At 58.7% G+C, this 57,671-nt stretch carries 48 protein-coding genes (1 of these 48 running past the window's edge); 16 read left to right on the forward strand and 32 right to left on the reverse strand.

The window, feature by feature from the left end:
- Positions 1-297 precede the first annotated feature (297 nt).
- Positions 298-1,356, reverse strand: a complete 1,059-nt coding sequence (locus ACTD9P_RS08450; protein WP_438867343.1) for a tetratricopeptide repeat protein — start codon at positions 1,354-1,356, stop codon at positions 298-300.
- A gap of 77 nt (positions 1,357-1,433) precedes the next feature.
- Entirely contained in the window at positions 1,434-2,327 is an 894-nt protein-coding gene (locus ACTD9P_RS08455) for a bestrophin family protein (protein ID WP_438867344.1), read from the reverse strand.
- A 227-nt stretch (positions 2,328-2,554) separates the two neighbouring features.
- On the opposite strand from ACTD9P_RS08455, the gene ACTD9P_RS08460 reads away from it, so the two are divergent.
- The 5 genes from ACTD9P_RS08460 (at position 2,555) to ACTD9P_RS08480 (ending at position 8,213) form a co-directional block, all read left to right on the forward strand.
- Positions 2,555-4,201, forward strand: coding sequence for an AMP-binding protein (locus tag ACTD9P_RS08460; protein ID WP_438867345.1), 1,647 nt, complete (start codon positions 2,555-2,557; stop codon positions 4,199-4,201).
- Between the two features lie 21 nt (positions 4,202-4,222).
- The gene (locus ACTD9P_RS08465) at positions 4,223-4,990 is read left to right on the forward strand and encodes an SDR family NAD(P)-dependent oxidoreductase (protein WP_438867346.1); all 768 of its coding nucleotides are present in this window, start codon (positions 4,223-4,225) and stop codon (positions 4,988-4,990) included.
- A gap of 26 nt (positions 4,991-5,016) precedes the next feature.
- Positions 5,017-6,204 (forward strand): acetyl-CoA C-acyltransferase, encoded by a 1,188-nt coding sequence (locus tag ACTD9P_RS08470; RefSeq protein ID WP_438867403.1) that lies wholly within the window; start codon positions 5,017-5,019, stop codon positions 6,202-6,204.
- Positions 6,205-6,300: 96 nt separating this feature from the next.
- Positions 6,301-7,428, forward strand: coding sequence for an acyl-CoA dehydrogenase (locus ACTD9P_RS08475; protein ID WP_219267889.1), 1,128 nt, complete (start codon positions 6,301-6,303; stop codon positions 7,426-7,428).
- 11 nt (positions 7,429-7,439) lie between these two features.
- Positions 7,440-8,213, forward strand: a complete 774-nt coding sequence (locus tag ACTD9P_RS08480) for an enoyl-CoA hydratase (protein ID WP_438867347.1) — start codon at positions 7,440-7,442, stop codon at positions 8,211-8,213.
- A gap of 135 nt (positions 8,214-8,348) precedes the next feature.
- Here the strand turns inward: ACTD9P_RS08480 and ACTD9P_RS08485 are convergent, their stop codons facing one another.
- The 12 genes from ACTD9P_RS08485 to arnC form a co-directional block, all read right to left on the reverse strand.
- Entirely contained in the window at positions 8,349-9,500 is a 1,152-nt protein-coding gene (locus ACTD9P_RS08485; protein WP_438867348.1) for an acyl-CoA dehydrogenase family protein, read from the reverse strand.
- Between the two features lie 3 nt (positions 9,501-9,503).
- Entirely contained in the window at positions 9,504-10,607 is a 1,104-nt protein-coding gene (locus ACTD9P_RS08490) for an enoyl-CoA hydratase/isomerase family protein (RefSeq protein WP_438867349.1), read from the reverse strand.
- A 117-nt stretch (positions 10,608-10,724) separates the two neighbouring features.
- Positions 10,725-11,438 carry an HPP family protein gene (locus tag ACTD9P_RS08495; protein WP_438867350.1) on the reverse strand — a complete coding sequence of 238 codons (714 nt, stop codon included), beginning with the start codon at positions 11,436-11,438 and terminating at the stop codon, positions 10,725-10,727.
- 164 nt (positions 11,439-11,602) lie between these two features.
- Positions 11,603-11,779, reverse strand: coding sequence for a hypothetical protein (locus ACTD9P_RS08500; RefSeq protein WP_438867351.1), 177 nt, complete (start codon positions 11,777-11,779; stop codon positions 11,603-11,605).
- A gap of 279 nt (positions 11,780-12,058) precedes the next feature.
- Complete coding sequence (locus ACTD9P_RS08505) at positions 12,059-13,681, reverse strand: ArnT family glycosyltransferase (RefSeq protein ID WP_438867353.1); 1,623 nt, start codon at positions 13,679-13,681, stop codon at positions 12,059-12,061.
- Positions 13,682-13,685: 4 nt separating this feature from the next.
- Positions 13,686-15,065, reverse strand: coding sequence for a UDP-glucose dehydrogenase family protein (locus ACTD9P_RS08510; RefSeq protein ID WP_438867354.1), 1,380 nt, complete (start codon positions 15,063-15,065; stop codon positions 13,686-13,688).
- Positions 15,062-15,475 carry a 4-amino-4-deoxy-L-arabinose-phosphoundecaprenol flippase subunit ArnF gene (gene arnF, locus ACTD9P_RS08515; protein WP_438867355.1) on the reverse strand — a complete coding sequence of 138 codons (414 nt, stop codon included), beginning with the start codon at positions 15,473-15,475 and terminating at the stop codon, positions 15,062-15,064. The genes ACTD9P_RS08510 and arnF overlap by 4 nt, the downstream gene beginning before the upstream one ends.
- Positions 15,472-15,819, reverse strand: a complete 348-nt coding sequence (gene arnE, locus ACTD9P_RS08520; RefSeq protein WP_056860014.1) for a 4-amino-4-deoxy-L-arabinose-phosphoundecaprenol flippase subunit ArnE — start codon at positions 15,817-15,819, stop codon at positions 15,472-15,474. Before arnE ends, arnF begins: the two co-directional genes overlap by 4 nt.
- A complete protein-coding gene (gene arnT, locus ACTD9P_RS08525; RefSeq protein WP_438867356.1) occupies positions 15,816-17,471 on the reverse strand; it encodes a lipid IV(A) 4-amino-4-deoxy-L-arabinosyltransferase in 1,656 nt (551 codons plus the stop codon). The genes arnE and arnT overlap by 4 nt, the downstream gene beginning before the upstream one ends.
- Positions 17,468-18,352, reverse strand: a complete 885-nt coding sequence (gene arnD, locus ACTD9P_RS08530; protein ID WP_438867357.1) for a 4-deoxy-4-formamido-L-arabinose-phosphoundecaprenol deformylase — start codon at positions 18,350-18,352, stop codon at positions 17,468-17,470. The genes arnT and arnD overlap by 4 nt, the downstream gene beginning before the upstream one ends.
- Positions 18,352-20,343, reverse strand: coding sequence for a bifunctional UDP-4-amino-4-deoxy-L-arabinose formyltransferase/UDP-glucuronic acid oxidase ArnA (gene arnA, locus ACTD9P_RS08535; RefSeq protein WP_200433996.1), 1,992 nt, complete (start codon positions 20,341-20,343; stop codon positions 18,352-18,354). The genes arnD and arnA overlap by 1 nt, the downstream gene beginning before the upstream one ends.
- The gene (gene arnC / locus ACTD9P_RS08540) at positions 20,340-21,374 is read right to left on the reverse strand and encodes an undecaprenyl-phosphate 4-deoxy-4-formamido-L-arabinose transferase (RefSeq protein ID WP_056860018.1); all 1,035 of its coding nucleotides are present in this window, start codon (positions 21,372-21,374) and stop codon (positions 20,340-20,342) included. Before arnC ends, arnA begins: the two co-directional genes overlap by 4 nt.
- A gap of 472 nt (positions 21,375-21,846) precedes the next feature.
- Here arnC and ACTD9P_RS08545 point away from each other — a divergent pair, with 472 nt between their 5' ends.
- Both ACTD9P_RS08545 and ACTD9P_RS08550 read left to right on the forward strand, forming a co-directional pair.
- Positions 21,847-22,665, forward strand: coding sequence for a M949_RS01915 family surface polysaccharide biosynthesis protein (locus tag ACTD9P_RS08545; RefSeq protein WP_438867358.1), 819 nt, complete (start codon positions 21,847-21,849; stop codon positions 22,663-22,665).
- 121 nt (positions 22,666-22,786) lie between these two features.
- On the forward strand, positions 22,787-23,701 hold the full coding sequence (locus ACTD9P_RS08550; protein ID WP_438867359.1) for a site-specific integrase: 915 nt from the start codon (positions 22,787-22,789) through the stop codon (positions 23,699-23,701).
- Positions 23,702-23,848: 147 nt separating this feature from the next.
- On the opposite strand, the gene ACTD9P_RS08555 is transcribed toward ACTD9P_RS08550, so the two are convergent.
- Positions 23,849-24,706, reverse strand: coding sequence for an SDR family oxidoreductase (locus tag ACTD9P_RS08555; RefSeq protein WP_438867360.1), 858 nt, complete (start codon positions 24,704-24,706; stop codon positions 23,849-23,851).
- Between the two features lie 94 nt (positions 24,707-24,800).
- Positions 24,801-25,997 (reverse strand): multidrug effflux MFS transporter, encoded by a 1,197-nt coding sequence (locus ACTD9P_RS08560; RefSeq protein ID WP_438867361.1) that lies wholly within the window; start codon positions 25,995-25,997, stop codon positions 24,801-24,803.
- A gap of 207 nt (positions 25,998-26,204) precedes the next feature.
- On the opposite strand from ACTD9P_RS08560, the gene rbsK reads away from it, so the two are divergent.
- From rbsK to ACTD9P_RS08575, 3 genes are read left to right on the forward strand one after another with little or no spacing between them, the layout of a single operon-like run.
- A complete protein-coding gene (gene rbsK, locus ACTD9P_RS08565) occupies positions 26,205-27,125 on the forward strand; it encodes a ribokinase (protein ID WP_438867362.1) in 921 nt (306 codons plus the stop codon).
- A gap of 28 nt (positions 27,126-27,153) precedes the next feature.
- On the forward strand, positions 27,154-28,485 hold the full coding sequence (gene fucP / locus ACTD9P_RS08570) for an L-fucose:H+ symporter permease (RefSeq protein ID WP_438867363.1): 1,332 nt from the start codon (positions 27,154-27,156) through the stop codon (positions 28,483-28,485).
- Positions 28,482-29,528 (forward strand): aldose 1-epimerase family protein, encoded by a 1,047-nt coding sequence (locus tag ACTD9P_RS08575; protein WP_438867364.1) that lies wholly within the window; start codon positions 28,482-28,484, stop codon positions 29,526-29,528. Before fucP ends, ACTD9P_RS08575 begins: the two co-directional genes overlap by 4 nt.
- Here the strand turns inward: ACTD9P_RS08575 and deoR are convergent.
- A complete protein-coding gene (gene deoR / locus ACTD9P_RS08580; RefSeq protein WP_219267908.1) occupies positions 29,525-30,283 on the reverse strand; it encodes a DNA-binding transcriptional repressor DeoR in 759 nt (252 codons plus the stop codon). The two genes, ACTD9P_RS08575 and deoR, sit on opposite strands and share 4 nt — an antisense overlap.
- Positions 30,284-30,410: 127 nt before the next feature.
- On the opposite strand from deoR, the gene deoC reads away from it, so the two are divergent.
- Complete coding sequence (gene deoC / locus ACTD9P_RS08585; protein ID WP_438867365.1) at positions 30,411-31,094, forward strand: deoxyribose-phosphate aldolase; 684 nt, start codon at positions 30,411-30,413, stop codon at positions 31,092-31,094.
- A gap of 77 nt (positions 31,095-31,171) precedes the next feature.
- Here the strand turns inward: deoC and ACTD9P_RS08590 are convergent, their stop codons facing one another.
- The 13 genes from ACTD9P_RS08590 to ACTD9P_RS08650 all read right to left on the reverse strand — a co-directional run bounded on the left by ACTD9P_RS08590 (position 31,172) and on the right by ACTD9P_RS08650 (position 47,247).
- Positions 31,172-31,660, reverse strand: a complete 489-nt coding sequence (locus ACTD9P_RS08590; protein ID WP_438867366.1) for a DUF4019 domain-containing protein — start codon at positions 31,658-31,660, stop codon at positions 31,172-31,174.
- A gap of 686 nt (positions 31,661-32,346) precedes the next feature.
- Positions 32,347-35,196, reverse strand: coding sequence for an AAA family ATPase (locus ACTD9P_RS08595; RefSeq protein WP_438867367.1), 2,850 nt, complete (start codon positions 35,194-35,196; stop codon positions 32,347-32,349).
- Complete coding sequence (locus ACTD9P_RS08600; RefSeq protein ID WP_438867368.1) at positions 35,186-35,740, reverse strand: hypothetical protein; 555 nt, start codon at positions 35,738-35,740, stop codon at positions 35,186-35,188. The genes ACTD9P_RS08595 and ACTD9P_RS08600 overlap by 11 nt, the downstream gene beginning before the upstream one ends.
- Positions 35,740-37,584 carry an ABC-three component system protein gene (locus tag ACTD9P_RS08605; protein WP_438867369.1) on the reverse strand — a complete coding sequence of 615 codons (1,845 nt, stop codon included), beginning with the start codon at positions 37,582-37,584 and terminating at the stop codon, positions 35,740-35,742. The genes ACTD9P_RS08600 and ACTD9P_RS08605 overlap by 1 nt, the downstream gene beginning before the upstream one ends.
- Before the next feature lie 450 nt (positions 37,585-38,034).
- Positions 38,035-39,060 carry a 5'-nucleotidase gene (locus tag ACTD9P_RS08610; RefSeq protein ID WP_438867370.1) on the reverse strand — a complete coding sequence of 342 codons (1,026 nt, stop codon included), beginning with the start codon at positions 39,058-39,060 and terminating at the stop codon, positions 38,035-38,037.
- A gap of 141 nt (positions 39,061-39,201) precedes the next feature.
- Positions 39,202-39,876 (reverse strand): DUF3841 domain-containing protein, encoded by a 675-nt coding sequence (locus tag ACTD9P_RS08615; protein ID WP_438867371.1) that lies wholly within the window; start codon positions 39,874-39,876, stop codon positions 39,202-39,204.
- Positions 39,877-39,945: 69 nt separating this feature from the next.
- Positions 39,946-40,554 carry a dTMP kinase gene (locus ACTD9P_RS08620; protein ID WP_438867372.1) on the reverse strand — a complete coding sequence of 203 codons (609 nt, stop codon included), beginning with the start codon at positions 40,552-40,554 and terminating at the stop codon, positions 39,946-39,948.
- A 33-nt stretch (positions 40,555-40,587) separates the two neighbouring features.
- Positions 40,588-41,820, reverse strand: a complete 1,233-nt coding sequence (locus ACTD9P_RS08625; protein WP_438867373.1) for a phosphopentomutase — start codon at positions 41,818-41,820, stop codon at positions 40,588-40,590.
- Entirely contained in the window at positions 41,817-43,124 is a 1,308-nt protein-coding gene (deoA, locus tag ACTD9P_RS08630) for a thymidine phosphorylase (RefSeq protein ID WP_438867374.1), read from the reverse strand. Before deoA ends, ACTD9P_RS08625 begins: the two co-directional genes overlap by 4 nt.
- A 10-nt stretch (positions 43,125-43,134) precedes the next feature.
- Entirely contained in the window at positions 43,135-44,400 is a 1,266-nt protein-coding gene (locus tag ACTD9P_RS08635) for a NupC/NupG family nucleoside CNT transporter (protein WP_017135630.1), read from the reverse strand.
- A 54-nt stretch (positions 44,401-44,454) separates the two neighbouring features.
- A complete protein-coding gene (locus ACTD9P_RS08640; protein ID WP_236460642.1) occupies positions 44,455-44,853 on the reverse strand; it encodes a cytidine deaminase in 399 nt (132 codons plus the stop codon).
- Between the two features lie 118 nt (positions 44,854-44,971).
- Entirely contained in the window at positions 44,972-46,279 is a 1,308-nt protein-coding gene (locus tag ACTD9P_RS08645; RefSeq protein ID WP_438867376.1) for an LLM class flavin-dependent oxidoreductase, read from the reverse strand.
- Positions 46,276-47,247, reverse strand: coding sequence for an ABC transporter substrate-binding protein (locus ACTD9P_RS08650; protein WP_438867377.1), 972 nt, complete (start codon positions 47,245-47,247; stop codon positions 46,276-46,278). The genes ACTD9P_RS08645 and ACTD9P_RS08650 overlap by 4 nt, the downstream gene beginning before the upstream one ends.
- Before the next feature lie 260 nt (positions 47,248-47,507).
- Between ACTD9P_RS08650 and ACTD9P_RS08655 the strand changes: the two genes are divergently transcribed.
- From ACTD9P_RS08655 to ACTD9P_RS08670, 4 genes are all read left to right on the forward strand, one after another.
- The gene (locus tag ACTD9P_RS08655; protein ID WP_438867379.1) at positions 47,508-49,088 is read left to right on the forward strand and encodes an efflux transporter outer membrane subunit; all 1,581 of its coding nucleotides are present in this window, start codon (positions 47,508-47,510) and stop codon (positions 49,086-49,088) included.
- A gap of 94 nt (positions 49,089-49,182) precedes the next feature.
- Positions 49,183-50,295, forward strand: coding sequence for an efflux RND transporter periplasmic adaptor subunit (locus tag ACTD9P_RS08660; protein ID WP_200432973.1), 1,113 nt, complete (start codon positions 49,183-49,185; stop codon positions 50,293-50,295).
- A 9-nt stretch (positions 50,296-50,304) separates the two neighbouring features.
- A complete protein-coding gene (locus ACTD9P_RS08665; RefSeq protein ID WP_438867380.1) occupies positions 50,305-53,379 on the forward strand; it encodes an efflux RND transporter permease subunit in 3,075 nt (1,024 codons plus the stop codon).
- 37 nt (positions 53,380-53,416) lie between these two features.
- Positions 53,417-54,313 carry a LysR family transcriptional regulator gene (locus ACTD9P_RS08670; protein ID WP_438867381.1) on the forward strand — a complete coding sequence of 299 codons (897 nt, stop codon included), beginning with the start codon at positions 53,417-53,419 and terminating at the stop codon, positions 54,311-54,313.
- Between the two features lie 624 nt (positions 54,314-54,937).
- Here ACTD9P_RS08670 and ACTD9P_RS08675 read toward each other — a convergent pair.
- Positions 54,938-55,855, reverse strand: a complete 918-nt coding sequence (locus ACTD9P_RS08675; protein ID WP_438867382.1) for a cupin domain-containing protein — start codon at positions 55,853-55,855, stop codon at positions 54,938-54,940.
- A 280-nt stretch (positions 55,856-56,135) separates the two neighbouring features.
- Between ACTD9P_RS08675 and ACTD9P_RS08680 the strand changes: the two genes are divergently transcribed.
- On the forward strand, positions 56,136-57,005 hold the full coding sequence (locus tag ACTD9P_RS08680; protein WP_017135623.1) for an isocitrate lyase/PEP mutase family protein: 870 nt from the start codon (positions 56,136-56,138) through the stop codon (positions 57,003-57,005).
- A 58-nt stretch (positions 57,006-57,063) separates the two neighbouring features.
- On the opposite strand, the gene ACTD9P_RS08685 is transcribed toward ACTD9P_RS08680, so the two are convergent.
- Positions 57,064-57,671 carry the 3' portion of a hypothetical protein gene (locus ACTD9P_RS08685; RefSeq protein ID WP_438867383.1) on the reverse strand. The gene runs 28 nt beyond the window's last position, so only the last 608 of its 636 coding nucleotides appear in the window; its start codon lies beyond the right edge, outside the window; it ends in the stop codon at positions 57,064-57,066.

Here is a 57,671-nt window from a genome sequence, read left to right on the forward strand (position 1 = left end):
TGCGTTGGGTCAGTGACAGATGAATTGACTGACCCACCGCATTCGCGAGCAAGCCCGCTCCCACAGTTGACCGAGTATGGCTCTGCTGTTGCTGTTGCTGTTGCTGTTGCTGTTGCTGTTGCTCCGGTTCTTACATCCTTTTCGATGACGAAGTCAGCGGTCTTTTGATCTGCGCTTTTGATCTTGATCTGAAATCGCCCCGTCAAACACTATGGCCGCAATTCGACAGGGATTTGGGGGGTAAACCGGCAGGGATGCCGGTTTAGCCGCGCTGGGCCAAGGATGGTCCAGCCCAGCCTAAAGCCCCTGCTGCAACGCCGGATCATCCGGATTCTGCTGCTCCAGCTGCGCCAATAACACCTGCACATTCTGCAACTGCCCGGTTTCCTTCCAATAGCTGACCAGCAACACACGCGCCTTGCGATTGGCCGGATGACGCTGGACGATTTCCTCCAGCTGACGCTGAGCAGCATCCACTTCTTCCTGGGCGTGCAGGGTGGTGGCGAGGTCAAAGCGGTAATCCTGATTGCCCGGCTCAAGCTCCACGGCCTTGGACAGCCCAAGCAGCGCGTACGGCCGCTCCCCATGGTGCAACAGCCACATACCCAGGGCGTGTTGCAGGTAGGCCGACTCTGGATGCGCCGCCAACTGCCGCGCCAGCAACTGGCGGGACTCGTCGGTCTTGCCCTGTTTATCGAGCAATTCGATCTGCGCCACCACGGCTTGCAGATTATCCGGCTGCAGGCGCATGGCCTGCTCCAGCGCATGTTGCGCCTCCGGCAGCAGGGCGCTGTGGATATACAAGCGCGCCAACTGGATCCAGCCCTCGGCGGTTTCCGGCTCAGCCTTGAGCTTTTTCACAAACTCATCGAGCACTTGCTGCAAAGGCCCGAAATACAGGCCCAGGGTATCCGGCGACAGGCCGAGCAAGGCATTGGCGGCAGCAAAGCGAACTTCCTGCTCTGGGTCATCCAGTGCCGGGCCAAGCAGCAAGGTGCGTTGGCCGCTGGGCACCAGGCCGACAATGCTGTGAATCGCCGCTTCGCGAACCAACGGCGACTCATCCGCCAGGTCTTTATCCGCCAGTTTCAGCGCTTGGGGGCTTGGGTAATTGGGCAGTTCGGCGTGCAAGGCGGCGCGACGTTCCGGCGACAAGTCCGGTCGACCGAGCTGTTGATACAGCACACGGGCGGCGCCCGGTTCGCCGTTGCGCGCCTGTTTCAGCGCCTTGGCGTAACCATGGGCAATTGCCGGCGGCACGGCCACCGGGGTGGAGCGGGAGAAATACCAGGTGACCAGGACAAGCAACAACAGGGCGCACAGGCCGATGATGGAGTAACGGCGTGACTTTGACATGCAGGCGTCCAAAAGCTGGGGGCAGCTATCGCAAAGCCTCAAGCTTCGGCCAGACCACGGCGAGTGTCAAACCCGCATCAGTCCAGCACGTATTCCACTGGCTCAAGGGCAGGAGGCAGGTCGCTTTCACCCAAGGCTGCAAGGATTTCGCGCTCCAGTGTGCGCACGATGGCGTTGCAGGGCAGATCGTTCTCGTCAAAACCGAACGGGTCTTCCAGATCATCACCGATCTCATCCAAACCAAAGAACGTGTAGCTGACGATGGCGGTGAACACCGGCGTCAACCAGCCCAGCGGCTCGGCCATGGCGAACGGCAGCAGAATGCAGAACAGGTAAATGGTGCGGTGCAGCAGCAAGGTGTAAGGGAAGGGCAGTGGCGTGGTTTTGATCCGCTCGCAGGCAGCCTGCACCAGGCTGAGGCTGACCAACCGGGTTTCCAGCTGGGTGTAGCGCCATTCACTGATCACGCCCTGTTCGGCCAGCAGCGAAAACCGCGCGCCCAGTTGTTGCAGCACGTGGTCGGGAAGATTGGGATGCGCCCGGTCAACCGCTATCCAGGGTGTGATAACGCGGGCTTCATCTTCACGGCGCAGGTGCGCGACCAGGCCGTGGGCAAACCCGCACACCCCACGCAAAAGGCTGGCGCGCTCGGGTGAGTCGCCCAGCACTTGGGTTTCGCGGATCAGCGAGCGCACCTCAATGATCATCTGCCCCAGTTGCTTGCGGCCTTCCCACCAACGGTCATAGCAGGCGTTGTTGCGAAAACTCATGAAGATCGACAACGACAACCCGAGCAAGGTGAACGGCGTGGCATTGACCTTGGAGAAGTAGGCCGGGTGCAGGGTCTCTACCAGCACGATCACCGAGGCTAGCAGTGTGACCAACAGGCTGCGCAAGGCGATGCGCTTGGCAATCGAGCCTTTCAACGAAAACAGGATACCCACGAGGTTGGGTTTGGGGCGGACGATCATCGGCAGGCGGCTTCTCTGGTGGTGCAGGCCTGAAGATTAAGAGTTTGCACCCGGAGCGTCCAATCACTGCGGCTGACCGACTGATAAGCCGGATCAATGATTGGCCAAACCAGTCAGCCAAGTTGAAGGCTTTGACCATTGCCGCCACAGCGCTCTAGAGCGACTATTTCAGCGATTCTCGTCGTGACAAATGTCCTGAAAATAAAAACACATAAGGATTTGGAACCATGCGTGAGTATTTGGCTGCCACCACTGCGTTCGATTACCAGAACACCGTCAACGCCGCCCTGTCCGGCAACCTGCAAGCCCTGAATGCCTGTGTGGAGTGTTGCGACCGCCATGCGCTGCCGGGGCGCATCGCGTTGTTTTGGGAAGGCAAGGACGGGCGCAGCGCCACCGTGACCTTCACCCAATTGCAGGACCAGGCCGCACGCTTTGCCAATTTCCTCCTGGCCCAAGGCGTGCAACGCGGTGACAAGGTGGCGGGCCTGCTGCCGCGCACGGCAGAGTTATTGGTGGTGGTGTTCGCCACGTGGCGTATCGGCGCGGTGTACCAGCCGCTGTTTACCGCCTTCGGGCCTAAAGCCATCGAGCATCGGCTGAACAGCTCCGGCGCCGTACTGGTGGTCACGGATGCGGTCAACCGGCCCAAGCTCGCAGACGTCGAAGGCTGCCCGACCATTGTCACGGTGGCCGGGGACAAGGGCGAAGGCATCGTGCGCGGCGACTACAGCTTCTGGGCCGAACTGCCGAATTATTCAAACACCTGCGAGCCCGTGCTGCTGGGCGCAGAAGACCCGTTCCTGCTGATGTTTACCTCGGGTACCACCGGCCCATCAAAAGCGCTGTCGGTGCCGCTCAAGGCCATCGTTGCGTTCCAGAGCTACACCCGCGACGCGGTGGACTTGCGCCCCGAAGATGCCTTTTGGAATGTCGCCGACCCGGGCTGGGCCTATGGCATCTATTTCGGCGTGACCGGGCCGCTGTCCATGGGCCACCCGATTACCTTCTACGATGGCCCGTTCACACTGGAAAGCACTTGCCGGGTGATCAATAAGTACGCAATTACCAACCTCACCGGCTCGCCCACCGCTTACCGCCTGCTGATTGCCGGTGGCGAACAGTTCGCGCGCGCCATCAAGGGCAAGCTGCGTATCGTCAGCAGCGCCGGCGAGCCGCTGAACCCGGAAGTGATCCGCTGGTTCGCCGATAACCTGGGCGTGGTCATTCATGACCATTACGGCCAGACCGAACTGGGCATGGTGCTGTGCAACCACCACGGCCTGGCGCACCCCGTGCACGTCGGCTCGGCGGGCTTTGCCTCACCGGGCCACCGCATTGTGGTACTCGATGATGAGTACCAGGAATTGCCGGCGGGCCAGCCGGGCATCCTCGCCATTGACCGTGACCAGTCGCCGATGTGTTGGTTTGCCGGCTACGACGGCGTGAAGACCAAGGCATTTGTCGGCAAGTATTACCTCAGTGGCGACACCGTGGAGCTGAACCCAGATGGCAGCATCAGCTTTGTCGGGCGCAGTGACGATGTGATCACCACGTCCGGCTACCGCGTAGGGCCATTCGACGTCGAAAGCGCACTGGTCGAACACCCGGCCGTGGTCGAAGCCGCCGTCGTCGGCAAACCGTGCCCGGAGCGCACCGAACTGGTCAAAGCCTTTGTGGTGATCAACGAGCAATACCGCGCTACGCCGGAACTGGCCGAGGAACTGCGCCTGCACGTGCGCAAGCGCCTCGCGGCCCACGCCTACCCACGGGAAATCGAATTTGTCAGCGACTTGCCCAAGACTCCGAGCGGCAAGCTGCAACGCTTTATTTTGCGTAATCAGGAAATTGCGAAGACACAGGCCATCGCCTGATCCACTTTTAAGGAAACAATGATGCAGATTGAAAACAAGGTATTCCTGGTCAGCGGCGGTGCTTCGGGCCTTGGCGCGGCCACCGCTGAAATGCTCATCGGCGCCGGTGCCAAGGTGATGCTGGTCGACCTGAATGCCGACGCCGTAGCGGCCAAGGCCCAGCAACTGGGCGATAACGCCCGCAGCGCCGTGGCCGATATCAGCCAGGAAGCTGCCGCCGAGGCTGCCGTACACGCCACCGTTGCCGCCTTTGGCGGCCTGCACGGCCTGGTCAACTGCGCCGGTGTGGTACGTGGCGAAAAGATCCTCGGCAAGAACGGCCCACACGCGTTGGCCAGCTTTGCCCAGGTGATCAACGTCAACTTGATCGGCAGCTTCAACCTGCTGCGCCTGGCGGCTGCGGCCATCGCTGAAACCGAGGCGAATGCCGACGGTGAGCGTGGCGTTATCATCAACACCGCCTCGGTAGCCGCCTTTGACGGGCAGATTGGCCAGGCGGCGTATGCCGCCTCCAAAGGCGCCATCGCCAGCCTGACCTTGCCCGCGGCTCGCGAGCTGGCACGCTTTGGCATCCGCGTGATGACCATCGCCCCGGGCATTTTCGAAACACCGATGATGGCCGGCATGACCGCCGAAGTGCGCGATTCCCTGGCCGCTGGCGTGCCATTCCCGCCGCGTTTGGGCAAGCCGTCCGAATACGCCGCACTGGTACGCCACATCATCGAAAACAGCATGCTCAATGGCGAGGTGATCCGTCTCGACGGCGCCTTGCGCATGGCCGCCAAGTAAGGAGAACACTCATGAACGAGCATCCCATGAACAATGATCCGATTGTTATCGTCAGCGCCGCGCGCACGCCTATGGGCGGTTTCCAGGGCGACCTAAAAGGCCTGACCGCGCCGCAACTGGGTGCTGCCGCGATCCGCGCCGCCGTCGAACGGGCCGGGATTGCCCCGGATGCAGTCGATGAAGTGCTGTTCGGCTGTGTGCTGCCCGCAGGCCTGGGCCAGGCGCCTGCGCGTCAGGCCGCCTTGGGCGCCGGGCTGGACAAGGCCACGCGCTGCACCACCTTGAACAAGATGTGCGGCTCGGGCATGGAAGCGACCCTCCTCGCCCACGATTCGCTGCTGGCCGGCAGTGTTGATGTGGTGGTCGCCGGCGGCATGGAAAGCATGTCCAACGCACCGTACCTGCTCGACCGCGCGCGCAGCGGCTACCGCATGGGCCACGGCAAGGTGCTTGACCATATGTTCCTCGACGGCCTCGAAGACGCCTATGACAAGGGCCGCCTGATGGGCACCTTTGCCGAAGACTGCGCCGAGCACAACGGTTTCACCCGTGAAGCCCAGGACGCCTTCGCCATTGCCTCGCTGACCCGCGCGCAAGAGGCCATCACCCATGGCAGCTTTGCCGCCGAAATCGTCCCGGTGCAGGTCACCGTCGGCAAAGAGCAAAAGACCATCCTGCATGACGAGCAGCCGCCCAAGGCCAAGCTGGACAAGATTGCCAGCCTGAAACCGGCGTTCCGCGAAGGCGGCACGGTGACGGCGGCCAACTCCAGCTCGATTTCCGATGGTGCGGCGGCGCTGCTGCTGATGCGTCAGTCCGAGGCGCAACAGCGTGGCCTCAAGCCCTTGGCGGTGATCCACGGGCACGCCGCGTTTGCCGATGAGCCAGGCCTGTTCCCGGTGGCGCCCGTGGGCGCGATTCGCAAACTGATGAGCAAGACCGGCTGGAACCTGGGCGACGTTGACTTGTTTGAAATCAACGAAGCCTTCGCGGTGGTCAGCCTGGTGACCATGAGCAAGCTGGAGATCCCCCACAGCAAAGTCAATATTCACGGCGGCGCCTGCGCCCTGGGCCACCCGATCGGTGCTTCCGGTGCGCGCATCCTGGTGACGCTGCTCTCGGCCCTGCGCCAGAAAGGCCTCAAACGCGGGGTCGCCGCCATTTGTATTGGCGGCGGTGAAGCCACGGCCATGGCCGTCGAATGCCTGTACTGATTGATAGCAGCTGCAAGTTTTAAGCTTCAAGCTTCAAGTAGAAGCTCATCGGCTTTTACTTGCAGCTTGCCGCTTGCCGCTTATAGGACCCTGAATATGTTGCCCAATGACGAACAACTGCAAATCAGCGAAGCGGCCCGGCAATTTGCCCAGGAACGTCTGAAACCCTTCGCTGCCGAATGGGACCGCGAGCACCGTTTCCCCAAGGAAGCCATTGGCGAGATGGCCGAGCTGGGCTTTTTCGGCATGCTGGTGCCGGAACAGTGGGGCGGTTGCGACACCGGCTACCTGGCCTACGCCATGGCCCTGGAAGAAATCGCCGCTGGCGATGGCGCGTGCTCGACCATCATGAGCGTACACAACTCGGTGGGTTGCGTGCCGATCCTCAAGTTCGGCAACGACCAGCAGAAACAGCAGTTCCTCACGCCGCTGGCCAGTGGCGCCATGCTCGGTGCCTTCGCGTTGACCGAACCCCAGGCCGGCTCCGATGCCAGCAGCCTGAAAACCCGCGCGCGCCTTGAGGGCGACCATTACGTGCTCAATGGCTGCAAACAGTTCATCACCTCCGGGCAGAACGCCGGGATCGTGATTGTGTTTGCGGTGACGGACCCGGCCGCAGGCAAGCGCGGGATCAGCGCGTTCATCGTGCCGACCGACTCACCGGGCTACACGGTGGCGCGGGTGGAAGACAAACTCGGCCAGCATGCGTCCGACACCTGCCAGATCCTCTTCGAAGATGTAAAGGTGCCAGTTGCCAACCGCTTGGGCGAGGAGGGCGAAGGCTACAGGATCGCCCTGGCCAACCTCGAAGGCGGCCGCGTCGGCATCGCCTCGCAATCGGTGGGCATGGCCCGTGCCGCCTTCGAAGCCGCACGTGACTATGCCCGCGAGCGCGAAAGCTTCGGCAAGGCGCTGATCGAACACCAGGCCGTGGCCTTCCGTTTGGCCGACATGGCCACGCAAATCGCGGTGGCCCGGCAAATGGTGCATTACGCTGCGGCCCTGCGTGACAGCGGCAAGCCGGCCTTGGTCGAGGCGTCGATGGCCAAGCTGTTTGCATCGGAAATGGCCGAGAAAGTCTGCTCGGCCGCCTTGCAAACCTTGGGCGGTTACGGTTACCTGAGCGACTTCCCACTGGAGCGGATCTACCGCGATGTGCGGGTCTGCCAGATTTACGAAGGCACCAGCGATATTCAACGCATGGTCATCTCACGCAACCTTTAAGGAGCCGATACATGAGTTACGAAACCCTTTTGCTCGAAGTCCAGGGCCGCGTCGGGCTGATTACCCTTAATCGTCCCCAAGCCCTGAACGCCTTGAACGCGCAGCTGGTCAGCGAGTTGAACCAGGCGCTGGACGGCCTCGAAGCCGACCCGCAAATCGGCTGCATCGTGCTGACCGGCTCGAAAAAAGCCTTTGCCGCCGGCGCTGACATCAAGGAGATGGCCGAGCTGACCTACCCGCAGATCTACCTCGACGACCTGTTCAGCGACAGCGACCGCGTGGCCAACCGCCGCAAGCCGATCATTGCCGCCGTTAACGGTTTCGCCCTGGGCGGCGGTTGTGAACTGGCCTTGATGTGCGACTTCATCCTGGCCGGCGACGGCGCCAAGTTCGGCCAGCCGGAAATCAACCTCGGCGTACTCCCAGGCATGGGTGGCACCCAGCGCCTGACCCGCGCCGTGGGCAAGGCCAAGGCCATGGAAATGTGCCTGACCGGGCGCTTTATTGATGCTGTTGAAGCTGAACGCTGCGGGGTTGTGGCGCGCATCGTACCCGCCGATGAACTGCTCGAAGAAGCGCTGAAAACCGCGACCTTGATTGCCGGCAAGTCCGTGCCGATCAGCATGATGGTCAAAGAAAGCGTGAACCGTGCGTTTGAGGTGAGCCTGTCTGAAGGTGTGCGCTTTGAGCGCCGGGTGTTCCATGCTGCGTTTGCCACCCAGGACCAGAAGGAAGGCATGGCAGCGTTTGTGGCCAAGCGCGCGCCTGAGTTCAAGGACCAGTAACCCGCCCTCAAAATCACCAACGTTCAAAATGTGGGAGCGGGCTTGCTCGCGAAGGCGGTCGGTCAGTCAAAGATGCAGCGACTGATGAACTGCATTCGCGAGCAAGCCCGCTCCCACATTGGCTTTGTGTGGCAATTAGAGCTGGTAGTTCTTCAGCTCTCTGGCAATCACCATCCGCTGAATCTCGCTGGTGCCTTCGTAAATCTGCGTAATCCTTGCATCCCGGTAGTAACGCTCCACCGGGTAGTCCTCAAGATACCCATACCCGCCATGGATCTGCATCGCCGAGGAGCAGACTTTCTCGGCCATCTCCGATGCAAACAACTTGGCCTGGGACGCTTGCGACAAACACGGTTTGCCCGCGCTGCGCAGGCGTGCGGCATGCAGGATCAGCAAGCGCGCAGCATTGAGTTGGGTTTGCATGTCGGCCAGCAGGTTGGCAATGCTTTGGTGCTCGATAATCGCCTTGTTGAACTGCACCCGATCCCGCGCATACGCCAACGCCGCCTCAAATGCCGCACGGGCAATGCCCAAGGCTTGCGCGGCAATGCCGATGCGCCCGCCCTCAAGGTTGGACAGGGCGATGGCCAGGCCCTTGCCGCGTTCACCCAGCAGGTTGGCGTCGGGGACTGTGCACTGGTTGAGCGTGACAGCGCAGGTGTCCGAGGCACGAATACCCATCTTGTGTTCGGTACGGTCGACCCCAAAGCCCGGCGTGTCGGTAGGCACCAGGAAGGCCGAGATACCTTTTTTGCCCAACTCCGGGTCCGTCACCGCAAACACAATGGCCAATTTGGCGCGCTTGCCGTTGCTGACAAACTGCTTGGCGCCGGTGATCACCCACTGGCCATCGCGCAGTTCGGCGCGGGTGCGCAGGTTATGGGCTTCGGACCCGGCCTGGGGCTCGGTGAGGCAAAAGCAGCCGATGGCTTGGCCGCTTGCCAGCTCGGCCAGCCAGGTTTGCTTTTGCGCTTCGGTGCCGTAGTTGAGGATTGGCCCGCAACCGACTGAATTATGGATACTCATGAGTGCGCCGGTGGCGCCATCACCGGCAGAAATTTCCTCGACGGCCAAGGCATACGCCACGTAGTCGACATAGGTGCCGCCCCATTCTTCCGGCACCACCATGCCCAGCAGGCCGAGTTCGCCCATCTTCGCGACGAGGGCGTCATCGATCCAGCCGGCTTTTTCCCAGGCTTGCGCATGCGGGGCGATTTCGCCACGGGCAAAGTCGCGCGCCATGTCGCGAATCATCACTTGTTCTTCAGTGTATTCAATATCTTGCATGGCTTATTTCCCACTCTGCTTGAAGTCACTGAAGAAGCTCTCGACATGGCTGGCGTCCAGCTCATGGACCGTCGCGGGGTTCCAGTGCGGAGTTTTGTCCTTGTCGATGATCAGCGCCCGAACCCCTTCGATCAGGTCGCCGCGTTCAAACCACTGGCGATCCAGGTGCAACTCCAATGCGAAGCACTGCTCCAGCGCCAAGCGCCGGCCACGGCGCAGCATCTGCAGGGTCACGGCCATCGCCAGCGGCGAACGGGTCTGCATCAGGCTGGCAGTGGTGAGCGCCCATTCGTGGCTGTCGGCGACGGTGACTTGTTGCAGTTGCTCGACCATGCTCGGCACATCCGGCAACGCAAAGAAGTGGTCGATCACCGGACGCAGTGCGGCCAGCGGGGCGTCGGGCAATTGTTGTACCGCGAGCCTGGCCAGCACGCCTTGCAGGTCTTTGAGCGGCGAATCCTGCCATTGCAGGCGGTCGAGCTTCTGCTCGAGTTCGGTGAGTTTGGCGCTGTCGATACACCAGTCCGCCAGCCCGCAATACAGCGCATCGGCGGCGCGAATCTGCACGCCGGTGACGCCGAGGTAAATCCCCAGTTCGCCAGGGATGCGCGAGAGGAAATAGCTGCCACCCACGTCCGGGAAATAACCAATGGCCACTTCCGGCATCGCCAGGCGGCTGCGTTCGGTCACCACACGCAAGTCGGCGCCTTGCACCAGGCCCATGCCGCCGCCGAGGACAAACCCGTCCATCAGGGCCAGCACGGGTTTGCGATAATGGTGGATCGCCAGGTCGAGGGCGTATTCCTCGACGAAGAAGTCCTGATGCAGGCTGTCGCCCTGCTTGAAGCTGTCGTAGAGAGAGCGAATGTCGCCACCGGCGCAGAAGGCTTTTTCACCGGCACCGCGCAGCACCACGGCATACACCTGCGGGTCATCTGCCCAGGCCTGCAACTGCGCGGTCAGGCTGCGGACCATCTCCAGGGTGATGGCATTCAAGCCGGCGGGGCGGTTGAGGGTGAGGTGGCCAATATGGTTACGAACTTCGGCCAGTACCTCGTCCTGAAGAATCCTGGCCTGGCTTGCTTCGGATGAAACCTGAGCAGTCATCACTAACTCCCTGCTTTTATTGTTCTTTATCAAGATGTTCGCGCACGAACCATCTCGCGATCGTACCAGTGCAAATTTGCCCAGTACAACCCGGAATCATGCAGGTCGTTTTTGCATTTATGCAGCGCTGCGGCTGCCGAGCACTTCACCGATGCTACGGCGTCGGGCGTGGCCTTCTGCTGTGTGGATCAATTGTTCCAGTTCAGTCGGCTCCACATCAAAGAACTGTTCCATGTCGGCCAGGGCCAGCTTCAGATCGGCCGCCGTAATGCCCGCGTCGGTCACCGGCGCTGTGCTGCCCAGCACCACAGCGGGCGACTCGACCGCGCTCTTGGGGTAACGCGTGCGTGTTGCGTTGTTGTAGACCAGCGCACAAGCCAGCAGCGCGCCCGCACCGAGCATCACTGGACCTACTTCCTGCCAACCCAGGGCAATGGAGGCCGGATCTGCGAGCACCAGCGTCATCGCCAGGCCACCGGCGGGCGGGTGCAGGCAGCGCAGCCAGCAAATCAAGACCACGGTCATGCCCGCCGCCAGGCAAGCGCTACCCAGTGTGCGGCCAAGTACCCGTGCGACCAGCAGGGCCACAACGGCGGCGCACAAGTAGCTGCCGATAATCGACCACGGCTGGGCCAACGCCCCGGATGACACCGCGAACAGCAACACCGCCGACGCCCCAAGAGGGCCGAGCAGGTGCAAGGCGACTTCCATTCCAAATACCTGGGCACACACCCAGACACTCAGTAGCGTGCCCAAGGCCATGCCAATGGCGGCGCGGCTCCATTCGGCAGGGCGGGTATTGATTGCAGCGGGTAACCAGCGAGCGAGCATCGACACGATCCATAAAGCAGCAGACGAAAAAAAAGGCTCGCCTGGTTGCCCGGATAAGCCCTTTGAACGTTCCAACAGTTGGGGGAGGAACCTGTGCAGTGTGCCGAGCTTGATGCCATGGCGCCAATGCATATTAATGAAGGTTAAATGCAAAAATAATGCAGTTAATGGCCCTCATCATAGGTGATGCGATGCGTCGGTTGCGGCAGTGGCGTGCTGATGCGTCCGAGTACGCGACTATCCGCCTCTTCATTGAACAGTTGCCTATGCAGGTTCTCCTGCAAGGCAGGGTCGTCGGCCAGCGGCCCCTTCAGTGCCACCAAGGCGTCGCGCAACGCCATCAATCGATCCAGCCTCGGCGTAGGGATAAGCAACAGGTCTTCTGGCACGGCATTGCCCTTTTGATCAAGCAGGTCGGTGTGCGTGGAAGGCTGACTGCGCCCGGTAGTAGATAGTTAACGCACATGCCGAACGAGTCTACATTTGGGTTCCGGGCATCGGAAGGCAAAGTGCGCGAGCGTTTACGCATAGCTATGTAGGCGCTTTCCGGGCAGTCATAACGAAAAACGCCCACTCTGGAAGAAGTGGGCGTTGTTTCCGTCAGACCAATGTCAGCGTAGTTACGGCGCGCTGACTTTCTCCAGGTGGAGCAACACATACGGGTCTTTGTCGAATTCCCCGGTGAGCGTCGGGGTGATCGACCGCAAGCGCGGATCCTGCAGCTTTTCGAAGTCCTGCGCACTCATTACCAGCCACGCCGGGCCTTGCAGCGGCGCCAGGTCGGCAGCCGACTGGGTAAACAGCGGCACCTTATCGCAGTTGAAGTTGACCATGAACTTGATGGCTTTTGCATCTTTGCCCAAGCCATGCAGCACCACGGGCGCCGGTTGCTGCATGATCTGTTCTTTGACGCCAAGGCTGAATGTGCGGGTGTCGTAGAGCGTACGCTCCAACGGCTCGACCACCACAATGTAGGTCGACCACAGCGCCAGCACCGCCGCCAGTGCCGAGCCCAACGGGCGTAGACGCGCGTTGAACAGTGACAGCAACGACACGACCTGAAGCACACCCAGCACGCCGAAGACCAGGCCGAGGCTGTCCAACTGCGCCGGGTAACGCTTGCGCGCCACCACCAGCCCGACCACCAGCAGCGCCGGCAGCAGTGTCCAGATGCCCAGCATCAAGCCGCGCAGCCAGGCGAACAGCCGCCCCTGGCTGACCTGGAACGGGTAGGCCGCAATGATCGCCGCCATGGGCAGCATCGGCAGGATGTAACGTGCCTTCTTGGCCTGCGGAACCGACAGGCCGAGCATCACCAGCAAACCCGCCGCCGCGCAGTACAGCACCAGTTTCAGTGCCGGGTCGGGTGCCCGGCGCCCACCGATGGCCACTGCCAGCAACACCAGCACCGCCAGTGGATAGGCCAGCGCATAGTTACCCATGGAGCTGGTGAAGTAATACAGCACGCCACTGGAACCTTCGGTGCCGTCCATGCGCCCCAGGAACTGCATGCGGATCACATCCTGCATGAAGTCTTCGCCACCACTGAGCTTGGCCAGCAGCAGCAACAGGCCGACACACGCTGCCAGCACGGCCAGGGCAATAAAGCCAAAGGTGAACAGCTGGCGCCATTGGCGGTTGATCAGGTAATAGCTGCACAGCACGCCGGTGGGGATCACCAGGCCGATTGGCCCACGCACCGCAAAGCCCAGGATCAGCAGCAAAAACAGCCAATGCAAGCGTTTGGCCGCGCCAAAGTGATCATGGGCATAGCCCAGGTAGAACACCGTGAGGGCGATGGCCGCGAGCATCTGGTCCAGCGACACCGCACGGGTTTCGCTGACAAAGGTACTGCTGAGCAGCAACATCGCAATGCTGAGCAAACCCCAGCGCGTGGAGTAGGGCGCCGTAAGGCGATACACCAGCATCACGATCACGGCCGAGGCGATGGACGTGGGCAACCACGCCGTGAGGCTGCTGACCTCGCCAAACGGCAAGGACAACAGCCAGGTCAGCAGGGTCGAGGTCGCCAGGTAATCAGCGTAGGGCTGGCCATAGGTGGTGGGGAAAAAACTCGGCCCATGGCGCAGCATTTCCTGGGCAAACACCACGAAACGCGAGTCAAAGCCGATGATTGCCTGGTGCCAGTTGCCGACAATAAACAGCACCAGCGCCAGGAGCGCGAGCCCCAGCGACTGGTTGCGCAGCGTTGCTGTAAGCAGCGGCGGTTGAGCTTTGTTCACGTCTTTAGGCTTCCTTGGCGGGCGCTACCCAGTTTTGCTGGGGGATCGGCAGTTCGCAGGAGTCGCCACGGCCCATCGGGAAATACTTGAAGCCTTTGCGCGCCAGGCGATCGCCGTCGTAAAGGTTGCGACCGTCGAAGATCACCGGGTTTTTCAGGCGGGCATGGATCAGCTCAAAATCCGGCGCCTTGAATTGCTGCCACTCGGTGCACACGATCAGCGCATCGGCGCCGCTCAAAGCCGATTCCGGCGTGCCCAGCAGGGTCAGGCGCGACTCGTCGCCGTAGATGCGCTGGGTTTCCTGCATGGCTTCGGGGTCAAACGCACGGACATTGGCGCCGGCCGCCCACAGGGCTTCCATCAATACGCGGCTTGGGGCATCGCGCATGTCATCGGTGTTGGGCTTGAAGGCCAGGCCCCACAAGGCGAAGGTTTTGCCTTGCAGCTCGCCCTGGAAATAGGCGTTGATGCGTTCGAACAGCTTGCTCTTCTGGCGCTGGTTGATCGCTTCGACCGCTTCGAGCAGGTCGCTGGAGCAGTTGGCTTCCTTGGCGCTGTGGATCAGGGCGCGCATGTCTTTAGGGAAGCACGAGCCACCGTAGCCGCAGCCGGGGTAGATGAAGTGGTAGCCAATACGCGAGTCGGCGCCGATGCCCAGACGCACGGCTTCGATGTCGGCGCCCAGGTGTTCGGCCAGTTCGGCGATCTGGTTGATGAAGCTGATCTTGGTGGCCAGCATGCAGTTGGCGGCGTACTTGGTCAGTTCGGCGCTGCGCAGGTCCATGAAGATGATGCGGTCATGGTTGCGGTTGAACGGCGCGTAGAGGTCGCGCATCACTTCACGCACTTCTTCGCGTTCGCAGCCGATGATGATGCGGTCCGGGCGACGGCAGTCGGCAACGGCCGAGCCTTCCTTGAGAAATTCCGGGTTGGAGACGATATCGAACTCCAGATGGCGACCGGCAATGTGCAGGTTTTTTTCGATATGGGCGCGCAGGGTGTCGCCAGTACCGACCGGCACGGTGGATTTTTCCACCAGGATCACCGGCTCCACGCGATGGCGCGACACAGCATCGCCCACCGAGAGCACGTACTTGAGGTCGGCCGAGCCGTCTTCGTCCGACGGCGTGCCCACGGCGATAAACAGCACTTCACCGTGTTCTACGGCGAGTTTTTCGTCGTAGGTAAAGTGCAGGCGCCCGCTTTCCAGGTTTTCCTTGACCATGGCAGCCAGGCCCGGTTCGAAGATGGTCACGTGGCCTTTTTGCAGCGACTCGACTTTGCTCTTGTCCACGTCCATGCAGATCACATCGTGACCGACCTCGGCCAATACGGTGGCCTGTACCAGACCGACGTAACCGCTACCAAATACACTGATTTTCATGGGGCATTCCTGGGGCTTGCAACGCTAGCACGACGAGAGTTAATAACCAGAACACCGAGAATGACCAAGGCCACTCCCAGGGTTTTTGAAAGCGAAAAATGTTCGTTGAACACCGGCATGCTGGCCGCCAGCAGGTACACCAGCGCGTAGCTGATGCTTAGCAGCGAATAGGCACGCCCAAGGGGCAAGTGCTTGAGCGCGCCGAGCCAGCACAGCATCGACAGCGCATAGGCGATGATCGCCAGGATCACCACGCCCAGGGCGCCAAGGTCGATGGCGTTGCTGTTGAAAGCATTCAACCATTCGGTCGGCAATGGCAGGCGCGTCATGCTCCAGCGCATGCCCAACTGTGCGGCGCTGACCAGGCCGACACTGCCCAAGGCGAGGGCAAACCCTTGTGCGCGGCTCATACGTGACGCCCCAGCAGCACGACGCCACCAATCACCAGCGCGACACCCAGCCAGTGACGGCCATCGATGTGCTCATGGAACACAAACCGCGCCATCAGCGTCACCAGTACAAAATTGAGGCTGAGCATGGGGTAGGCGATGCCCACTTCCAGGCGCTGCAACACCAGCAGCCATACCAGCAGGCCAAGGCCCAGGCACACCAGCGCGGACCATAGCCACGGCGAGCGCAGTTTCGGCGCCCAACCGTCGGGCTGGTCACGCCAGCTTTCCACCGCGAACTTTTGCGAAACCTGGCCCATGCAGGTGAGCAGGCAGGCGCCCAACAGGAGAAGCAAGGTGATCATTGCGCGGCCTGTGGGAAAATCAGGATAACGATACTGCCTTGCTCATAGCGCTTGCCGTCTTGGGGCAGCAGGTTCACTTCGGCCACTTCATCGTCGCCCTTGACCCGCATGACCACGCCAACCGAACCTTTTTTACGCGCCTCGCTCATCCACTGCTGGACGTCAGCGGTGCCGATCTTGCGATAAGCGGTGTCCGGGTAGGCAATGCCGTACTTCACTTCACCGACCGTGTTGTACAGTGCAATTTCCGGGCGACCCAGGCGCCATGACAGCGCCGATGCAGCGCCAAGGTCATTACTCAGCAGGGCGGTGGTCGGTTGCAGTTCGGGCAAGTGGTCGATGATGAACTGGTCCGGGGTTTTGTTATAAACCACCGAATGCGGCAGGGCAGCGGGCACCAGGGCCACCAGCAACCAACTGCCGATTGCCGGCGCAGCCCATAGCTTCAACGGGCGCGCAGCTTGCAGCAGGTTGACCACGATCCAGCCGAACAGGAAGGTGAACACCAGCACCAGGCTGAAGGTTTCCTGACCCGGCTCATACACCGGCTTCTTCAGTTGGAACCAACTGATGGCCAGCAACGCCACGATCCCAATAACCAGGTTCAACCAGCCGTTGATGCGCAAGGCGCGGCCATGCCCCTTGGCCAGCTTGTCGCTGAGCGTCGAGCCCATCAACAGCGCCAAGGGCAGCAGGCACGGCATTACGTAGGACGGCAGCTTGCCTTTGGCCAGGCTGAAGAACGCCAGGGGCATCAACAGCCACAGCAGCAGGAACGCCGTCTTGGGCAGGCGCTTTTCCAGCCAGGCCTGTTTGACCGTGGACGGCAACAGGGCGATCCATGGCAGCGAGAACGCGACCATCAGCGGCAGGTAGAACCAGAACGGCTCGGCATGCTGGGCGTCATCGCCGGCAAAGCGCTGGATGTGCTCGTGCCAGAAGAAGAAGTTCCAGTAGTCCGGCTCTTGCAGGTGCACGGCCAGCGCCCACGGCAGGCTGACCACAATGGCGACGACCACCGCAACCACGCCATAGCCCAGCAACTCACGAAAGCGTTTCTGCCAGATCGCGTAGGGCAGGGCGATCAACACCGGCAGCAGCCAGGCCAAGAAGCCTTTGGTCATAAAGCCCATGCCGCAGGCAAAGCCGAGCAAGGCCCAAGACCCCAAGCGGCCGTTGCGTGTGGTGCTGTCGAAACAAAACCACAAGGCCACGCCCGTCAGGTTGACCCAGAAAGTGAATTGCGGGTCCAGGTTGGCGTAACCGCCGAGCAAGGCCACACTGACAAAGCTCATGTACAGCACGCTGCTGACCAGGCTTTTTTGCGGGTCGTTCCACAACCGGCGTGAGACCAGATACACCAGCAGGATGCTCAGCCCCGTGCTCAAGGCCGACGCAAAGCGCACGCCGAACAGGTTTTGCCCGAAAATCGCCTGGCCCAGCGCGATCATCCAGTAGCCGGCAGCGGGTTTCTCGAAATAGCGAATGCCCATGAAGTGCGGCGAGGCCCACTTGCCGGTCAGCAGCATTTCCTGGCTGATTTGCGCGTAACGGGTTTCGTCGGGAATCCACAGACCGTGGGAGGCCAGGGGCAACAGGTAGAACACGCCAAACGCCAGCAGGAGCAGGGGCAATGCCCAGCGCCGGATCATGCCTGCTGCACTCCGAGCCAACCCTCGCGGCCGCTGAGCGCGCCGCGCACCAACTGTTGCTGGGGCAGGGTGGTCACATCCGCAGGCAACAGGTCGCCCAAGGGTTTGAAGTCGATGCCGCGCTGCCCGGCCTGGGCGAGCAGTTGGCGAAAATCGTCAGCCATCAGAATCCCTTCTACTTCTGCGTGGATCGTATAGACGTTCAGCTTCGACGCGGCGAACCGGTCAAGAATGAAGCCGTTGAAATCTTTGGCAGCCACCACCGGCCCGACGACTTCGTCGAAGGTCGGCAGGTCTACCGGAATTTGTGGGGTGCCCGCGCTGCCATCGGCCAGGGTAGGTCGAAACAGGCTGGTGCCCCGGCAATCGCTGTTGTAGCGAAAGTTGAAAGCTTGTTTGGCTTGCACCACGCGCTCATCGGCACGCCAGCCGGCGGCGGCGGAACAGTCGATGCGTTCACCCAGGATGTCGCTCAGGGTGTCCACGCCTCGACGGATCTGCTCGACCAGCTGTGCGTCGCTCCAGCGCCCGGTGTTGGCTTGCCAACCGTGATGGTCCCATGCGTGCAGGCCGACTTCATGGCCGGCGGCCTTGGCCTGGCGCATCAAGTGCCCCAGGTCACGGCCGATCGGCTTGCCTGGCCAGGCGGTGCCGGCCAGCAAGATGTCCCAGCCATACAGGCCGGCAGCATTGGAACGCAGCATCTTCCACAGAAACTGCGGGCGGATCAGGCGCCACAAGTGGCGCCCCATGTTGTCCGGCCCGACACTGAAGAAGAACGTCGCTTTAACCCCGGCTTCATCCAGGGATTCGAGCAACCGCGGCACACCTTCACGGGTGCCACGGTAGGTGTCGACGTCGATTCGCAAGCCTGCCTGCATTACTTCTTGTCCGCGATTTCGAGCATGGCTTCTTTGAGGAAGAAGTCCAGGGTGTTGCCGATGGTTTCGCTCATTTCAACGGTAGGCTCCCAGTTCAACAGGCGCTTGGCGTTTTCGATGCTTGGCTTGCGGTGTGCTACGTCCTGGTAACCGGTGCCGTAGAACGCCTTGCTTTCTACGTCGCGGAAACCGGCGAACGGAGGGAAGTTGCTGCGCAGCGGGTGAGCTTCGAACTGACGCAGCAGTTCTTCGCCCAGCTGACGGATGCTGGCTTCGTTTTCCGGGTTGCCGATGTTGATGATCTGGCCGTTGCAGATATCGTTGTCGTTATCAATGATGCGTGCCAGGGCTTCGATGCCGTCGGCGATGTCGGTGAAGCAACGCTTCTGCTCACCACCGTCGAACAGACGGATTGGCGTACCTTCCACCAGGTTGAGGATCAACTGAGTGATGGCGCGCGAGCTGCCGATACGTGCCGAGTCCAGACGGTCAAGGCGCGGGCCCATCCAGTTGAACGGACGGAACAGGGTGAAGTTCAGGCCTTTGTCGCCGTAAGCCCAGATCACGCGGTCCAGCAGTTGCTTGGAAACGGAGTAGATCCAGCGCTGCTTGTTGACCGGGCCGACCACCAGGTTGGAGGTGTCTTCGTCGAAGTACTGGTCCTGGCACATGCCGTAGACTTCGGAAGTCGACGGGAAGATCACGCGTTTGTTGTACTTGACGCAGTAGCGAACCAGTTTCAGGTTTTCTTCGAAGTCGAGTTCGAATACACGCAGCGGGTTACGGGTGTATTCGATCGGCGTGGCGATGGCCACCAGCGGCAGGACCACGTCGCACTTCTTGATGTGGTATTCGATCCACTCGGAGTGGATGCTGATGTCGCCTTCCACATAGTGGAAGTTCGGGTGGCTGCGCAGGCGCTCGATGGCGTCGGAGCCAATGTCCAGGCCGTAGATTTCGTAACGGTCGTCACGCAGCAGGCGCTCGGACAGGTGGTTACCGATAAAGCCGTTGACACCCAGGATCAGTACACGGGTGCGACGTGGCTTGCGGCCGGACTCGGCGCCGCGCAGTACGGAACCGTCGACCAGGCCCAGTTCGTCAGCCAGGGAAGGGCCGGCCAGGTACAGGCCGTTTTCGTTGCGCTGGCCGAACTTGACCACCAGGGAATCTTCACCGCAAGCGATACGCAGCGGGTTGACGCTGATCACACGGCCTGGGGCCAGGCCTTCGTTGCCCTTGACCACGTCGGCTTGCCAAACGATGAGTTTGTGCTCGCCGACAGCGCAGAAAGCGCCCGGGTACGGTTGGGTAACAGCGCGAACCAGGTTGAACAGCTCTTCAGCCGGCTTTTTCCAGTCCAGCTTGCCATCAGCGGCGGTGCGGCGACCGAAGTAGGTGGCCTGGCTTTCGTTCTGGGCAGTTTCGGCCAGTTTGCCTTGGGCCAGCTGTGGCAGCGCATCACGCAGCAGGTTGGTGGCCGCTTCACGCAGTTTGGCGTGCAGGGTCAGGCCGGTGTCGGTGCGGTCGATGATGACTTTTTGCTGGGCCAGGATCGCGCCGGCATCGGCACGCTTGACCATGCGGTGCAGGGTCACGCCGGTTTCGGTTTCGCCGTTGACCAGCACCCAGTTGGCCGGAGCGCGGCCACGGTATTTAGGCAGCAGCGAACCGTGCAGGTTGAACGCGCCTTTTTTGGCGGTGGCCAGCAAGGCTTCGCTCAACAGGTTGCGGTAGTAGAACGAGAAGATGAAATCCGGGTTCAGCTTGGCAATGCGCTCGATCCACAGCGGGTGGTTGGCGTCTTCCGGTGCATGTACCGGGATGCCATTGCGGGCGCAGAGTTGGGCGACGGAACCGTAGAAATTGTTTTCCTTGGGGTCGTCGGCATGGGTGAACACGGCAGCAATGTCGTAGCCGGCGGTCAGCAGGGCTTCAATGCCTGCACAGCCAATATCGTGATAAGCGAAGACAACAGCTTTTGAATTCATGACGAAACCTGATCGGAAGGAGAAGTAGGAGAGTGGGAAGTTGCCAGGCCGTCGACCACGACGACCGGAGCCGGTTCTGCGGGTTGGTTACGCAGCACCTTTTCAATAAAGAACCGTGGACGGGCACGCACGTCACTGTACATGCGGCCCAGGTATTCACCCAAGAGGCCCATGCCAATGAATTGGCCGCCGGTGAACACAAACAGCACCGCGAACAGCACGAACATGCCTGAACCGGCCCATTCGGCGCCGAAGACCAAGCGCAGGAACACCAGCGCAAAGGCAAACAGCATGCCCAGTGCCGCGAGGCTGAAGCCGACGATGCTCAGCAGACGCAGCGGGGTGGTGGTCATGCAGGTGAGCAGGTCGAACATCAGGCTGATCAGGCGCATGGCGCTGTATTTGGACTCGCCATGCTCACGCTCGGCGTGGTGCACCAGGATCTCGGTGGTGTGGCGGGCAAAGCCGTTGGCCAGGATCGGGATGAACGTGCTGCGCTCGCGGCAGGCCAGCATCGCATCGACGATGGTGCGTCGGTAAGCGCGCAGCATGCAGCCGTAATCGGTCATGGCCACGCCAGTGGAACGTTGCACGGCCAGGTTGATCAGGCGCGAAGGCCAGCGGCGGAAGGCCGAATCCTGACGGTTGTTACGCACGGTGGCGACGACGTCGTAGCCCAGGGCGGCTTGCTCGACCAGGCGCGGGATTTCTTCGGGCGGGTTCTGCAGGTCGGCGTCGAGGGTGATGATCACCTCGCCACGGCACTGCTCGAAGCCGGCCATGATCGCGGCATGCTGGCCGTAGTTGCGGTTGAGGATCACCGCCACCACGTTGCTGCCGTCTTCTGCGGCAGCGTCTTCCAGCAATTGGGCCGAGTTGTCGCGGCTACCGTCATCCACCAGGATGATTTCGTATTCGTAAGCCAATTGCTTGCAAGCTGCAGTCGTGCGACGCAGCAATTCAGGCAGGCTCTCTTGTTCGTTGTAGACCGGGATAACGATCGACACGCAATGAATAGGGTAGGGTTTCAAAGATTCATGACCTCGGGGCTAGAACAATTGGAGCGTGAAAACAGCAGTAATCCATCGATAAACAACGGCGAAAGATTAAACAACGTAGCGTGGGGTTGCGGCATTCATTCGACTTTCCTGAGGACGGGCAACGGTTTCTTCCATGGGCTAGCAGATTAAAGACGAAAACTATTAAAGGTAAAGCGTAATCAACAGGTTAGTCGGGGAAGACGCGGTTCGTTCTCAAGTCCTGGGGCCAAGATTAAGCGGAAAATTGTTGAACGAATATGAAAGGCGGATGAAAAACTCGTTTATTTGACAGGTAGACAGGTAGGGTTCAGCTAAACCGCTGAAGCGCCTGGGGATTGGTTCTGCGGGCAAAACCGCAACGAATTGCGCAGCGATGCGCAGGTGGGCAAAGTTATTCAACAAACTTCTCTGCATTGGCCCTCAAGTGCCGGTAAAGTAAGCCATCTCTTGCCAGGGTACTCGGATGAATAGTGTGCGGATTTTGCACGGCCAGTTGCGGCCTGCATTGATGGGCTTGTTGATGGTGGTGGCCTGTGTCACCACCGTTCGAGCCGACGATGGCGTGGCGCTTACCAGCATCGAGCAGGTGCCGGACGGCGTGGAAGTGCGCGGCAAACAGGTCGCGGCCTATACCTGGGACGACCACCAGGGCAAGAACTTGCTGGTACTCGCCGAGCAAGTCAGTGAACGTGATGACGACGGCACCCAGTCGGCATTTGTCTACGCGGCCCAGTATTTGCTCGGCGGCGACCGCCCCAAGCGTGTCTGGATGCTTTATGACGATGTGCAACACTGCGAATTCGACGCAGGGCTGCGTTTTGACATGGCGGCCACCAAGGTCACTGACCTTGCCGGCGATGGCATTACCCAGGCCACGGTGGGCTATTCGCGCACCTGCACCAGCGACGTCAGCCCGCGTGAGTTCAAGCTGATCATGCATGTCGGCAAGTCGCAGAAATACCGCCTGCGGGGTGTCGATCGCGTTGGCGCAAGCTGGTGGGACGAGGATGCCGGTGCCCTGCGCGGTATGCCACTGCCGACCGACTGCAGCGTTGCCGCGCAGCAGGCATTGGTCAGCCAGTACAAGGAGCAGGGCACCGAGTTGCCGCTGCCGGGCTGTTATGGCGATGAAAATGACTTTGCCAAAGCGCCGGACAGCTACCTGGTGTTCATGCGTCAGCACTGGTTTGCACTGATGCACAAACAGGACGCCGACTGGAGCCAATCCCAGGCCCAGCCGCAGGCGCAAGACCCGACCGAGGATGACGAATCGGCGCAGTGATTTTGTGCCGTGATTTGGTGCCAAGCCCTGTCCTGGGTTAGACTCGGCTTTCGCCAATTCAATAAATACCTCAATTAAACAAAGGCTTGAACGAGGTATTTAATCCAAAGGCTAATCTACCTTGACTGAGTCTATCCGCAACCCACTGACCCTGTACCTCACTCGTTTGGCGCCCTCCAGCCAGTTGACCATGCGCTACGTGCTGCAAGATGCCGCCGACCGCCTGGGCTATGAAGACATCAACCTGGAGGAGATCGACTGGCACCTGCTGCAACCCGAACAAGTGATTGCTCTGGTCGGCGCATTGCGCGAAGACGGTTGTGCGCCGAACACGTCGTCGCTGTATGTGAATGCGGTACGCGGGGTGATGAACGAGGCCTGGCGGATGAGTCTGATCAGTCAGGACCACCTGTTGAAGATGCGCTCGGTCAAGGCCACACCGGGCACGCGCCTCGGCCAGGGCCGTAACCTGCGCCGCAGCCTGATCCGCGAAATGATGGAGGTCTGTGCCGCCGACCCACGCCCCCAGGGCCTGCGGGATGCCGCCGTAATCGGCATTTTGTATGGTTCAGGCATGCGCAAGTCGGAGTCGGTCAACCTCGATCTGGCCCAGATCAATTTCGATGAACGCAGCTTGCGGGTAATTGGCAAAGGCAACAAAGAGCTGATCAAGTACGCCCCGGCCTGGGCGTTTGACAAGTTGCAGGCCTGGCTGGCGTTTCGCCGTGAACAGCTAAAGGAAGGCGAGCGGGACGATAGTTTCCTGTTCAACCGTATCCGTCGAGGCAGCCATATCACTCGTGAGCGCATCACCAAGCACGCGATTTACTACATCGCCCGCCAACGCGGTGAACAGGTGGGGGTGAAGATCATGCCCCATGACTTCCGGCGCTCGTTTATCACGCGGGTGATTGAAGAACATGACCTGTCGATTGCGCAGAAACTGGCGCATCACACCAATATCCAGACCACCGCCAGTTATGACGTGCGCGATGACAACGAGCGGCGTCGAGCGGTGGACAGGTTTGATTTGTAGCTTCCAGGCCAGACTCTGATTAAAACTGTGGGAGCGGGCTTGCTCGCGAAGGCGCAGTGTCAGGTAGTCAATCTGTAACTGATACACCGCTTTCGCGAGCAAGTCGAATCGTCGCACCGCCGCTCCCACATTAGGGTTATGCGCGGTTTAGAGAATGGGCTTGCCGCCGGTGACCGCGTAACGTGAGCCGGAAATGTAGCTGGCTTCGTCCGAGGCCAGCAGCACATAGATCGGTGCCACCTCCACGGGCTGGCCGGGGCGCCCGAGCGGCGTTTCGCTGCCAAAGCTCTGCACATCCTTGTCGGGCATGGTCGACACAATCAGCGGCGTCCAGATCGGCCCTGGCGCCACACTGTTGACGCGAATACCTTTGTCACCCAGCAACTGCGCCAGGCCACCGGTGAAGTTGGCGATCGCGCCCTTGGTGGCGGCGTAGGCCAGCAGGGTTGGCTTGGGCATATCGGAATTGACCGAACTGGTGTTGATGATCGAGCTGCCGGCCTTCATATGCGGCAGAGCCGCCTTGCAGATGCGAAACATCGCCGTGATGTTGATATCGAAGGTCTTGACCCATTCTTCATCCTCGATTTCTTCGAGGGTTTCGTGGGTCATCTGGAACGCGGCGTTGTTGACCAGTACGTCGATGCGGCCAAACTGCTCAACGGTCTTGTCCACCAGCGCCTGGCAGTTGGCTTTTTGCGCGATATCGCCCGGCAACAATAGGCATTGGCGCCCGGCTTCTTCGACCCAGCGCGCGGTTTCCTGGGCGTCTTCATGCTCATCCAGATACGCGATGGCCACGTCTGCACCTTCGCGGGCAAAGGCGATGGCCACCGCACGGCCAATGCCGCTGTCGGCGCCGGTGATCAGGGCGATCCTGTTGGCCAACCGGCCGGAGCCTTTGTAGCTCTTCTCACCGCAGTCGGGGTACGGGTCCATTTTCTTCTGGGTGCCCGGTACAGACTGGGCTTGAGGTGCGAAGGGTGGGCGAGGGTAGTCGGTCATTTCAGTCTCCATAGGTCTTGAGGGGCCTATGGAGTTAGTTGTTTTGCCGCCAGCGATAGTTGTAATGGATCGGCGATGGCCCCGACGAATGGCGTCAGCCACGCGCCAGATGAGCCGGCAAACGACGCAGGGTCCACAAGGTCACCAGCATCGCCGCCACCGCGCAGAGCGCAATACCCACCAACATCGGCGCCGGCGTATGGTCGGCAAACACACCAACCAATGTCATGGACACAGCCGCCGTTATCATCTGGATAGCACCGAGCAGCGCCGAGGCAGAACCCGCGACTGCCCCATGATCTTCCATGGACAACACCCCAGCGGCCGGCAACAGCAGGCCAAGAAAACCGAAGCCGATAAACAGCAGTGCCATCATCAAGGCGAGGTTGTCACTCCACAAGGTGGTGACGGCCAGCGCGCCCATGATCACCGCCACGCCCACCACCGACCAGCGAATCAGCGGCGCCAGGCCAAAGCGCGCGCTCAAGCGTGCGGTCAGTTGGCTCATGGCGAAGAACGACGCGGCGTTGACTGCAAAACACAGGCTGAATTGCGTAGGCGTCAGGCCGAAATACTCGATGTACACGAACGGCGCGCTGCCGATGAACACAAAGAACGTCGCCAAGCCAAACCCGCACACCACCGACAGGCCGGTGAATACCGGGTCGCGCAGCAATGCGCCGTAGCTGCCGATCGCACTGCCCAGGGTCTTGCCCAGGCGGCGTTCGGCGGGGTGGGTTTCGGGCAACTGCACAATGGTCATTACCAGGCACAACACGGCGACCACCGCCAGCACCACGAACACTTCACGCCAGCTCCAGAGTGAAATCACCACGCTGCCGGCCAGGGGCGCGAGGATCGGCGAAACACTCATCACCAGCATCAGCAGGGCCATCAACCGTGCGGCTTCGTGGCCGGTGTACAGGTCACGCACCACCGCCCGCGGGATCACCATGCCGGCGCAGGCGCCAAAGGCTTGCAGGGCACGAAAACCAATCAACACTTCAATCGTCGGCGCCAGCGCACAGCCGACGCTGGCCACCGCGAAAATCGCCAAACCCGCGTAAATCGGCGGCTTGCGACCGTACACATCGCTGATCGGCCCGTAGAACAGCTGGCACACACCAATGATCATGAAGAACACCGTGAGGCTCATCTGCACGGCCGCCGGCGACGCTTGCAGGCTGGCCCCCAGGGTGGGCAGCGCAGGCAGATAGCTGTCGATGGCGAATGGGCCGATGGCGGTGATCAACCCGAGCAACAAAGCCAGGTGGGCAATACTTCGAGACATGGGGGTTCCGGGTCACAGCAAAAGATCGGCCAGCTTAGTGAGCTGCCCTTGGGCACACAAGGTGGTGCTTACACAGACGCTACATTTTCATGTGGCTTGGCTGATCTTCACAAAATAAAGATTGAATAATCACACTTAATGTTATTTAAATAACAAAACAAGAGCGCTACGACCTGCCTGGCCGTGCCGCAACAAGGTGAGATAGCAATGGGCAAGATCGCAGTCATCGGCAGCAACATGGTGGATTTGATTACCTACATCGACCGCATGCCGGAACAGGGCGAAACCCTGGAAGCACCGGGCTTTGCCCTCGGGTGTGGTGGCAAAGGCGCCAACCAGGCGGTGGCGGCGGCCAGGCTTGGTGCGGATGTGCTGATGCTGAGTAAAGTCGGTGACGACATGTTCGCCGACAACACCCTGGCCAACTTCCAGCGGTTTGGTATCGACACCCGCTACGTCCAACGGGTGCCGGGCGTTTCCAGTGGCGTGGCGCCGATTTTCGTGCGCGCCGATTCCCATAACAGCATTTTGATCGTCAAAGGCGCCAATGCGCATTTGTTGCCGGCGGACATCGAGGCAGCGGCTGCCGACCTGTGTGAATGCACGCTGATCGTGCTGCAACTGGAGATCAACCTGGACACGGTCTACTACGCCATCGAATTCGCCCGTCGCCATGGCATTGCAGTGCTGCTTAATCCGGCACCGGCCCTGGCCGATTTGAGCGCCGAACACCTGGCGCAGTTGGACTTCCTGATTCCCAACGAATCGGAGCTGGCGTTGATCACCGGTCGAGTCGTGGACTCGCCGGATTCGGCCCGCAGCGCCGCACACTCACTGGTCACCAGCGGCATTCGCCACGTGATCGTCACCCTCGGCGAGCACGGCGCGCTGTACGTGGGCGAGGAGGGCGAGTTCCAGGTGCCCGGCCAACGGGTGGTGGCCCGCGACACCACCGGTGCCGGCGATGCGTTTATCGGTTGTTTCATCCAGCACTGGAGCCGCAACGGCGCCATTCGCCAGGCCATGGAGCAGGCGGTGGCCTATTCCGCCTGTTCGGTCACAGCGCTGGGTACGCAGACCTCCTATCCCGACGCCGAAGCATTCGCCGGTTTCCAGCAACAGCGGTAAGACATTCAACCCAGCCCGGAGAACAATAATGAACAAACCTGCGCTGCAACAGACACCCGATGGCTTCTATCTGAACCGCACGCCCTGGTTCGCCTTTATCCTGCTGTGCAGCATCTTTGCGTTGTGGGCGGCAGCGGCGAGCATGAATGACGTACTGATCGCGCATTTCAAAAAAGCCTTCCTGCTCAGCGATTTCCAGACCGCCTTTGTGCAGTCGGCGTTTTACTTGGGCTACTTTTTCGTGGCGATTCCGGCCGCGATGGTGGTGCGCCGCTTGAGTTACAAAAGCACGATTCTGACCGGCCTGTTGCTGTACATGCTGGGCTGCCTGCTGTTCTTCCCCGCCGCGTCCACCGCCAAGTACGGCATGTTCCTGCTGGCGCTGTTTGTGATTGCCGCCGGCCTGTCGTTCCTGGAAACCGCGTGCAACACCTATTCAACCCTGATGGGCCCTCGGGAAACCGGGACGCGGCGCTTGAATATCTCGCAAACCTTTCACCCGTTCGGCGCCATGGCCGGGGTGTACGTGGGCAGCTTCGTGATGTTCAAGGACACCGATGCCACCACCGAGCAACTGACGCAGATGAGCGCCTCCGAAGCGGCGGTGCAGCAGTTGCAGATGATCCAGTCCACGCTGTTGCCCTACAAGTGGATGATCGCCGTACTGGTGCTGATGTTTATCCTGATCGCCATTACGCGGTTCCCGGCCTGCAAGGGCAATAAACCCGTCGACAGCAGCTCCGGCAGCTTGCGCCAAAGCCTGGGCCGACTGTGGCGCAACCCGCGGTTTACCTTTGGTGTTCTGGCGCAGTTTCTGTATGTGGGCGCGCAGGTCGGCGTGTGGAGTTTCACCATTCGCCTGGCCATGCAAATGGGCGGCATGAATGAGCGCAGCGCTTCCTGGTTTTTGCTGACCACGTTTGCCGCTTATTTTGTCGGCAAGCTGATCGCCAACCTGCTGATGCGCCGGCTGCATCCGGCCCGGGTTCTGGCGATTTACGGTGTGCTGTGCATTGTGCTGCTGGCCTACACCATCCTGGTGCCGAACATTTCCGCGGTGTATGCCGCAGTCGGCGTGAGCATTTTCCTGGGCCCGTGCTGGCCGACCATCTACGGTTTGACCATCGATGGCCTGGGTGAAGACACCGGCGTCGGCGGTTCCCTGCTGGTGATGAGTATTGTTGGTGGCGGGGTGATTCCGATTTTCCAGGGCCTGTTGTCCGATGCCAGCGGCGGCAACATGCAGTTGGCCTACAGCGTGCCGTTGCTGTGCTTTATCGTGATCGTGATGTATGCGCTCAAGTGCATGCGCCAATCGGACCGATTGCCGTCGAGTGCGCCAGCGGCGGTGGCCTCATGAACGCGCGTGTCCCGCTGTATCCTGCGCTGTTCAGCGAGCAGGAAAAGGTCTTGCTGCAGTCCGAGGACTTCAAGGTCTGCGCCTGGGTGTACCCGTCCGACGTGTTGGCCGTAAGCCTGGAGAACAGCCGGGGGCGCCTGGTGGTGCTGCCTTATCAAGGGCAGATGATCTGGTCGGCGGTGTTCGATGGCTGCGACCTGACCATGACCAACCTCTTCGAGCAGCCAAGGCCCAGCCCGACCATCATTGATACCTATGGCTGCTTCATGTTTCACAGCGGCCTGCTGCGCAACGGCTGCCCGGCGCCGGACGACACCCATGCCTTGCACGGCGAGATGCCCTGCGCGCCCATGGACGCGGCCTGGCTGGAAATAGGCGAGGGCGTTGTGAGCCTGGGTGGCACCTACCAATATGCCAAGGGCTTTGGCGACCGATACCGGGCCACCCCGAGCGTGACACTGCGCGCGGATTCGGCCCTGTTCGATATCGACATGGACGTCACCAACCTGGCCGGCAAGCCCATGGAGCTGATGTACATGGCCCATATGAACTATGCCTATGTGGCCGGCGCGCGGTTTGTCGAGCCGCTGGGCATGCAGCGTTTGCGCCTGCGCACCAGCGTGCCGGACCACGTCAAGCCCACGCCGGACTGGAGCGCCTACATGGCGCAACTGGCCGAGCATCCGGCGCAGCTGGCGTGTCTCGACAGACCGGCGTTGTATGACCCGGAAATCGTGTTTTTCTTCGACGACGTGGGCGCGGACGCCGGCGGCCATGCGCATTTTTTGCTGGACCACCCAAATGGTGCGGCGTTTTACACCCGTTATCGCCCCAAGGAGTTCGAGCACGCCGCACGCTGGATTCTGCATTCACCTGATCAGCAAGTGGCGGCGTTCGTGCTGCCATCGACCTGTGAACCCGAGGGCTATAACGCCGAAAAAACCAAAGGCCACGTGCGGGTGCTCGCGGCCGGGGCCAGCGCTTCGTTCAGCGTGACCACCGGCTACTTGAATGTGCGTGAGCGCCAGAGGTTATTGGGTTAAACCAGCAATTGCGCGTCGCTGGCCTGGAGGGCTTCTTTGTACGCTTGGGGGATTTTCTTGTCGCTGACCACGTAGTGAAAGTCTGCAAGGCTGGCGAAGTGCGCCGTGCGCACCGTGTCGAACTTGCTGAAGTCCGCCAGCAATACACGCTGCTGGGCTTGGCGCAGGACCTTTTGCTTGACCTCGACTTCATTGAAGTTGAAGCAGGTCACGCCGAATTCCTGGCTGACGCCGGCAGCCGTCACAAACGCCCACGTGAGGCGCACGCTGTCGAGAATGCTGCTTTCAGCGCTGCTCTCAAACACCTGGTTCTTGCGGTGAAAGGTGCCGCCGCACAGCACGATATGGCAGTTGGGCTTGTTCTGCAGCTTGAGCAACACGTTCAACGAGCTGCACACCGCGGTGAATTCCAACTCGTCGGGGATAAAATCAATCACAAACGGCGAGGTGGTACCGCAATCGAAAAATACCGTGTCACCGGGCTGTATCAACCGCGCGGCGAGTTTACCGATGCGGCGTTTTTCTTCGACGTGACGCGTGCCTTGGTCGGCCACCCGGTAATCGCCGGCCTCACTGCCGACCCGCGTGATATAGCCGCCCAACAGGCGCAAATGCTCGCTGAAGTGGTTGAGGTCGCGACGCAGGGTCATTTCGGAAACATCCAGTAGCGCCGCCATTTCCCGCAGGTGAATGGCGCTCTGGTCCTGCAGGGCTTGCTGGATAAGCTTGAGTCGCTCGGCTTTTTTACTGTCCACGGGCATTCCAGGGCTTGATTGTTTGTGTTAACTAAGTAACATTAATTGTTAATATTGTAACGCTTAATGTGAGCGCCGCAACACGCGGCACACCACCATTGGCAACATACAGGCAAGGGCACGTTATATGAATACGCTTCAACCCGCAGCATTGGCCAAGTACATCGATCACACCTTGCTGGCCCCCGATGCCACCCGTGAACAGATTCGCACCTTGTGCGAGGAAGCCCAGGCACACGGCTTTTATTCAGTGTGCCTGAACTCCGGGCAAGTGCCTTACGCGGCATCGTGCCTGACCGACGATCACGTGGTGATCTGTGCAGTGGTGGGCTTCCCGCTGGGCGCCGGCCTGAGCGACACCAAGGCCTTTGAAGCCGAACGGGCGATAGCCGCCGGGGCAGGGGAGATCGACATGGTGCTCAATATCGGCTGGCTGAAGGATGGACTGCTTGAGGCGGTACGCGAAGATATCGCCTTGGTGCATAAAGCCTGCGGCGCTGTGCCGTTGAAGGTGATCCTGGAAACCTGCCTGCTCAGCGATGAACAAAAGGTCCAGGCCTGCGAAATCTGCCGGGATCTGGGTGTGGCATTCGTCAAGACGTCCACCGGGTTCAGCCGCAGTGGCGCCACGCTTGAAGACGTGGCCTTGATGCGCAAAACAGTAGGCGCTGGGGTTGGGGTCAAGGCATCCGGCGGCGTGCGTGATTATGCGACAGCGGTGAAGATGATTGAGGCTGGGGCTACGCGTTTGGGCAGCAGTTCGGGGGTTGCGATTGTGGGTGGGGAAATGGCGGCGGTGGGTGGTTATTGAAGATCTGTTTATATAACTCAACTAAATAGGCATTTAGTTGAGTTATATAAAATTTGAATAAAAGATTCGCAATAGAGCTAAGGCGCCTTCTTGTCATCGCCGCCAAACGTGACGCTCTTATGCACGAAGTAGCCTACAACACCCCAGCGCATGTCGTCGTCTCGAAAGATAACTTTCTCTTTGACGGTGGCGGTGGCAAACGTCGACGCAAATTCGATCACCGCGTAGCGTCCTGCAGGCGCATCCGGCAGGTCAACGATAAAGCCAATGGTTTCGGGCTTGCGCGCCTGCAACGAACCCAGTCCTAGACGCAGCGCTTTAAGCCCGGCGACCCACGCCAGCTCAGAGGTTTTCGCTTGCATAACCGGGCTGGCGGCTGCCCATGTCTTCGCAGGTTCGCCGGCATCCAGCAGCATGAGAAACGCAACGGCGATGTCGAGTACCTGTTGTTGTTGCTGCGGCGTTCCTGGATCAGTGGCGACGACCTTCGGCAACGGCTTGTTGAAACTGACATCGCAGCCGCCAAGCAACGCAGCAGTGAGCAATACGGCAGCATAAAGCTTCATGCAGATCTTCCTTGAACACGATTGGCCTTGGGACGAGTAAAGATCATGCGTGAAGGCGTTGCCATGTGGTGGATGAAAACGAAGGTTGCGGCGACATGGCAGTTGGGAGGCAATGGTCAGTGAAAAGATCAAAAGCCGGGAGACGCTGATTCAAAATCTGACGCGTACTGCTGCTGATTACGTAATGCGATATTACGCATAATGTATATTATGTTAAATATATATAAGTGTAGTAAAAATAGGCCGCATTGCTACCACCAAAGGCACTGCTAACGTAGTCCGAAGAATCCAACAAGTGTTGGTCAGCCAACCCAGCCAATATCCCTATAGCAAAAGACGAAGCTTTCGAGCCTCCTCCAGACAGTGAGCCTGATGCGTTTATCCGACTTCGAATACGCAAGCATACGCGCCGCGAACGCTTCTTCGCCGAAATGGATCACGTTATTCCCTAGGTGGGCGTGTTGGGGCAACGGTCAGATTGAGCAATCTTTGTCGCAACACCTCATTTTAAAGTCCCGTGGCATCATGCGTTACATCAACCGCCGTTTGCCACATTGTCAGTGGCAACGGCGCCGAGCAATTTATATATGCCTTTGAATAGCACCATACAAAAAATTGGCTTCAATACTATCTTGGCAGATAATTTTCTCAATTTTATTGACAGACTCAATATCTAACAATACGTTCTAATCACCATAAATTTTTTTGGATACCACTCCAGTTAGAGCATTGCCTTCAAGTGCATACACCGTTAGCGGACTAACCTTCCCCGCTGGTGTTGCCAACTTATCTACGGAGGAGAATTTTTGTATCATATGTCGAGTCAAAGCCTTACTTGATGTGGTAACGACCAAATTTATCCGATCGAAATTTTCTAGAGTGAAAGCGCGTAGAATATCTAATAACGCCACCCTATTTAGATCATCCAGATGCATTACCGGCTCATCAAGAAAAAAAGTCCCGCCAACTGCTCGCGCCCTCGCTAAGAATATAGCCAATGCTAAATCTTGACGTTGACCTTGACTAAAATCAGCATAAGGATTGAATACATCTCCCGCCGAAGTTGCTTTAAGCAGACCAGTTCGCCCTCCTTCTTTAAATGCTATAGAATCATATATTCGATTTGAATGCATTCTCATAAACAGTGGGGCAACGCTATTCGATAAATGGCTTAAGCGCCCCTTAGTTACTTGGTCATACTCCAAGTTGAAGGCATCTCTTGCCCGAAGGGTAAGTCGTTGACAATTTTCAGTCGTTGACAACTTTGTGTATAGCTCAGAAAGTTTTTTATCAATTTCATCACGACGCAGCATAGCTTGACTACTTGCAAACTGCCGACTAAGCTCATCAAGATTTTTACGAAACAACTTAAGCTCACGTTCTTTATCAAGCAGCTGTTTGTGTATCTTTGTAAATCTATCCTGACTCCACACCCTCTCGCCAGTCAGCGTCCCCCACAGAACATTGACATCATTCAGTTTGCGCTGACTGTGACCCAGTTTAACCTCAACATCTCTAAGGCGTAGAGTATTCAGTTCCACCGTAGATCTAAAGCCGTTTAGATGATGCATCTCTCTCATCAACTCCATCCGGAGATTCGACGCTTTTTCTTCTTGCTTGCGTTGATACTCATGCAACTTATTGGTGACAAAAAGTTCTTCAACCGTACTGGAAGATAGTTGCTCGAAATCAGGAAATGCCTGTTCGATTGCACCAACAGATGAGAGTAGCTCGAAAAGTTTTACAGCCAACTCTTCGCGAGCCATTTCTTTGTCTATGGAGTTCTTAGGGTCTCGAGAGGATATCCCGTAAAGACCAAGCCCTGCCATGAGGGACTTTTCACGATTGTTTGCCATGTCTAAATCGCGATCTATTTCTTCAATTTTTATTCTAAGATTTCTTTTGGCATCAAGCTGCTTTACCCAATAATCCTTTTTGGCAGCTACAAGCTGACACTCACTCCGTTTACTTTCAATCAGCTTTGGCAACGAAGCCATTACTTTATTCATGGCAGAAAGTAGACTTTCTGACGTGCCATGCTCGCATCCGCAAACTGGGCAATCACTGGTATTCTTACTATTATCACCCGATAAATACGCCTTGACTTCAACTTGAAGTTTAGTCAGCGGTTGCTCGATAGCATGAAGCTGTTTCAGATGTTTCGTAAAATTTTGCTCAGCCTCCTCAAGGTTTATTGTTATCTGTACTTCTTCCTCGGTATCGCCTAACTCAAAGAAAGTCTTCTTTCTAAGATTACTCAGATTTTTTATTTCGTTTTTGAGCGCAGGAAGATCTCGCTTAAGAATGTTAAGTATCCGGAGGTGCGACGAATCATTGTCTAAATCTGCAGCAATACTTCGCTTGGAAATGAGCTTTCTCAATTTGCGCAAGCTATTCGCTTTTGAAATTCTGAGTGCGTCCGAGTGAAGCTCAAAGGCAGCCAGAAACTCTTTAATAGCCCCCTCTACAACAATTCGCATTCCAGGAAAAACACTGAGGCACTTCTCATTAAACGTGATATCGCTTTTAAGTCTGGTAATGCGGCTACCTTGTTTCGCGATAGACCCCTGCGACTCGGTGATTATTTTTTTAAGATGAGCACACTCATTACCCAACTCTTGAGCTAAGGATACATCTCTCGGTCTGCCACTCACGTGGCCATCAATTTGTGCAGCAATATTAAGCTTGTTTCTATTTTCCTGATCTTGACCCAGGAGTATAGACCCCAATTCTTCTATTCGATCACCTGTGGACAGAAGGGTATTCGCCTTAAGACTAGAACCGGTCACCTTCTCCTCAATGACTGCTAACTGCTTATCAAAACCTGCCCAATAAATCACGGGGCTTTCTATCAAGTTCTTTTCCAGATCTTTGAGATTGCCCCTTTCTATCTCAAGAGCGCCTAAAGCGTCATGCAAATCTTTAATCTCAACATCTTTGCTATTAAAGTGAGTACTCAGAACTTTAATTGCATCAAATAGATGCCGAACACCTAAAAGATCAGAAAAAACTTGCATCCGCTTTTCGTGGTTTAAATCATCGGCATCCATAAGTGACGCCAGATCATCAATAGTAAGAAATCTGGAACCACGTATCCAGCGCCTAATAGTTTTTTCAGAGGCTGTAAGCCCAGGCCGCCCAATTTCGAGATTTGATGAAATACGTTCAAGCCAATCCTTGCTGGAAATTTTTATGCTAGATTCGATTGACTCCCCAACCTTTAAGTTCTCAGCGGCCCCTTCTAGTTTCCTAGAGAGATAACCAATACCATCTGATTTGAGGAAATTCGCCGACACCTCAGTTGCTTGCGGTGGTGATAGAAATCTAGATGTTAGTGTGGACACGTTAAAGTCGGTAGTTACCGAGAATCTTTCTACTTCACCAGTAAGCATCCATTCTGCTGCCTCGCAGAGTGTGGTTTTCCCTGTGCCATTAGGCGCGTAAACCAAAGTTAGTGGCGAGTGCAAATCGAATGTGAGGCTCTCACCAATACTTCGAAAAGCCTTTACTGTCAGGTTCTGAAATCTAGCGACCACTGGTATCTCCTACCTTCTGTGCAACTCCACCACCTACTTTAAGCCAAAGTGCTTTAACGTCTTCACTCATATTTGGCCAAGTTAGTTTCTCGGAGCGCTCAGCTACGATATCTGGCAATCCTAAAACTGCAACATCGGAAATACGCGACCATACTATTGACTCATTGTCAGTCTCGGGCCATATCGCGTTCTTTCGACATATATTAGTCGACAACTCAAGTGATCTTACTGCCTTATCAAGCTCACCTGACGGCTTCTCACTCAACGCTAAAACCAGATAACCGTCCGTATGTTTATTACGGGCTTCTCTCTCCGACAAGATACCATCAAGAAAGTCCTGAGCCATTGCCGCGCTCTCTTTAAAGTTTTCTAAGCCGACGCCGGTTATGGGCCATAATAGGAGACAGGCGTAACCAGCAGACCAAAATGCCACGCCTTGGGGCAAGCCGCTTATACCATCGATAGACGGCAAAGTTTCTCGCACAAGGCTCACTTTATTACAAAGATGATCTAACAGAGATTGTGCTTCAAAAAGTTTTGGCATTACCGACCTCCACAAAATGCACTACCTATAACATTCTGTAACTCACCCGCACGCTCAGTTGCCTCACTCGGCACAAAGTCTTTGTACATACCTGAAACCTTATCGAGACTATAGAGCGCCGCGCGCCGGGTCACTTTATATTCCGTTATGCTATCGTCCTCATCAAAAAAATCACTGTCCAAACCAGATGTACTTAGTGCAGGCGTGCAGATATCTGACCTAGCGCTGACATAAACCTCTCCTTCCTCAGCCTGTCCTGCGGCACTACCAAACACAATAAGATTTGGATGAGTATTAGGATCCTCAAGCCATTCCTCAATCCTTTTACGGACGAACCTATACGTACGGTTCCGATCGTGCCACACAAGTAAATTTGTAACACCAGCAGAAACCAAATGACCATCCTGCGTTTCATCCTCAAGCCAGTCAGCCTGATCTAATGTCTTCAGAGCTGCAATTGCATATATCCCTTCATGATAGCTTTCTTTTTCATGAAGTAAATCTGGCTCGGTCGACACAATATCTGCGGTTCCTGCCAAAATGTAAGAAACTAATTTTTCTAGTAATTTTTCTGAAAAGACGCCCGCTTTAGACCTCAGTTCGTTCAAACCTCGGGCAACTCTAGGATCCCAATCTGCCCTTGAAGGAAATCTACGGACGTTTCGTAAAATCTCACATCGTATGGTTGTATTATTCATAGAGCTTAGTAAATCAATCCCGGACGGGGTGATATGACACAATAAGTCCGGGTGCCATAAGAATTGACCGGCAACGGGTGTGAATGGCCTCCAAGAAAGCTTCCCCGCAACTAAACAAGCTTTGGTGTCTCTGATTACCACACCAGAAATATTAGAGGTTTCCAGTGCACGACCGGCATGTAGGTGCTGTTGGCATTTCGGCAAATCCTCAAAGCTAACAAAAACTCCGCTCATACTTCGCCACTTATCTGCATTTTCCGAGCAGTCAGGTTTATCATACGCAATGTTGCATAGCGCTAATGCTCCAGGTCGTCGTTTAAAGACATGGCGAAGAATATCGCCAACTGCTACCTCCCAGTTTCGATTATACCCGGACTGCCATAAAGAGCCTGTAATTAAAACAGGGGTATCTGGACGATTATCAATGGTAATTGCCCGCATTATTTTATTTTGTGTGGAATCGATAGAACTTACGGACTCTAGCAAATCGGCACATATAATAGGAAATACACTGAGGTCGTTGAACCTAAGGTGAACAACCTCTCGACCAAACTGCATGTTCTGAAACTTCACCGCTTCCGTTCGCTGCTCGGCAACGTTTTTCATCCAAACTATACAATCCGTCCTAGCGCCCGGTTGGTGTACCCAGCACCAACCACCGTTTACCAACTTAGTGCTGCTAATCGCGCCATCCCAAGCTAAATGACGTTCAGTCTCCCCTGGCGCTGCTTTCCACAGACGCAGCGCCTCTCCTAAAGTTGCACCAAACCCAACAATTAGTATTACAGGGCTCTGGCTGCTTCTAACTGCAGCATCTAAATCATCCCAATCTTCATGCCCAAAGGCGAACTCGGGCATCAATACTAATGACATGCTACTTCGTGGCAAAATCTCATTCAAAACTGGTTGTTGGTGTGCCCCACCACCGGCGAACAACTCCTGCAAAACGTTAACAGAAGACGGCCGAGATTTATCCCCTTCCACCAGACAAAAATCTGGAGCAGGAGTTTGTATCAAGCAGAGATCTAATTTCTTATTATCTAGAACTGAATAGTTGAAAATAAATTCGGCACAATTGTCTGTAATTTTCTTTTCTGGCGAAACCACGGTACAACCCCACCAAATTTTGATATAGGCCAAAGCCACGTTATACTTTATAGCTAGACGTTCGCTAAGAATGCCTGCGCAGCAATCCATACTAAATCACACAGTACGCAGTGATTCTTTATCCCAAATAATATGAACAAGTTTAGTAATCACTGACAATATCAGGTAATAGCCAAATTCTTGCGAGGAGCTGATACCAGATGAAGCCTAGCTTGGCATGCATGAATTCCAAAGTGGGCCTCACGGAAAAAACAGCATCATCCATGTGTATACATCCTTGTTGTGAGTAGCCCTAAGGGAAGCCGGTAGATACCCGCCCCCTTGATTTAATGGCCCAATGATAGCGTTTTTGTAGCCAACCGTGATGGTTTTTTGATCGATCACCTACCATTTGCTCGACCCTAATTGCATCCTTGTTGACTCTTGGCGCTTATCTCACATAGGCCTTCGGTACCATCGATGCTTCACCAGCGACTGCCCGTGGCTCGATCACCCATCCGACTGTGCAGCCAAATCCCCAAAGTGACCGTCATACACTACCTTTTCAGGCTCACCAACCTCAGAAACAAGCTCAGCCTGCGTTGCCACATGGTTAGTTATGCCGAAAGGAATGTGCACAGACGGAGCAACCGCGCTGGTCGATTTAAGATGCCCGGATTGGTCATCGAAGAAAATGTGCGGTTTCAAAACGCCTAAAATTTTTCCCTTCTCAATACCACCCAAGAAGAACGCGTCGTTTGCCATTACGCCCCAACTCTTGAGTGTATTCATCGCTCGCTCATGGGACGGAGCATTGCGTGCCGTCACGATGGAGACGCGAATGCGGTTTTCGTAATTCGGGTTTTGCTTTTTGTGCTTTTCCTCGACCGACTGAATTTTTGAAATCCGCACCATGAATTCTTTCAACGGCCCAGGATTATGGGGCTGCATAACATTCTTCACTTCATGGGCATGAAACTCGGACAACCCAGAGGCTTGCATGATCGTTTCAGATTCGTCGCCGGCGAGTACGCCGTCAAAGTCGAACGCGATGCGTAGGGTTTTGTCAGCCTCGTCGTCTTCAAATTTGGAATCAAGCACTTGGCCTGCCGGGTACCCAGCTTTAATGGCCGCCTCTACGTCTTTTTTGTCTCCCGACAAAAACAGTGCGATGTTCAGTGCAGGTATGTACTCGTATGGGGATTTTCCTTGCATGAAAATTGCCCTGGTCATACCAAGCCTGTAGTGCTCGATGGTTTTTAATACTCTCAATCCGGTGTCCGGATCATTCCGAGAAAGAAGAATTACCTCTACAAGTGGATCCGCGGGATCAACACTCAGGTCATTCACTGACAGCAAACGTTTGATGAAGGGGAACGCTATTCCTTTTGGAAGCGGGACGTGGAGGTTCTCTTGCTGAAACTTGCGGTACTCCTCCTCTCCCTGGCTCTGAAATACTGCATCCGACGCCACTAGGTCAAATACAGCGCTTGAAGCAACGCCGATCACCAGGCGATTTTCTAACTCGTAGGGCATTTAAACCTCTCTCGATGCTTTTGGATGCAACGCTTGATAGGGGCAGAAGATACCAATTGAATTCTGAGCTATGCGCGATGTACAAAATTGACCGCGCCACTTCTAATTCGTAATGCCGCTCAGCTCTAATCTCTCTCTTGCCTAACCGTAGCTCGGCAGCGCTGCATACTCCAGCACTTCAGTCACATAGCTACGATCCAGCGTCCAAATGCATCCCTGAATACTTTTGGTCTCAAATGAGCCCATATCCACTTTGGTCTGATCAAGCTCAAAAATGCTGGCCCATGATTTTTGAAGCCGGGCTTGGAGTGAGGCCGCAGCCTCCGAGCCTGGCTCTACCTCTGCGGCATCTTCATCAAATCGGATTTCATCCTCGGCTGATTCAGGTACATAGCTTGCGTTGAGTACGAAATGCCAAAGATCGAAGCAGGAAGCCGCGATGAGGTTGGCCGGGACGCAAAGCTGAAGTACTACGGGGTCATTCAAGCAGAGGAGATCTTCTCTATAAGGCATCGGGCTGTCAGCGCCACGCCTCACCCAGCACCACCAAGGCGACAGGTTTTCTTCTGGAGCGTTGAGGCCAGCCGACGCCATGGCTGCTTTCATCCATTCATAGGCACGCTGAAATGTTGGATCGTCTTCAGCCAGCGTTGCAGGGCATGTAAGTGAATTTTTGGCTGCGAGAAGTAGCCATGTCGAACGCTCCATGACGGTCCAACATTGGATATGACCGGCGACTGAGAGCCGGTATTGCCAGGCCTCTATCAGATCTTTTGTTTTCACAGTGAGTCTCGGCTCAATACTGTTAAGCGTCATTTATTTCTATATACCTCCCTTGCGGTGTGTTGCGGCATAAACCAACCGGATCGCCAGCAGCAAAACACCTCAAAGAACGCCATAAATCTCAGCAACCACCTGCGCCGTCGCCTGTTCAATCGCCTCTTCATTACGACACAAAACCCACCCCTGATCACCCGCCACTCGCACAAACGCCTGGGTACACTCGACATGCTCTTGCAGCGTATGGATCAACGTACTGCCCAACCCGCGCCGTCGCTGCGCGGCCCTCGACCATGAAACCTCGGGGTCGGTGATAACCCCAACATGCAGGTCCGGCACTTGCACGTGTCGGTCCAGGTTCAGCTGCAATATGTCTGCGAACGGGACTGTGCGGCGAAACGCTGCATCTGAGGGGTACCAACGGTCTATCAGGATGATGCTGTCGGGTGGTTGCTTAGTCAGCACGTTCCGGGAAATCCAGAGCCGGCTCTCAGCAAAGCGCTCACACACTCTCCACTCCGAATCATCGGTGGGGTTTCTGGCGTGTGCGTTAACCAGGGCCATGGTTTCAGCCCTGTAGGGGTCGCTTTTTCGCTCGCAAAGGCGGATCACCTTTTTGTTGTCTGCCCGCAGTGATTGGGTGACGGCTTCCAACAGCGTGGTTTTACCGGTGCCTTTGGGGCCATCCAGGGAGACAAATAGTGGACGATTCATGCTTCACGTAATGATGGATAAGTGATGAGCACCTTAACATGGCCCACTCAGCAAAAAAGACGTGCCCCATGCCAACGGTTCCAACCCCAAGTGCACCGCCAGCGTCTGGCCGATATCGGCAAAGCTGGCTCGCTCGCCCAACCACCCCGCCGCCACGCCTGCACCATAAGCCAGTACGGGCACATGCTCACGGGTATGGTCGCTGCCCGGGCGCGAGGGGTCGCAGCCGTGGTCGGCGCTGATGATCAGCAACGTTTGCGCGTCCATCAATGCGAGTAATTCCGGCAGCCTGCGGTCGAAGGCTTCCAGCGCGGCAGCGTAGCCGCCCAGGTCTCGGCGGTGCCCGTAGAGCATGTCGAAGTCAACAAAGTTGGCAAACACCAGGCTGTTATCTGGCGCTTCGCGGTAGGCTTTGAGCGTGGCATCGAACAGCGCATCGTTGCCATCGGCCTTATACAAGCGGCTGATGCCTCGATGGGCGAAAATATCGCCGATCTTGCCCACTGCATGCACGGTGCCGCCGGCGTCGCAGAGGCGATCCAGCAGTGTCGCTGACGGCGGCGGCACGGTGTAGTCGCGGCGATTGCCGGTGCGGCGGAACTGGCCTGCGTGTTCGCCGGTGAAGGGTCGGGCGATGACCCTGCCGACGGTGTATTCATCACACAAGGTACGGGCGATTTCACACACTCGGTACAGCGCCTCAAGGCCGAAATGGCTTTCATGGGCGGCGATCTGCATCACGCTGTCGGCCGAGGTGTAGCAAATCGGCTGCTGGCTGCGGATGTGCAATTCACCTAAATCGTCCAGCACGGTAGTGCCCGAGGCGTGGCAGTTGCCCAGGATGCCCGGCAACCCTGCCCGCTCAATCAGGTCGGCGAGCAGTTGCGGTGGAAAGGACTCGGTCGGCTGCTCGAAATAGCCCCAGTCAAACAACACCGGTACGCCCATCATTTCCCAATGCCCGGACGGTGTGTCCTTGCCGGATGATTGCTCGCGCGCATGGCCGTAGGCGCCAATCGGTGCAGTGTCACCCCAATTGCCTGGCAACGGTCCATTGCCACTGGCAGCCGCTGCGGCGCCCAATCCCAGCCGGCCCAGGTTTGGCAGGGTCAAAGGTCCCCGGCGCAATAAACCATCGGCCTCACCACGGGCACAGGCTTCGGCGATATGGCGCAAGGTGTCGGCGCCGGTATCGCCAAACAGTGCGGCGTCGGCGCTGGCACCGATGCCCAACGAATCCAGCACTAATACGATGGCCTTGCTCATAGGATTGCCTGGATCAATTCGCGCGCGGTCGGGCGTTCAGCGCCTAGCCGATACGCTGCGCGCAAGGCGGATGCGCCCTGCCCGGCTTGCTCTTGGGTGCGCGCATGCACCCAACCCAGAGGCCGTTTTGCATTCACCTGTTCGCCTACAAAGGCCAGCTCGCTGAAGCCCACGGACAGGTCCAGCACGTCGTCCGGATGGCTGCGTCCACCGCCCAATGTCACCACCGCCAACCCCACCGCTCGGGTGTCGATCTGGGTGACACAGCCCTCCTCCTCGGCCCACACCGGCAACGACACGGCAGCCTTGGGTAAATGTTCATCGGGCGTGTCGGTAAAACCCTGCGGGCCGCCCAGCGCAACGACCATCTGTTCAAACCGCTGCAAGGCCGCCCCGCTCTGCCAGGCTTGATGCAATTGATCACGGGCCTGAGCCTCGTCCCTCGCCAGGCCGGCCATCGTCAGTGCCTGGGTGGCCAGCGCCAACGTCACCGCCCACAGGCGTTCACTGCGCACCTCGCCCTTGAGCAAGGCTACCGCTTCCTCTACCTCCAGGGCATTGCCGGCGCTGCGGGCCAGCGGCTGGTCCATGTCGGTGATCAGGGCACGAGTATTGACCCCGGCACCGTTGGCCACCGCAACGATACTCGCGGCCAGTGCTTGCGCCTGTTGCGGTTCGGCCATGAAGGCGCCGTTGCCGGTCTTCACATCCATGACCAGTACATCGAGGCCGGCGGCGAGTTTTTTGCCGAGGATCGACGCGGTGATCAGGTCAATCGACTCCACCGAGCCGGTCACGTCGCGGATCACGTACAAGCGCTTGTCCGCCGGCGCGAGGTTGGCGGTCTGGCCGATGATCGCGCAGCCGACTTCAGCCACTATCGCCCGCAGGCGTTCAGTGCTGGGTTGGCAGTCGTAGCCGGGAATGCTTTCGAGCTTGTCCAGGGTGCCGCCGGTATGCCCCAGGCCGCGCCCGGAGATCATCGGCACGTAACAGCCGCAGGCCGCCAGCAAGGGCGCCAGCAGCAGGCTGATCATGTCGCCGACACCGCCGGTGGAATGCTTGTCGACGACCGGCCCCGGCAGCTCCCATTGCAGAATCTGGCCGGAGTCGCGCATTGCCTTGGTCAAGGCAATGCGTTCGCTCACGTCCATGCCCTTGATGAACACCGCCATGGCGAACGCCGCCACTTGCCCATCGCTAAGGCTGCCGTCGGCAATGCCGGCGACAAACCGTTGAATATCTATCGCGGCCAGCGCATGCCCGTCGCGTTTACGGCGAATCACTTCTTGTGGCAACCACATACTGTGCTCCTTACAGTGAAATGAAAAAGCCGACAATCGCCGCGCTCATCAGGTTCGAAAGCGTGCCGCCGATCATGGCCCGCAGGCCCAGCCGCGCCAGTTCTTGACGCCGTTGCGGGGCGATGCCCGTGAGGCCGCCCAGTTGAATCGCAATCGAGGACAGGTTGGCAAAGCCGCACAGGGCGAAGGTGACGATCACTTGGGTGTGTGCCGACAACAGCGGCACCCCGGCTGCGGCCGCTTTGTCCGCGGTCAGGTAGTTGGCCAGGTCGGCATAGGCGACGAACTCGTTGAGCACCAGTTTTTCACCGATAAAACCGCCGGCCAGCACTGCCTCATGCCACGGCACCCCGAGCAGAAACGCGATCGGCGCCAACACGTGCCCAAGCACCAGTTGCAAGGTCAGCTGCGGGTAGCCAAACCAGTTGCCCGCCCAGCCCAGCAGCCCGTTGAACAAGGCGATCAACGCGATAAACGAAAGCAGCATCGCACCCACCGCCAAGGCCAGGCGCAAGCCGACCTGCGCGCCCTCGGCCGCCGCGTCGATGATATTGGTCGGCCGATTCTCGGCCTGCCCCAGCTCTTCAATCACCTCGTCGGTGCGCGCCGCTTCGGTTTCCGGCTCCATGAGCTTGGCCATCAACAACGCCCCCGGCGCCGACATGAAACACGCGGCGATCAGGTATTTGAGTTCCACCCCAAGCCCGGCGTAACCGAGCAGCACCGAACCTGCCACTGCAGCAAAACCACCGACCATCACCGCGAACAACTCAGAGCGCGTCAGCTTGGCAATGAACGGCCGTACCACCAGCGGCACCTCCGACTGACCAATGAAAATCGCCGAAGTCACCACCATCGACTCGACGCGACTGGTGCCCAGCAACAGGCGCAGGCCGCCGCCCACCAGCCGGATAATCCAGCCCATCACGCCGATGTAATACAGCACCGAGATAAAGCTGCCGAAGAACACAATCATCGGCAACACCCGGATAGCGAATACAAACCCGCCATTGCCGAACACTTCAAACATATGCGGCGAACTCAAACCGCCGAACAGAAACTCGATGCCTTTGTTGGCATACAGCTGCAGCGAGGCTACCGCGCCCGACAGCGCGGCGAGCACCGTTTGGCCCCAAGGCACGTACAGCGCAAACGCGCCGATCAGGACCTGGATCACAAAAGCGACCGAAACCGTGCGCCAGTTGATCGAGCGTCGCTGGTGGGATAAAGCAATGGCAATGACAATAAGGGTCGCTATTCCGACAAGACTGATCATGCAGGCGTCTCAACAAGGGACCAAGCGGACGCAGGCCAGCAGGCCTGCCCAGGATTAGAAAGCGTCGAAGGCGCCCGGCAGCAATTGCGCCAGGGTCCAGGTACGCGTGGCGGCCGGGTCACTGCCCTGGCAAATCACCACTGCATCCTTGGCCATCAACTCCAGCATCACCTGGCGGCAGGCACCGCAAGGGCTTATCAGTGAAACGTTGGGTGCGTAAACCGCGATGGCCCTGAAACTGCCCGGCGCATGGCCCTGGCTGATGGCGCTGAACAAAGCGCTGCGTTCGGCACAATTGGTCAGCCCGTAGGAGATGTTCTCGACGTTGCAGCCCAGTACGACCTCGCCGTCGGCGGTCAGCAACGCCGCGCCGACCGGAAAACGCGAGTAAGGCGAATACGTACGCTCGGCCGCCCGCTTGGCCTGCTCCATCAAACGCTGTTCAATTGTCATTCACAGGGTCATCCCATTTTATTGCGCACACGTCCAGGGAGGTCGTGGCGCTCTTATGGGTGTTATTAAAATAACATTTGATGTGAATACTCAATCTTTATTTTTTGCCCGTGAACGATTATGCAACTGCCAACCCCAGGCTCTCGCGCAAGGTCGTGCCTTCATACGCCGTGCGGTACACACCTCGCTCCTGCAACAGCGGTATGACCTCTTGCGTAAATCGCTTGAACTGCCCCGGATGCCCAATATAAATATTGAAGCCATCCACCGCCCGCGCCTCCAGCCAATCGGCCATCTTTCGCGCCACAGTATCCGCCGTCCCTACAAACGCCCCCGGCCGCAACTGCCGGCCAAATTCCACCGCCTGACGCAAGGTAAAGCCCTTCTCCCGCGCCTGATCAGCAATGCGCTTGGCATTGGTAAAAAAGCTGCTGCGCGCCGCTTCCAGGCTCTCCTGAGGAAACGGCGCATCCAGGTCGTATTGGCTGAAATCATGCCAGCCAAAATTACGCCCAAACTCCTTCAACGCCAGCTCAAAACTATGGTCGGCCTGATGGTAGTACTGCTCGATTTCACGCGCATGCTCGTCAGTGTCGCCCACATAGATTTCCGCGCCGGGCATCACCAGCAATTGCTCCGGATCGCGTCCGTGTTGCAGCGCCCTGCCCTTTATATCCCGGTAGAACGCCTGGCCCTGTTCGATGCTGGCGGCGTGGGTGAAGATCACATCCGCCGTAGCGGCGCCCAGGTCGCGGCCTTGTTCTGAGTCACCGGCCTGGAAGATCACTGGCTGGCCCTGGGGCGAGCGCTGGATATTCAGCGGGCCGACCACGCAAAAGTGCTCGCCCTTGTGGTTCAGGCTGTGCAGTTTGCTCGGGTCGAGGAATAGGCCTGTCGCACGGTCGCGCACGAAGGCGTCGTCTTCATAGGAATGCCACAAGCCTTGCACCACTTGGACGTGTTCGGCGGCGCGGCCGTAGCGGGTGTCGTAATCATAATGCTCGTCGCGGCTGTAATTGCCGGCGGTGCCGGCATCGCCGCTGGTGACTACGTTCCAGCCGGCGCGGCCTTTGCTGATCAGATCCAGGGAGGCCAACCGCCGTGCCACGTTGTAGGGCGAGTTGTATGACGTTGTCAGCGTGCCGACCAAACCGATATGCCGCGTGCTGACAGCCAGCGCCGATAGCAGTGTCAGCGGTTCCAGGCGATTGAGGTAATGGGACGGCGAGCCGGGCGTGATGAACTGGCTGTCGACGATAAACATCAAGTCGAACAACGCGGCCTCGGCCAGGCGGGCAATGTCGATGTACCAGTCGACGTTGACGCTGGCATCGGCCGGTAACTCGGGATCAAGCCACAGGTTGTGGCGGCCGGGGCCACCGCAGCCCATCGTCAGGGCGCCGAGTTTGAGCTGTCTTTTAGTCATTTGTTCAGTGTTCCTTGAAGCGTTTTGGCCACGGCGGGTTGCAAGGCGGCTGCGAATGAATCGTCGAACAGGCTGGCTGCCGAATAGGATTTGACCAGGCCCTGGCTGGCAAAAAAGTCCACGGTCTTTTGCGCTTCGACCGGCGACTGGGCCGTGACCGGCTCGACCGTCGTACGCGCGCGGGCAAACCAGGCGCGGGCGATGTCGGCATCGGCGCGGGTACGTTTGGCCCAGGCATCTGCGTAGGCATCGGCGTTGGCGGGGCTTTGTCGCGTCCAGTCACGGGCTTTTTTCAGGCGCTGGAGAAAGTCGCCGATGGGCGCGCGTTTGCTCTCCACGGCCTTGGCGTTGGCGGCAATGAAGCTTTGCGCCGGAATCAACCCCTCAGCCGTGGCCAGCACCCGCGCGCCTTGGCGTTCCTGCTGGGTAACGTAGGGTTCCCACGTCGCAATGACGTCGACTGAGCCGCCCTCCAACGCATGGGAGGCATCCAGCGCGCTGAGGTAGCGCAGCTCCAGCGAGTCACGTGGCACGCCGGCTTTATCCAGCGCCGTCAGCAGCAGTTGCTGGCTCCAGGAGCCTTTCCAGACGGCCGCGCGCTTACCGGCAAGGTCGGCAAGGCTGTGGATCGAGGAGTCTTTGCTGACCAGAATCGCCACGCCTTCGAGGTTCTGGCGGCTGATGCCAATCACCTTGATCGGCGCGCCGAGTGCGCCGAGGAACAGCACCGGTGCATCCCCCAGCAGGCCGATGTCCAGGCTGTTGGCATTCAGCGCTTCGGCGACGGGCGAACCGGCGGTGAATTGCTTCCATTCCAGCGTATAGGGTAGATCGTTGAGCACCCCCGCCGCCTCCATCACGGCCTGGGCGTTGTAGCTTTGGTCGCCTACCACCAGCGTTTGCGCGTGCGCAGTCAGGCAGAGCATGGCGGCAGTCATTCCGGCCGCCAGTTTTGTCAGGTAACGCACGTTTTTCTCCAAATGCCTGTTTATAAGGACGCAGAAGATGAGGGACAGATCACTCGGAGTAAAATACTGATAATGCATATCCTAATTCTATAACAATGCGAAATATGCATTTTATAGCCATCGGTGCCGCCGAAACCCTGGGGCCGACATTGCATAGCGCCCGGCACCACCTACACTGGTTTGAGTCCAGCATCCCCCAGATACACCTGCACGCATTGCTCAACAAAAAAACAGTTAGCCAACTGATTAATAGAGTCAACATGAAAGAGCAGCCTCGGCAGCGTGCGTCCTTCCTTCTGGTTCCCTTGAGCCTGGTGTGCATCGCCCTCGCCGGCTGCACCGTCGGGCCTGATTTCACCCGCCCCGATGTGGCTGCCAACGCCGACTATGCAAAAGAAAAACTCACCACCACCGCCCAGGCCGACATCGCCACCGGTGGCGCCGCGCAGCGGCTGATCGCTGGCATGGATATCCCCGGCCAATGGTGGACGCTGTTTCGTTCGCCCGCCTTGAACGCACTGGTCGAAGAAGCCTTGAAGGCCAACCCGGATGTGAGCGCCGCGCAAGCCGCCCTGCGCCAGGCAAACGAGCTGGTCTACGCCGACCAGGCGTCGTTGTTCCCGTCGGTGAGCGGCAATGTGCAGAAAGCGCGAGAGAAAGTCTCGGGGGTCACCTCCGGGGTGCCGGAATCGCCAATACTCACCGTCAGTTCTGCGTCGCTGAGCGTGTCCTATGCCCCGGATGTGTTTGGCGGTACGCGCCGGCAAATCGAATCGACCACGGCGCAGGCCGAGTACCAGCGCTTCCAGCTGGAGGCGACCTACCTGACCTTGACCGCCAATGTGGTCAATACCGCCATCAGCCTTGCGTCTGTGCGTGATCAAATCGCATCTACCGAGGAAATCATTCGCCTGCAAGGCGGCCAGCTGGATCTGCTGCAAGCGCAGCGGCGTTTGGGCGCCATTAGCGATACCGATGTGCTCACCCAGCAAACGGCACTGGCACAAACCCGTGCGACCTTGCCGCCGTTGCAAAAGCAATTGGCGCAAACACGCAATCAGTTGATGGCCTACCTGGGGCGCTTCCCCAATCAGGACCAGGGCGAGCGATTCAACCTGGCGTCTTTACGGCTGCCCGAAGAACTGCCGGTGAGTCTGCCCTCGGCCATCGTCGGCCAGCGGCCGGATGTGCGTTCTGCCGAGGCTCAACTGCATCAGGCCAGCGCCAATATCGGTGTGGCCGTCGCCAATCAGTTGCCACAGTTCAGTATTACCGGCTCGCTGGGCTCTACGGTGGCAAGCGGGACCAAGCTGTTTTCATCGGGCTCCGGCGTGTGGAGCCTGGCGGGCTCGATTACCCAGCCGATCTTTGACGCCGGCGCGCTCGAACACCGCAAGCGCGCAGCCGTGGCCGCTTACGACGAGTCGGCGGCGCGTTATCGCGGCACGGTGGTGACCGCCTTCCAGGACGTGGCCAACGCATTGCGGGCGCTGGAAGCCGACGCCGATGCGCTCAACCAGCAGGTTGTGGCCGAACGCTCAGCGCAGGCCAACCTGGATCTGGTCCAGGCCCAATTTCGCCTTGGCGCGGTGGCCTACATCAACCTGCTCACGGCCCAGCAGACCTATCAGAACACTGCTTTGTCACGCGTCAAGGCCCAGGCCGCGCGTTACAGCGACACCACGGCGCTGTTCCAGGCCTTGGGTGGCGGCTGGTGGAACCGTACGGATATAAACCCGGACACCAAGGGCAGCCCGGATCGCTTCGGCCTGCCGTCGTGGCAGGAAATCATGCCGGCCAAGAGCAAAGCCGCGCCGGCCGATGCCGCGCGGCTCAACTGAATCAACAGCGAGAAACCCCATGGCTGAAGTCACCCCTGTCTCTGCCCCGCCACCCGCCCCCAATGGCCCGCGCAAGCGGCGACTGTGGCGGCCGATGCTGATCATGATCGTGGTGGTGCTGGTGATTGTCGCGATCATTGCCGGGGTGAAGTTCGTGCAGATTTCGGCGCTGATCGCCCAGTCCAAACAGCCCTTGCCGGCAGCAGTGGTGACGGCCATGCAGGTGCCATTTAGCGAATGGCAACCCAGTGTGTCGGCGGTGGGCTCGATGAAGGCAGTGCGCGGCGTGGATGTGACCACGGAAGTGGGCGGCATCGTGCGCACCATCGGGTTCAAACCTGGCCAGGAAGTCGAAGCCCAGGCACTGCTGGTGCAGTTGAATGCCGACTCGGATATCGCGCAACTGCACTCGCTCGAGGCCACAGCCGACCTCGCCGTCATCGTGCTCAAGCGCGACAAGGCGCAACTGGCGGTCAACGCAATCTCCCAGGCCCAGGTCGACACCGATACCGCCGATTTGAAGGCCAAACTGGCCGCCGCCGAACAGCAGCGCGCGCTGGTGGCGAAAAAGACCATTCGCGCACCGTTTGCCGGGCGCATCGGCATCACCAGCGTCAACCCCGGCCAATACCTCAACCCCGGCGACAAGATCGCCACGTTGCAGACCTTTGATCCCATCTACATCGACTTCAGCGTGCCGCAAACCCAGATGGAAGCCATCGCCATCGGCCAGGGCGTCGCGGTAACGGCTGACGGCCTGTCCAACCAGACGTTCAAGGGCCGCATCAGCACCATCGACACCCAGTTTGACGCCACCACGCGCAACGTCACCGTCGAAGCAACGGTTGAGAACCCCAAGCAAAACCTGGTGCCCGGCATGTTTGCGCGTGCCGTGGTCAGCTCGGGCGCCACCCAACGCTACCTCACCGTGCCGCAAACGTCGGTGACCTACAACCCGTATGGCACCACGGTATTCATTGCCACGTCGAGCAAGAACGACAAGGGTGACGAGGTGCTCACCGCGCAACAGACCTTTATCAAGACCGGGCCGACCCGTGGCGATCAGGTCGCGATCCTGTCCGGGGTCAAAGAAGGCGACCTGTTGATCACCAGCGGCCAGATGAAGCTCAAGAACGGCTCGCCGGTGAAGGTCGATAACAGCGCCGCGCCGCTGAACGATCCGGCGCCGACTCCCCAAGAACATTAAAGGTGTCCCATGAAGCTTACCGATACCTTTATCCAGCGACCGGTGTGGGCCATCGTCGTCTCGCTGTTCATCTTGATCCTGGGGCTGCGCTCGATCTTTGAGTTGCCGGTGAACCAATGGCCGCGCACCGAAAATACCGTGGTCACCATCACCACCTCCTACTACGGTGCCGACGCCTCCACCGTCGCCGGTTTTATTACCCAGCCGCTGGAGTCAGCGATTGCCCAGGCCCAAGGCATTGATTACCTGGCCTCGTCGAGCATCACCGGCATCTCGACCATCACCGCCACGCTGCGGCTGAACTACGACGCCAGCAAAGCCCTGACCGAGATCAACACCCAGGTCAATTCGGTCAAGAACCAGTTGCCGGCGCAAGCCCAGGAACCGGTGCTGACCATCGCCGTAGGGCAAACCACCGACGCCATGTACCTGGGTTTTTACAGCGACACGCTGCCAACCAATAACATCACTGACTACCTGGTGCGAGTGGTCAAGCCCAAGCTGGATTCGATCCAGGGCGTACAAACCGCCGAGATCCTCGGCGGGCGCCAATTCGCCCTGCGCGCCTGGCTGGACCCGGACAAACTGGCGGCGCATAACGTCACCGCGCAAGACGTGTCGACGGCGCTGGCCAACAATAACTACCTGTCAGCCGTCGGCTCCACGCGCGGGCAAACCGTGACCGTTGACCTCACCGCCGGCACCGATTTGCACACGGTCGATGAATTCAAGCGGCTGGTGATCAAGCAAAAAGGCGATGCACTGGTGTACCTGGAGGATGTGGCCACCGTCACCCTCGGCGCCGAAAGCTATGACAGCAGCGTGGCGTTTTCCGGCAAGCGCTCGGTGTTTATCGGCATCAAGGCGGCGCCCACTGCGAATATTCTCACCGTCGCCAGCAGCGTGCGCGAGGCCTTCCCCGAGCTGCAATCGCAACTGCCGGCGGGTGTGCGCGGCGAAATCGTGTATGACTCCACCGCATTCATCAACACCTCGATTTACGAGGTGGTGAAGACCCTGGTCGAGGCCATGATCATTGTGTCGGTGGTGATCTACCTGTTCCTCGGTTCGTTCCGCGCGGTGATCGTGCCGTTGGTGGCGATCCCGTTGTCGCTGGTCGGCACTTTCTTTGTCATGTACCTGCTGGGCTATTCGATCAACCTGCTGACCTTGCTGGCATTGGTATTGGCCATCGGCCTGGTGGTGGACGACGCGATTATCGTGGTGGAAAACGTCGATCGGCATATCAAGGAAGAAGGCAAAAGTGTGCTGGAGGCCGCGCTGGTGGCGGCGCGGGAACTGGGCGGGCCGATCATCGCGATGACCGTGGTGCTGATTGCCGCCTATGTGCCGATCGGCCTGCGCAGCGGGCTGACGGGCGCATTGTTCAAGGAGTTCTGTTTCTCGCTGGCGGGTGCGGTAACCGTGTCGGCCGTGGTGGCGTTGACGCTGTCACCGATGATGACCTCCAAGCTGTTCAAGTCCGGGCAGGAGGAAGGTCGTTTCGCGCGCAAGCTCGATGAATATTTTGACTGGTTGCGCAAGCGTTACCACCGCGTGCTGGCGGGCGGCCTGAATATCTGGCCGGTGCTGGTGACCTTTGGTTTTGTGCTGTTCTTGCTGGTGGCCGCCAGTGGCATGACCGCCAAGAGTGAGCTGTCGCCCACCGAAGACCAAGGGCTGGTGTTCATGCAGATCAAGGGCCCGCCGACTGCCTCGCCGCAGCAGATGGAGCGAATTGCCGACCAGGCCTTCCAGATCGCCAACAAAGAGCCGGAATACGCGCAGATGTTCCAGCTCACCGGCCTGCCCGCGCTCAACCAGGGCCTGGGCGGCGTGCTGCTTAAAACCTGGGACGACCGCACACGCTCTCAGGCCCAGCTGATTCTGGATTTGCAGCAGAAGTGGAACCAGGTGCCGGGCGCCACCATTGCAGCCTTCCCGCTGCCCTCGCTGCCGGGCGCTCAAGGGCTGCCGGTGCAGTTTGTGATCACCACCACCGACTCGGTGGAAAACCTCAATGAAGTGGCGCAGGCGGTGATGGCCGAGGCACAGAAACAGCAGCTGTTCTGGTTCTCCGACATGGACTTGAAGCTCGACAAACCCCAAGCCAAGCTGGTGGTGGACCGCGAAAAAATCGCCGCGCTGGGCATGACCCAAGCGGACGTGGGCGCGGCGCTGTCCGCAGCGCTGGGCGGCAACTACGTGAACTACTTCTCCACCGCCGGGCGTTCATACAAAGTCATTCCCCAAGTATTGCAGGTCGATCGCCTCAACCCCGATCAGATCCTCGACTACTACATCCGTACGCCCTCGGGCAGCATGATCCAGGCGCGCACCGTGGCGCATATCGAGACCTCGACCCAGCCGGAATCGATCAACCACTTCCAGCAACTCAACTCGGCAACGCTGTCGGGCGTCAGTGGCGTGGCCCAGGGCGAGTTGCTGGCCAAACTCAATACCATCCTCACCAACGTGGCGTCTTCGGGCTACACCTCGGACTTCTCCGGCGAGTCGCGCCAGTTTATCCAGGAGTCTGGCGGCTTCGTGGGCTTGCTGCTGTTCTCGATCCTGATCGTGTATCTGGCCCTGGCGTTCCAGTTCGAGAGCTTTCGCGACCCGGTGGTGATTCTGTTCTCGGTGCCCCCGGCGCTGTTCGGTGCACTGGCGTTTATCACCATGGGCTACGCCTCGATCAACGTGTACACCCAGGTCGGTTTGGTGACGTTGCTGGGGTTGATCACCAAGCACGGCATCCTGATCGTGCAGTTTGCCAACGAGTTGCAGCGTGCCGGTCACAGCAAGCGTGAGGCAATTGAAGAAGCGGCGGCGGTGCGGCTGCGGCCGATCCTGATGACCACCGCCGCCATGGTGCTGGGCGTGGTGCCGCTGGTGTGGGCCTCCGGCGCCGGCGCTGCGGGGCGGCATGATATGGGCCTGGTGATTTTCAGTGGGTTGTCGATTGGCACGTTGCTGACGCTGTTTATGGTGCCGGCGATGTATATGTTTATTGGCGAGACGCATCACAAGGACGCCGAACAACCAGGACCCGTGCCCGTGGCGGTGCCTGACCACAGCCGGTAACCTGAGCGCTCACCCACGCTGACCACCGAGGCGGCACTTGGATTATTTCGCTGCGCTCACCGCCTTTGTCGAGGCCGCCGAAGGCAATAATTTCTCCCGGGCGGCCGAGCGACTGGGCATCAAGGCCTCTACCGTCTCGCGCTATGTGAAGGATCTTGAGCAGGACTTGGGCATCGCCCTGTTCAATCGCTCGACACGCACGCTGCACCTGACCGAAGGCGGCCAGACGTTCCTGCTGCACGCCCGCCGGGTGCTGGACGAACTGGCGCAAGCCAAGGCCGCGACCTCGGCGCTCAACCAGCAACCGCGTGGGGTGCTCAAGCTCAATTTGCCGCCGGCGTTTGCCCGGCACCATATCCTGCCGGTGTTGAACGTCTTCCTGGCGCGCTACCCGCAAATCAAGCTGGAATTGGTGCTGGATAACGCCCAGGTCAATCTGATTCATTCAGGCGTAGACCTGGCCATTCGGATTGGCGCCCTGCCCGACTCCACGCTCAAGGCGCGCAAGATCTGCGCGGGAAAGTACTCGCTGGTGGCCAGCCCGGGGTTTTGTGCGCAACACCCGGCCCCGGCGACACCGGCGGACCTGGCCGGCCTGCCAGCCATCCTGGGTACGCATGATGTTGCCTTCGAGGCCGGCAGTGAAGTGGTGCCGCTGGTCTATGGCGACTGTATCCGTATCAACGACCTGGACGCGCAGCTGCTGGCTGCACGCCAAGGTCTGGGCTTTGCGTTGCTGCCTGATTGGCTGGTGAGCAAAAGCATTGAGACAGGCGAGCTACAGGTCTGGTTGCCGCACTGGCACATCCTGGGGGCTGAACAGGCGTTTGCGGTGTGGTTTGTCTACCCGCCCAAGCGAATCGTGTCGTCCAAGGTGCGGTGTTTTATCGACTTTATCGTCGAGCAGTTGGGCGAAACGCCGTATTGGAAATAGGGTGTTTCTGTGGGGAGTGGTTGAAGCAAGAGCCAATCAAGTGCAAGGCAAAAGCCTGTCTAGCTGATGCAACTCGGTCTAAATGTGGGAGCTGGCTTGTCGAATCGTCGCACCGCTGCGATGCAGGCACCTCGGTGTGTCAGGTACACCGAGTTGATGCTATCGCAGGCAAGCCAGCTCCCACCTTTGACCGAGTATGGCTCTGCTGTTGCTGTTGCTCTGGCCCTTACATCCTTTTCGATGACGAAGTCAGCGGTCTTTTGATCTGCGCTTTTGATCTTGATCTGAAATCGCCCCGTTAAACACGATGGCCGGAATCTGACAGTGATTTGGGGGGTAAACCGGCAGGGATGCCGGTTTAGCCGCGCTGGGCCAAGGATGGCCCATCGCGGCGGCCCCCCAAATCACTGGCGGATTGCGGGCATGCCGAGCCATAGCGAGGCACCGAGTGTTGGGGCGAGGACCTTTTGGTTACTTTTGACTGGGCCGGCATTCCGGTCCTTGCAAAAGTGACCCGCCGTAAGGGCGGAACCCCAAGTAGCCATCACAAAAACAACGGATATGTACACCACCAACAAGCCGCCATCGCAGGCAAACCGTCTGCCACATTTTGACCGAGTACTCTCAACTAAAGCGGATATCCAACGCCCGCAGGTAGGTTTGCAACCCGGCATCCTGAATCGGGATCAAAAATGCCTCGGTGTCCGATTCATTGAAATGCGCATGCCAATAACCCGGCGGTGTTACAAACGCCAGCCCCGGCGACCAGTCCACCCGCACTGGATTACGGATCTGACCATCGGCGTCCAGCTCCGTGCCCACCAGCGAATAGCAACCCTTGGGGCAGTCGATAATGAAGTCCAGCGCAATCGACTGGTGCCGGTGCGGCTTCTGAATCGAACCCGCCGGCAGAATGCCGTACATGGCCCAGAGCACATGCGTGACGGTTCGCGTCTGGGGAAAATTGCGGTTGCCGAGCAAAATGCTGATGCGACTGCGATCCTGGGCGCGTGGGTCATCCGCTGCTTCCCGCAGCTTCTGGTTGGCCAGCGCGGCGGGATACAACGTCGGCACGAAGCGATCAGTGCTGCGGGTCACGCCCAGGTAGCGCAACAGCGGTTCATCATGCACGTAGTACAGGCGTGCATCCTGTGAAGCGCTGAAACGCGCGGGCTGCAGGCCAGGCAGCGCGATAAAGCAACCGCTGGACCATTGGATCTCATGTTCGCCCTGCACCACCCGGCCTTCGCCTGCGATGACATAAAACACCTGGGAGGTCGCATTGGGGTGCAGCTCCAGGGCATCACCGGCGTTCAAGCGGATAAAGTTGGCGCACAACCCCGGGGCGGTCGCCGGGCCTTCACAGCCCAGCGCGTCGCTAAGGTCAAGCGCGACCACCCGCGAGGCGCCGCTGTCGTACAGCGAGGCCGGGAAGCTGTGGTATGGAATCCGCGTAATCAGATTGGCGCTGATCGGGTTGGCCGCCTTGCTGTATTCGAAGTACTCGGCGTCGGTCAGGTCGGGCTTGAATTCGCTGTTCATGGTTCACCTCAGGCTTGGGCTTGTTTGCAATGACTATAGGCATTGCCTCCACGGGGATTAAGTCCTCGACTGGCACAGCAGTTGTGCAGGATGGGGCGGCTTTGCCCTATGAGGGTGCAATCGGCCTGTCCAGCGCCTGAGCGTGAACCGATGATCCATGTGTTCGGCGTGTATCTCATGCTCAAACGTCATAATCCCCGGTTCCTCTGCGTGGTAATCTTGGCGCCACCACGAATAGACATTGATCGTCACATGACGATGACCAAAGCCAGGAAAGAACATGCCAAAGATTTCTCACTCAGCGTTGCGCCGCAACTTCCGTGAACTGCTTGCAAAACAAATCTGCGTTGAAACCGCCTCCGTCTTCGACCCCATGTCCGCGCGCATCGCCGCCGACCTGGGTTTTGAAGTCGGCATCCTCGGTGGTTCGGTCGCCTCGTTGCAGGTACTTGCAGCCCCCGATTTTGCGTTGATCACACTGAGTGAGTTCGTTGAACAGGCCACCCGTATCGGCCGCGTCGCCCAACTGCCGTTTATTGCCGACGCCGACCACGGCTACGGCAACGCCTTGAACGTCATGCGCACCGTCGAAGAGCTTGAGCGTGCCGGTGTGGCCGCGCTGACCATTGAAGACACGCTGTTGCCGGCGCAGTTCGGGCGCAAGTCCACCGACCTGATTTCCGTCGAAGAAGGCATCGGCAAAGTGAAGGCGGCGCTTGAAGCGCGAGTCGACCCTGAGCTGTCGATCATCGCGCGCACCAACGCCGGTGTGCTGCCTACTGAAGATGTCATTGCACGCACCAAAGCCTACGAGAAAGCCGGCGCGGACGGCATCTGCATGGTTGGCGTCAAAGACTTCGACCACCTTGAGCAGATCGCCGCCAACCTGACGGTGCCGTTGATGCTGGTAACCTACGGCAACCCGCAGCTCAATGACAGCGAGCGCCTGGCGGCCCTGGGCGTGCGCATTGTGGTGGCCGGCCACGGCGCTTACTTTGCGTCGATCAAGGCCACTTACGACAGCCTGCGCGCCCAGCGCAAGCTCACCAGCAGCACGTCCAACCTCAGCGCTACGGAGCTGACCCACACCTACACGTTGCCGGAAAGCTATGTGGCGTGGGCTGAAGAGTTTATGGACGTTAAAGAGTAATTGCCGCGACGGTGCTGATTGTTGCAATCAGCACCGGATGCTCGTGGTGCGGGCTGCTTCAATCAATTCTCCAGCGTTCCCCGCGATTATTGCCTGTGCCTTTGTAGCCGCCGTCTCCATCCAGCTCCCAGCCGCCCCCCGCATTCAAGCCCGTGCCGATAAAACCACCGCGACCATCGGATTCAAGCCCCCTGCCCTCGTTCTTGCCGGTGCCAATATAGCCGCCACGACCATCGGACTTGTACCCACGCTTGCGGTACTCACCGGTGCCCTCATACCCGCCGTTACCATCGGAGCGCCAACTGGCGCCTGAGGCCTTACCGTCGCCACGAAAATAGCCTTTGCCGTCCGACCGGTAATCCTCACCGGCGTTAAAACCTGTGCCCTTGTACCCGCCCGATCCGTCCGGGCTGAACCCGCGGCCATTGTTGTAGCCGATGCCCTTGAGGCCACCGTCATCAGCGGGAATGTACCCTTTGCCGTTATTTTTACCGGTGCCCCTGAGAGAGCCATCCTTTTGCAACTCATAGTCACCGCCCAGGTTTCCCCCGGTGCCTTTAAGGCCGCCGCGGCCGTCCGGCTCATAGCCGTTGCCTGTGTTGATGCCGGTGCCGATAAAACCTTCGGCCGCCAGCGCTGAGGCGCCAAGCCCCAATAAAACACCGG

Origin of the sequence: Pseudomonas onubensis (assembly GCF_965653655.1) — a bacterium.
Lineage (GTDB): Bacteria > Pseudomonadota > Gammaproteobacteria > Pseudomonadales > Pseudomonadaceae > Aquipseudomonas.

What these genes read in the sequence shown, in the direction of transcription:
- arnD (WP_438867357.1), bottom strand. Translation starts at nt 18,352, where the DNA reads ATGCAGGCAGGCTTGCGAATCGACGTCGACACCTACCGTGGCACCCGT.
- ACTD9P_RS08590 (WP_438867366.1), bottom strand. Translation starts at nt 31,660, where the DNA reads ATGAAGCTTTATGCTGCCGTATTGCTCACTGCTGCGTTGCTTGGCGGC.
- ACTD9P_RS08680 (WP_017135623.1), top strand. Translation starts at nt 56,136, where the DNA reads ATGCCAAAGATTTCTCACTCAGCGTTGCGCCGCAACTTCCGTGAACTG.
- ACTD9P_RS08475 (WP_219267889.1), top strand. Translation starts at nt 6,301, where the DNA reads ATGTTGCCCAATGACGAACAACTGCAAATCAGCGAAGCGGCCCGGCAA.
- ACTD9P_RS08460 (WP_438867345.1), top strand. Translation starts at nt 2,555, where the DNA reads ATGCGTGAGTATTTGGCTGCCACCACTGCGTTCGATTACCAGAACACC.
- ACTD9P_RS08600 (WP_438867368.1), bottom strand. Translation starts at nt 35,740, where the DNA reads ATGCCAAAACTTTTTGAAGCACAATCTCTGTTAGATCATCTTTGTAAT.
- ACTD9P_RS08465 (WP_438867346.1), top strand. Translation starts at nt 4,223, where the DNA reads ATGCAGATTGAAAACAAGGTATTCCTGGTCAGCGGCGGTGCTTCGGGC.
- ACTD9P_RS08490 (WP_438867349.1), bottom strand. Translation starts at nt 10,607, where the DNA reads ATGACTGCTCAGGTTTCATCCGAAGCAAGCCAGGCCAGGATTCTTCAG.
- deoA (WP_438867374.1), bottom strand. Translation starts at nt 43,124, where the DNA reads ATGTGGTTGCCACAAGAAGTGATTCGCCGTAAACGCGACGGGCATGCG.
- ACTD9P_RS08640 (WP_236460642.1), bottom strand. Translation starts at nt 44,853, where the DNA reads ATGACAATTGAACAGCGTTTGATGGAGCAGGCCAAGCGGGCGGCCGAG.
- ACTD9P_RS08560 (WP_438867361.1), bottom strand. Translation starts at nt 25,997, where the DNA reads ATGTCTCGAAGTATTGCCCACCTGGCTTTGTTGCTCGGGTTGATCACC.
- ACTD9P_RS08450 (WP_438867343.1), bottom strand. Translation starts at nt 1,356, where the DNA reads ATGTCAAAGTCACGCCGTTACTCCATCATCGGCCTGTGCGCCCTGTTG.
- ACTD9P_RS08545 (WP_438867358.1), top strand. Translation starts at nt 21,847, where the DNA reads ATGAATAGTGTGCGGATTTTGCACGGCCAGTTGCGGCCTGCATTGATG.
- ACTD9P_RS08555 (WP_438867360.1), bottom strand. Translation starts at nt 24,706, where the DNA reads ATGACCGACTACCCTCGCCCACCCTTCGCACCTCAAGCCCAGTCTGTA.
- arnF (WP_438867355.1), bottom strand. Translation starts at nt 15,475, where the DNA reads ATGAGCCGCGCACAAGGGTTTGCCCTCGCCTTGGGCAGTGTCGGCCTG.
- ACTD9P_RS08620 (WP_438867372.1), bottom strand. Translation starts at nt 40,554, where the DNA reads ATGAATCGTCCACTATTTGTCTCCCTGGATGGCCCCAAAGGCACCGGT.
- rbsK (WP_438867362.1), top strand. Translation starts at nt 26,205, where the DNA reads ATGGGCAAGATCGCAGTCATCGGCAGCAACATGGTGGATTTGATTACC.
- ACTD9P_RS08610 (WP_438867370.1), bottom strand. Translation starts at nt 39,060, where the DNA reads ATGCCCTACGAGTTAGAAAATCGCCTGGTGATCGGCGTTGCTTCAAGC.
- ACTD9P_RS08635 (WP_017135630.1), bottom strand. Translation starts at nt 44,400, where the DNA reads ATGATCAGTCTTGTCGGAATAGCGACCCTTATTGTCATTGCCATTGCT.
- deoC (WP_438867365.1), top strand. Translation starts at nt 30,411, where the DNA reads ATGAATACGCTTCAACCCGCAGCATTGGCCAAGTACATCGATCACACC.
- arnT (WP_438867356.1), bottom strand. Translation starts at nt 17,471, where the DNA reads ATGATCCGGCGCTGGGCATTGCCCCTGCTCCTGCTGGCGTTTGGCGTG.
- ACTD9P_RS08510 (WP_438867354.1), bottom strand. Translation starts at nt 15,065, where the DNA reads ATGAAAATCAGTGTATTTGGTAGCGGTTACGTCGGTCTGGTACAGGCC.
- ACTD9P_RS08575 (WP_438867364.1), top strand. Translation starts at nt 28,482, where the DNA reads ATGAACGCGCGTGTCCCGCTGTATCCTGCGCTGTTCAGCGAGCAGGAA.
- ACTD9P_RS08655 (WP_438867379.1), top strand. Translation starts at nt 47,508, where the DNA reads ATGAAAGAGCAGCCTCGGCAGCGTGCGTCCTTCCTTCTGGTTCCCTTG.
- arnA (WP_200433996.1), bottom strand. Translation starts at nt 20,343, where the DNA reads ATGAATTCAAAAGCTGTTGTCTTCGCTTATCACGATATTGGCTGTGCA.
- fucP (WP_438867363.1), top strand. Translation starts at nt 27,154, where the DNA reads ATGAACAAACCTGCGCTGCAACAGACACCCGATGGCTTCTATCTGAAC.
- ACTD9P_RS08665 (WP_438867380.1), top strand. Translation starts at nt 50,305, where the DNA reads ATGAAGCTTACCGATACCTTTATCCAGCGACCGGTGTGGGCCATCGTC.
- ACTD9P_RS08470 (WP_438867403.1), top strand. Translation starts at nt 5,017, where the DNA reads ATGAACAATGATCCGATTGTTATCGTCAGCGCCGCGCGCACGCCTATG.
- ACTD9P_RS08675 (WP_438867382.1), bottom strand. Translation starts at nt 55,855, where the DNA reads ATGAACAGCGAATTCAAGCCCGACCTGACCGACGCCGAGTACTTCGAA.
- ACTD9P_RS08485 (WP_438867348.1), bottom strand. Translation starts at nt 9,500, where the DNA reads ATGCAAGATATTGAATACACTGAAGAACAAGTGATGATTCGCGACATG.
- ACTD9P_RS08615 (WP_438867371.1), bottom strand. Translation starts at nt 39,876, where the DNA reads ATGACGCTTAACAGTATTGAGCCGAGACTCACTGTGAAAACAAAAGAT.
- arnE (WP_056860014.1), bottom strand. Translation starts at nt 15,819, where the DNA reads ATGATCACCTTGCTTCTCCTGTTGGGCGCCTGCCTGCTCACCTGCATG.
- ACTD9P_RS08645 (WP_438867376.1), bottom strand. Translation starts at nt 46,279, where the DNA reads ATGACTAAAAGACAGCTCAAACTCGGCGCCCTGACGATGGGCTGCGGT.
- ACTD9P_RS08660 (WP_200432973.1), top strand. Translation starts at nt 49,183, where the DNA reads ATGCTGATCATGATCGTGGTGGTGCTGGTGATTGTCGCGATCATTGCC.
- ACTD9P_RS08495 (WP_438867350.1), bottom strand. Translation starts at nt 11,438, where the DNA reads ATGCTCGCTCGCTGGTTACCCGCTGCAATCAATACCCGCCCTGCCGAA.
- ACTD9P_RS08500 (WP_438867351.1), bottom strand. Translation starts at nt 11,779, where the DNA reads ATGGCGTTGCGCGACGCCTTGGTGGCACTGAAGGGGCCGCTGGCCGAC.
- ACTD9P_RS08625 (WP_438867373.1), bottom strand. Translation starts at nt 41,820, where the DNA reads ATGAGCAAGGCCATCGTATTAGTGCTGGATTCGTTGGGCATCGGTGCC.
- ACTD9P_RS08455 (WP_438867344.1), bottom strand. Translation starts at nt 2,327, where the DNA reads ATGATCGTCCGCCCCAAACCCAACCTCGTGGGTATCCTGTTTTCGTTG.
- ACTD9P_RS08480 (WP_438867347.1), top strand. Translation starts at nt 7,440, where the DNA reads ATGAGTTACGAAACCCTTTTGCTCGAAGTCCAGGGCCGCGTCGGGCTG.